We start from the raw sequence: 56,753 nt of genomic DNA, 5'->3' as shown, positions 1-56,753 counted from the left end.
GTTGCTGATCGCCGTGTAGAGAAACCCGAACAACAGGATCACCCAGGTGGTGCTCGCGTAACCGAAGGCCAGCCCGAAAACTGCCATCGCGATCCCGGAACCCATCACCAGGAACTTGCGCTCGATCCGCTCGACGATGGGGATCGACAACGCTGACCCCACCGGGTAGCCGATAAAGGTCACGGCGCTGAACAACAGTGACTGCACGACCGGAAAACCTTTCGCCACCAACACAAGAGGCACCAGGGTTCCGAACCCATAGTAGCCCCAGGCCTGCAGCACATGGAACACCGACATCATCAGTGTTCGCCGGAAGTAGGGTCGCACGAACAGGTTCCGCAGCGCCGCGGTCTCCGATGCAGCGACAACCGGCCTGGCGTCGGGTCGCGGTAGAACATTGCCCTCCGCGAGGGCCTGTACCTCGAAGCGGCGCACCACCGCATCGGCCTCGTCGGTGCGCCCAACCGCTTCCAGCCAGCGCGGTGACTCCGGAAGCGCCGTGCGCAGCCCGAACACGATCACCGCGCCCAGTGCTCCGACGAGAAACATCCACCGCCACCCCGAGAAGCCGAAGGGTGCAATGGGTACCAGCCAGTGGGCGAGGAATCCCGCTGCCGGCACACCGCAGAACGACAGCGTGTAGGCCCACGCGGTATAACGCCCTCGGTTTTCGGGCGGCAACAGATCACCGAGATACGTGTCCGATACCGGGGGCTCTGCGCCGATCCCGATGCCGGCCAAGAACCGGGTGACCAACAGCATTACGGGACCGGCACTGAACGCGGCCAGCAAGGAAAACACCGAGTAGATACCGAGGCTCAACAGGAACGCGCGGCGGCGTCCGAGCAGGTCCGCGAGGCGCCCAAGGGTCAACGCACCGATAAACATGCCCAGAAATGCTGACGACAGCAGTAGCGGCAGGAGCGAGGCACTCAGATGGAATTCCTCGCTCAACACGCTACCGAGCACCCCGGCCAAGAAGATTTCGTAGATGTCGAAGAACAGTCCGAGCCCGATCACTACCGTCAGCCACCGATGGTGCCGCGTGATTGGCAGACGGTCCATCCGAGCTGCGATCGTCGGGATTCCCCGAGCGGGACTCTGGAGGTCAGTCATCAGTAACCGCTCTTCTGCCGTTCCCCCGAGGATATGTCCCACATTAGTGAAAACGTCATGCGCAAGATCCAGTTGGGCATCCCATTGCGGGCGGCAGTCGCTGAGACCGGGACCTCGCAAGAGTTACTCGGAGCATGCATGCACCGATCCGCGGCGCCCGCTGGACCGTCGTTGGCCCGACCCGTGCCGGTGAAAACTGAAACGCAAGGACAGATCAACATTCACGTGACCATTCACACCCACCCTATGTATACCCCATAGGGTATTGTCGTCGCTGTATCCCACCTACAGGAGGACCCTATGTGTTATCCCGTTACCTGCTCGAGCTGCAAGAAGGCGACCTGGGGAGGCTGCGGAGCGCACGTCGAGAGCGTCATGAAGTCGGTTCCCGCGTCCGGTCGCTGCACCTGCAAGGAAGACCCCGACCCAGCCGGCAAGTCTGGGATCTTCAGCTGGTTTTTCGGCCGCTGATCCCGCCGCCGGCGAGCTGCACGCGACAAGAAAGGGGCGATGGCTCGCCTCTCCTTCATCGCCCGCAGACGGGGTGCACTGGTTCGCCGCGCAGCGCGAAGGATTGACGGCCCCAGTGCCGACCGTACGTGGGTGATCTCTCGCATCTACCGGGCGTATTGCGCCCGCGTATATACCCCTACCCGTATAAGGAGTTTTGCAGATGACCGTAAGGAGAATCGACACCGGCGATCGGCGATCGGCTGTCGACGACAGCGACGAAGCCGGATGGATCCCAGTCTCCGGCGCAGGGTGGCGCGCTGGCGCGCATGGGTGCTGTCATGGCGACGAATTCGAAATGGGTGCTAGGCGTCTGGCTGATCGTGCTGGTTGCCCTCGGTGCGGCTGCTCCAAGCGTCTTCAACTCGCTGGCTGGCGCCGGCTGGCAGGCCAACGGTTCGGAGTCGGTGCGGGTGCGCGAACTCGCCCAGGAGCATTTTGGCGGAAACTCCTCCGCTGCGGTGCAGGTGGTTGTGCACTCGGATACCAAGCCCATCACGGACCCGGCGGTACAGCAGGTACTCACCGAGGCCACCGCCGTCTTCCAAGGGGACGACCGGTTCGGTGAGGTGATTGCACCGCAGCCCGGGATGTCGATCAGCCCGGACGGGCACACCGGCATCCTGATTGCAGGCGCGAACGCAAGCACGGACGAGATGGTCAAGGCGGTCGACGACCTCAAGGGTGAGCTGTCCGCGCTGTCGGGGGACGTGGTCGAGGTCTACCCGACCGGCGCCTCCGCGCTGTGGAGCGACTTCAACAAGGCCAATCACGACGCGATGATCAAGGCGGAGATGTTCTCCTGGCCGCTGACCATGGCGATCATGGTGCTGGCCTTCGGTTCTCTCGTGGCCGCGGGCCTGCCGCTGCTGCTCACCCTCGCGGGGCTGGTCGCGTCGGCCGGCGGACTGGTGCTGCTCAACACCGTCACGCCGATCTCGGTGTGGGCAATGAACTTCGCGATGATGTTCGCCCTGGCACTGGGCATCGACTACGCCCTGTTCATCGTCGCGCGGTTCCGGGATTCACTGTCCAAGAGCGGCGACCCCCGCTCCGCGGTCGCCGAGACCATGGACACCGCGGGCAAGGCCGTCGCACTCTCGGGCCTGACCGTGCTGGTGAGCCTTTCCGCGGTACTGCTGGTCCCCGCCCCCGCGGTGCGGACCATGGCCGTCGGAATCATGCTCGCGGTGACGTTCGTCCTCGCCGCCACGCTGACGCTGCTCCCGGCCGTGCTGGGCAAGCTCGGACGGAAGGTCAACGCCGGCTCGCTCCCGTATGCGAAGCGACAGCAACACCGGTCCCCCGGATTCCATGCCTGGGGCAACCTGCTGCACAAGCACCCATGGCCGTTCGCAATAGGTTCGCTCCTGGTACTGGTCGCGCTGTCGATCCCGGTGCTCGGGCTCAAGGTCGCGATGCCCTCCATCGAGGTCGTGCCGACGGACGCCCCGGTCCGCCAGGGCTACGAACTGGTCCAGGCCCAGATGGGCGAGGGCGCACCCGGCATGCTCCAGATCGTTGCCCCCACATCCGAAGCCGAGGCGACTGCCGCCGCGGCGAAGTCGACCGAGGGCATCGCGATGGTCACCCCGCCGACGCCTGCCTTGGACGGCTCCGACTACGTCATGCTTCAGGCCGTCCCGAACGTCGACCCCTCCGACAGTGCGATGGGCTCGATTCTCGACCGACTGCGTGCCGACCTGCCCTCGCAGGCACTGGTCGGAGGCGCACCCGCGGAGAACCTCGACCTGCAGCAGGCGCTCAACGACTACCTGCCCGTGATCATCGGCATCATCCTGACGCTCGGGTTCATCCTGTTACTGGTGGCCCTGCAGGCGCCGTTGATCGCGATCCTGGGCACCGTGGTCAGCCTGCTCTCGACCGCCGCTGCGTTCGGGGTGGCGAAGCTGATCTTCCAGGACGGGCACGGGGCAGGCCTGCTCGGCTTCACCCCGCAGGGATTCCTCGACGGCTGGGGGCCGGTGTTCTTCTTCGCGATGATCTTCGCCATTGCGATGGACTACACCGTATTCCTGCTCGCCACCGCGAAGGAGCACTACGAGGAGTCAGGCGACCCGAAGGTCGCGCATGTCATGGGGCTCGCGCACTCGGGTCGGGTGATCGCCGCCGCCGCCGCGGTGATGGTGGCGGTGTTCTTCACCTTCGCCCTTGCTGACCCGCTCCCGCCGAAGGAGATGGGCATCATCCTCGGTGTCGCGGTCTTGCTCGACGCGGTGCTCATCCGGCTCGTGCTGCTGCCGGTGCTGCTGCGACTGACCGGTCACGCCGCCTGGTGGTCCCCGGCCTGGTTGCGGCGTGTGCTGCCGAACATCAGCTTCTCTCACGGATGACCCAATACGTATGTGCGGTAGGCAAACACACACCCACCGCACATACCCCATAGGGTATTATAGAGCAGGTCAGATTCACTGAAGGGAACGACCATGGTCGGAAACGAAGAGAGCGTCGCACTTGTCCTCAACAGGTTGCGCCGCGCGCCGGCCTGCAGCGGGTGAGCTATCGCACCTCACTGACCACCTCGAAATCACCCTGACATTTCCATCCCATTCGACCGAAATGGAGACCCACCCAATGAAACTGGCACTGTCGACGACACTGGAAACCTCGTTCACCGACGCAGTCGAACGAACCCGAACCGCATTGAAAGAACAAGGATTCGGGGTGCTCACCGAAATCGATATGCAGGCAACCCTGAAGGCCAAGCTCGGAGAGGACATGGAACGCTACCTGATTCTCGGCGCCTGCAATCCGCCGCTCGCGCATCGAGCCGTGGAAGTGAACCGTCAGATCGGGCTACTCCTGCCCTGTAACGTCATCGTGCGCGAGGACTCGAACGCTGAAGGCGCCGTCCTGGTCGAAGCGATGAATCCGCAGTTGATGGTGAACTTCACCGGCGAACCAGAACTCGAAGCAGTCGCCAAGGACGCCGGGACACGCCTGCAGGCCGCCATCGACACCCTTGCCTCTCAGCCCTGAGAACTCCGCAACCGGGCAGGGAAGCCGGTAACTCCACACGACTCGAGACCGATAGGAGATATTCATGACGATTCTCGCCTCCGTGGTGCTGGGTGCCGTCATCGGAATTCTGCTCGGCCTCCTCGGCGGCGGCGGGTCGATCCTCGCCGTTCCCGGTCTCGTCTACGGGCTCGGAATCCCACTCGCGCAAGCAGTGCCGATGTCCCTTCTGGTGGTCGGTATCGCATCCCTGTTCGGTAGCATCCCCAAGATCCGGGCCCACCGAGTCCAGTGGCAAATCGCAGGCGTGTTTGCCGTCACCGGATTCCTGGCCGCATTCGCCGGGAGTGCATTGAACCGACTTCTCCCCCCCTCGGTGACCCTCGCCGGATTCGCGATAGTGATGATCGCATCGGGAGTCCGAATGCTCTCGAGCACGGAGAAAACCGGAACTGCCTGCCGAGCAGAGGGATACACGGTTAACTGGCGTCGGTGCACCTCCCGAGCCATCCCGGCTGGTCTCGGCGTCGGATTCTTGACCGGACTCTTCGGCGTGGGCGGCGGGTTTCTCATCATCCCGGCCCTCGTTATGCTGCTCGGCATCGAGATGTCCGTGGCGGTAGGCACCTCACTGGTGATCGTCACCGCCAACTCCGGATCCGGACTCCTCGCCTACCTCGGCAATCTCAGCCTCGACTGGGGTGTCGTCGCCGTGTTCACGGCGACCGCCATCGGTGGATCGCTCGTGGCAGCCCGCTACGGGAAGAACGTCGACGCCGCCCGACTGCAGAAGTGGTTCGCCTACCTAATCTTCACCGTGGCGGCCTATGTCCTCGTCGAAGTGATCTTCATTCGATAGCACTCCCCCGCTATACGGGCGCCGAACCGCACACCCAGGTCTACCAGCGTCAGCACACCGAAGTCGGCCGCGTCGACGCAGAGCGAGTCAGGCCCGACACGGACAGCGGCACAAGCGCAAACGGTGGTCACGGCGGTATCGGCAGAGGACCTGGTGCAGGCGCGGGCGGCGCGGGCGGCGCGGGGTCGAGCGCACGCCGGAAGTACAAAACGCACTTGAGCGTTACCCTTGTCGTATGGCCGATCGGGACAGGAACGGGACGGGTAAACCCCTCAACGCACGTCCCCGCGACGTACTCGGCCGTCCCCTGCCTCACGACGCCGAGGGAGTTGCGCGGATCCCGGACGACCTGCGCCTGCAACCCGACGAGGCGATCACCGAGGCCCAGCGGCTTCTCGACCACGGAATGCCCTTCCATGCGCACGAAATCCTCGAAGGTACGTGGAAGAGCGCCCCGGAGGACGAACGGGAACTGTGGCAGGGACTCGCCCAACTCGCCGTAGGTCTCACCCATCTGATGCGCGGCAACAAGACCGGCGCGCGCTCGCTTTTGCGCCAGGGCCACGACCGGATCCGGCACTACGAAATGGCGGCGCCACACGGCCTGGACATCTCCGGCCTACTGACATGGTCCGAACACCTCACGGACGAGATCGACCGCATCGACCCGCTGCCCGCGACGCCGGTACCCCGATTGAGAATCCCCTGATGCCCCTGCTGCCCATGTTCCCTCTGGGCTCAGCAATGCTCCCCGGTCAGCAACTTCCGCTCCACGTCTTCGAGCCCCGCTACCGAGAACTTGTCCGCGACTGCCTCGATGCTCCCGGCGGCCCTCTATTCGGGGTCGTTCTCATCTCGCGCGGCACAGAAGTCGGCGGCGGCGACGCCCGCCATGACATCGGCACCATGGCCCGAATCGAATCCCACGTCGCGATCGGTGACGGTCGGTACGAACTGTTCTGCCGCACCCAGGAACGCATCAAGGTGTCGAGGTGGTTACCTGACAACCCTTATCCGATCGCCGAGGTCGTCCCGTGGCCGGACGAGAACACCGGAACCCAGACTGCGGACTACGAATTCTCTTCTCTCATAGAGAGACTCGAATTCTTGTACGGGCTGCTCCGTCGATTCGCAGCCGAAACCGGCAACGTTTCACCCGACGTCCCCGCCATAAGAGGCTTCCGGGGTTCTCTCGGCACGAGGCTGTACGAGATTGCCACCTACATTCCGATGGGCGACGCCGACCGCCTCCGGGTCCTCGCCGCCGCAGGTGCCGACGAACGACTGCCGGAGGTCTCCGAGGCAATCGAGAACGCCATCGAGATGGTCCAGTTCCGGCTGATGTGAGCTATCCCTCTCGCCGGGTGGTCAAGGGCGACCGGGGAAGGGTGTACTGTTGTGAACGCAACGCGGGGTGGAGCAGCTCGGTAGCTCGCTGGGCTCATAACCCAGAGGTCGCAGGTTCAAATCCTGTCCCCGCTACCATAGCGACAGCGACTCCGGAGAGTTCGATTCTCCGGAGTCGCTTTTGCGTTGTTCCAGCAACACTGTTCCAGCAACACTGTTCCAGCAACACTGTTCCAGCAACACTGTTCCAGCAACACTGTTGCACCAACATCCCCGAAGACCTGGCGGGCCGGTAGTTGATTCTGCCAGCCTGGACGAGTGAACAACGTCGACGCCGTAGTCATCGGGTCCGGCCCCAATGGCCTCGTCGCAGCGGCGACCCTGGCCGATGCGGGGTGGGATGTCGCGGTGGTCGAGGCGCAACCGACACCCGGCGGCGCGGTGAGGTCTGCAGAACTTGTCCCCGGCTACACCTCGGACCTGTTCAGTGCCTTCTACCCTCTGTCTGTAGTGTCGCCCGCCCTCCGCGGTCTCGAACTCGAGTCACACGGCCTTCGGTGGACTCGCGCGCCCAGCGCACTCGGACACGCCCGTTCTGCCACCGACGAGGACGCGCCGGTGATCCACCCAGAACCCGCGGACACGGCCGCGGACCTCGAACGACGCCAGCCGGGCGACGGTGATGCGTGGTCGGCGCTCGTCGAGCGGTGGTACGACATCAAGGAACCTCTGCTGAATACGCTCTTCAGCCCCTTCCCTCCCGTCCGCGGTCCGAGTCGTCTTTTGCGGCAACTCGGCACGGGCGACGCACTGCGTCTGGCGAGGTTCCTACTCCTCCCCGCGCGGCGGATGGGCCACGAGTTGTTCCGCGGCGAGGACGCCCGACTCTTATTGCTGGGCAACGCGATGCATGCCGATATCCCGCCGGATGCGCCGGGCAGCGGCGTCATGGGCTACCTCCTCACGATGCTCGCCCAGGACGGCGGGTATCCGGTGCCGGTGGGAGGAGCGGGGGAGTTGTCTGCCGCGATGGTACGTAGGGCCGAATATTCGGGTGCTCAGTTCCACTACGGCGACGCCGTCACCGGGATCGAGGTTCGGTCGGGTCGCGCGGTGGGTGTCAGGACTGCGTCGGGCATCCGCTACGCCGCTGGTCGCGCCGTGATCGCCGACGTCTCGGCGCCCGCGCTGTACGGGTCGCTGCTCCCGAGCGACGCCGTTCCTGCCCGCGTGCGAGCCGACCTCGAGCACTTCGAGTGGGATACCCCCGTCCTGAAGGTCAATTACGCTTTGTCGCAGACGATCCCGTGGCGTTCGCCCAGCCTGAGCGGCGCCGGCACTGTCCACCTGGGCGCCGACAGCAACGGACTCGTGCGCTGGATGGCCGACCTCACCACCGGCACCATCCCGACTTCACCGTTCCTACTCTTCGGCCAGATGACCACGTCGGACCCCTCGCGCTCACCGAGGGGTACCGAAAGCGCCTGGGCATACACGCACCTACCACGCGGCATCACCGACGACTCGTCCGCCGACCTGCTGGCGAGCCGCGTGGACGACGTCCTCGAGGCGCACGCGCCGGGTTTCATGGATCGGATGGTCGGGCGAGTCGTCCAGCGCCCCTCCGACCTCGAGGCGGCCGATGCGAATCTAGTGGGAGGCGCGGTCAACGGTGGCACGGCGCAACTTCATCAGCAACTGATCTTCCGGCCCGGACCCGGCATGTCGCGGTCAGAAACTCCGATCCGCGGCCTGTACCTGGGGAGTGCGTCGGCGCATCCGGGTGGAGGAGTCCACGGGGCATCGGGACTCAACGCCGCCCGTGCCGCGCTCGGCGAGCACGGACCGCGCGGATGGCTGCGGCGGCGCGCATCGAGTGCCGTCATGGATCTGCTGTCGAAAGGGCCAATCCCCTAATTCCTCCTCTGCCAGGACTCCTCGTCGTGCAATGATCTGATTCGTCGAAGTCGGACCACGAAAGGGCGTCATGCAACATCGAGAATCATCCTTCACCGGTGTCGGGGGAGTTCCCATCGTCTACGACGTGTGGCTCCCGGTGCGGCGTCCGCGTGGCGTGCTGGTTCTTTGCCACGGCCTGGGTGAACATGCCCGCCGCTACGACCATGTGGTCGAGCGACTCGGAGAACTCGACCTTGCGATCTATGCACCTGACCACCGTGGTCACGGACGGTCGGGCGGCAAGCGGGTACACCTGAAGAATTGGTCCGATTTCACCGACGATCTGCACCAGTTGTTCGGCATCGCGTCGACGGACTGGCCAAACGTCGACCGATTCCTGCTCGGGCACAGTATGGGCGGCGCAATCGCGCTGACCTACGCGCTGGACCATCAGCAAGACCTGAAGGCCCTCATGCTGTCCGGCCCAACGGTAGACGTGACGAACGAAACCTCGCGCATCGTGATCGAGATCGGCAAACTTGTGGGCCGCTTCTTGCCCGGAGTGCCCGTAAAATCACTCGACGCGAAGCTGGTTTCCCGCGATCCCGCCGTCGTGAAGGCTTACGAAGAGGATCCTCTCGTCCACCACGGGAAGGTCCCCGCGGGTATCGCACGGGGAATGATCCTCGCCGCCGAGCGGTTACCCGAGCGACTGCCATCGTTGACCCTGCCCCTGCTAGTCCAGCACGGTCGGGAGGACGGGCTCGTGAGCGTCCACGGCACCGAAATGATCGCCGAGTATGCCGGTTCGGAGGACCTCACCGTCGAGATCTACGACAACCTTTACCACGAGGTGTTCAACGAGCCCGAGAATGAGCAGGTTCTCGACGATCTGGTCAAGTGGCTACGCCCCCGCGTGCCGGGCTGACTCGGTGCGATGTTCCCAAGACTCTGGGGATGGAACGCAGGAACGCTCCGGCATCACGACGCGACAGCGTCCCCGGCATCACGGCGACAGGGTCTCCTATATCACGGATGTGACTGATCAGGTTGCGCTCGAGAGCCGTTCGGCAAGTATGCCGGTCTGAACCTTCCTGGCGTCGGCGTGCACTACACGTCCGGCGTCGGTGACTTCCACGTACACACCCCGCCTGTCGGCCTCACAGAGTGAGCGAGCAACCAGTCCGGCTTTGTCGAGTCGAGCCACGCTTCGGGACAATGCACTGGCGCTGAGATACATCTCGGCCGCCAGATCCTGCATGCGAGGCCGCGCGCCGGTGGCATCCATCAGGCGGTCGGGCGTCTCGAAGTCGCTCATGCTCAGTCCGTGAGCGTGTTGCATCTCACGGTCCAACTCGCACGCGATCTCGTTGTATCTGCTCGCCAGCCGTCGCCACATGGCACGCAGGTCTGCGTCTGAGCTCATGCTCCGCAGGGTAGCTCGCGTTCGAAAATGATGCAAAGTGCAATAATTGCATCCGGGATTGATGCTTGCGTACTGGTTGAACGCGCACTTATGTTGGCTTTTGTGATTATCGCTGACACCGCGCCGTCGACCGGCCATACCTGGACTCCCCGCCTCTGGGGCGTTCTGGCCGTGCTGTGCGTGGTGCTGTTCCTCGACGGTCTCGACGTATCGATGGTCGGCGTCGCTCTGCCCTCCATTGGGTCCGAACTAGGGCTGTCGACCACCTCGTTGCAATGGATCGTCAACGGATACGTTCTCGGATACGGTGGCCTGTTGCTGTTGGGTGGGCGCACCGCCGACCTCCTTGGCCGGCGTCGGGTCTTCCTCATCGCCCTGGCCGTGTTCGCAATCGCCTCACTCGTCGGCGGCTTTGTCGACAACGGAACGTTGCTCATCGCAAGCCGATTCGTGAAAGGACTCGCCGCGGCATTCACCGCGCCGACTGCGATGTCGATCCTCACCACCACCTTCAGGGAGGGGCCCGCGCGCAACCGGGCCCTGTCGATCTTCTCGGTCTTCGGAGCCAGCGGTTACTCGTCCGGGCTGATCCTGGGCGGACTGCTGACCAGCGCCGGGTGGCGTTGGACATTCCTGATGCCGGTGCCATTCGCGGTTCTGACCCTGGTGGCGGGCATAATCCTGATCCCTCGCGACCGCCCAGCCGACAACGGCGGGCACGACATCCTGGGAGCCGCCACGCTCGTGTCAGGAATGCTACTCACCGTATACACAGTGGTGTCGGCCCCGGATCGGGGTTGGACGGATCCACTGACTCTCGGTTCCTTCGCGCTGGCTGCGGCCCTCCTGGCGTCCTTCTTCTTCGCCGAGAAGCGCGCGGCTCACCCGTTGGTGCGTCTGAGCATCCTCCGGGTCGGATCGATCATGCGGGCGAACCTCGCCATCATGGCACTGTTCGGTTCCTACTTGAGCTTCCAGTTCATGATGACCATCTTCCTGCAGTCGGTGCTCGGGTGGTCGCCGCTGAAGATGGCGCTGGGACTCCTCCCGACCGGCGTCATCGTGGCCTTCGGATCGCCGTTCGCCGGACGCCTGATCGACGCCTTCGGCACCACACGCATGATCATCGCGTCCCTGACCTCATTCAGCATCGGCTATCTGTGGTTCCTCTTCTCCGGCAGCGACCATCCCGTCTATGCGGTCACCATCCTGCCGAGCGTGATCCTCCTGGGCGTCGGTTTCGCGCTCGGATTCACCTCGATCATGGTGCAAGCAACCGCGGGGGTCGACGACTCCGAGCAAGGGTTGGCGTCAGGACTAGTGCAGACCTCCGGACAAGTCGGTGCGGCGCTCGTGCTGGCCCTGACCACCGCGCTGGTCGCTGTTGGTTCCGACGGTGCAGACGGAGCCGGATTCCACCAATTCCACTCCGCCCTCATACTCGTGACCGGAGTCGCATTGCTGGGACTGATGATCACGGTCGCACCGATGCTGCGCAAGGCGATCAGCCCCTCGTAGTTTCTGTAACCTTCGCGGTTCAAAAACTCAGTGCTCCGACCGCCGGGAGTTGCGTGTCCAGTAGGGAGCGTCCACAGCGGTTCGAGCAACTGTCGGAGCTCAGCGAACTCCGTTCCGGCGTCGAACCACTCGCCGCCCGACTCGCAGCCGAACGCGCCACACCCGAGCAGTGTGGAGCGCTCACGGCGGCCGTCATCGGCATGGCCTCCACCTCCCGTGCTGCAGACACACGGACGTACCTCGCCCACGATTCCGATTTTCACCGCACCCTGCTGACCGCCTCAGGCAATCCTCTGTTGCGCGCGATGTCGCAGATCGTGGCGGAAGTACTTGAAGGCAGAACTCGCCACTCACTCATGCCCCACGTAGCCGAGGGTGAGGCCGTCCACCTGCATGGGGTGGTGGCCTCGTCCATCCGGGCGGGAGACGCCGAAGCCGCCGAGACTGCAATGCGCACGATCGTGACCGAATCGGCCATGGCAGTGAAGCAGATGCAGGACGAGAGCTAGCTAGCGCACAAAGTGGTGGTGCGGCAGGGTGATTGGCAATGACCGACCACTCTGCCGCTCGTTTAGCCGGCGGTGAATATTGGATTTGTATCCGCGCCGTCGAGGCCGTCTTCCGGTGCTGTGCCGACTTCGGCGGTCACGGGCTTCGGAATGAGGAAGGACACCGCCAGGGCGGCGGCCGTGATGCCTGCGCCGATCAGCAGGCCGATCGCGTAGCCGGAGGTCGACGAGCTGCCTGCAGGGGATCCGATCACCTGAAACGCGGGCAGAATTACGAAGCTCAGGCCGGCGCCGAGGTTGAATGAAGCGGCGTTGAGTCCGGGTAGGAAGCCCGGGTTCTCTTTCGGGGACAGCACTATCCCAAGCCCGTTGAGCATGATGTTGCCGATGCCTGCGTACGTGATGCCGATCAGCACCGTCGCAGCGATGAGAACCGGCATCGAGTGGACACCAACGAGAGCCATGATGACTGTTGCCGCGACACTGCCGACGAGCCCTGTCCTCAGCACCTTGAGGTAACCCAGTGTTGGAGCCAATCGGCCCGCGAACGGTCCTACGATCCATCCGACGATCGCATACGGGGTGAGGAACGCAAGCGATGCGACGTCGGCCTCCATGTCGAACCCGGCATCAGCGTTCTGCGCGAGTGACACCACAAGACCGTTCACGACCGCGAAGACACCGGTCAAGGTGAGCAACGTCGTAATCGACAGCGCCCATGTACTACGCCGACGCAGGACGGCGGTGGTGACGAGGGGCTCGGCAACGCGGTTCTCTACTGCCCAGAAGATCCTGAACGCGACGAGTGAGATGATCACGCAACCCGCGACGACGAGACCGTTCGCGGCCGAGAGATTCCCGGCCTCGTTGAAGGCAGTGAGCAGCGCTGCGATCGAGACGACCAACGGGAGAACACCCCACCAGTCCATGCGGGTGCCCTTCGACGGACGGGAGTCCGGCGCCCACCAGAGAACGAAGAGCGCGGCGACCGCGGTCACGGCGGCCATCATCCAGAACACAGACCGGAATCCGTGGTTCGTGACGAGCCAGCCGCCGACGAACGCATCGACGCCGGCGATGCCACCGTTGACGGCGGTAACGAGGCCCATCATGGCGCCATACCGTTTCGGGTCGGCAATCTCCGAACGCAGCATCAGCAGGGTGATGGGGACGACAGGTCCGGAGACGCCCTGGATGATGCGGCCGACGAACAGCATTTCGATGTTCGTTGCAAGTGCGGCGACGACGGTGCCGACGAGCATGACGGCAAGCATCGCGGTGAGTACGCGCTTGCGACCAACGATGTCACTCAATCGTGGGAGGAAGACTGAGAAGAGCGCAGCGGTGGTGAAGAACATCGTCTGTGACAAGTCGACGGTGGCGTCATCGGTGTCCAGTTCACGGGCGATGCCGACGAGAGCCGGGCTGAGCATGCTGGCGTTCAGCTGGAATGCCACGCACGCCGCGAGTAGCGCAGTCATGAGTGCGCCGATGCGCACGCCCGAATTCACTTCGGTGCGGTTCACAGCGTAACTTTCCCGATGTTCTCGAGCGCGTCGACGACGAGGTCCCCGAATTGTTCACGGTCGAGGGTCGTGGAGGCGAACGTGGTGCAGTCAGCGGGGGCAGGCGGCCGGAAATCGGCGACGGTCATGCCGAGTGTGAGCGCGCCGGCGAGTTCGATATCGATCGGGACACGAACGGTCAGCACGATCGACGGATCGATCACGTACGCCACCGCGCACGAATCGTGTACCGGTGGGGATTCGAAACCCTGGGCCTCCTGGTAGGTCTCTCCGAAGAACTCGAGGAGCTCGACCTCGAAGAGTGCAGGCCCTGTGCCGAGCGCCGCGATCCGCTCGACGATCCGCGGTTCTTTGCGGGCGGCGAGTGCAATGTTCGTGAGGCCGGCCGTGGGCACGAGAGGAATCTCGCCGGGTTCGTGCGACATGACCAGATCGATGATGAGGTCGACGGCATGGCGGGAGTCCAAGTCCAGAGTCGGCTCTGGAAGAACGGGGCCTCCAGGCCCGACTCGCCGTGAATCTCGGGCGCGTTCTCGAGTGCCCGCGCGAGCGGGCGGGGCGAGCCGGCGGCTATCGGCACCCCGGCGACACGGGCGACGGCGAGAGCATTTCGAGTCACCTTCGGAAGTGCCTGATTGCCGACAACGTTAGTCACTGCCAGCAATTCGATATCGGGATTGCCGTGGGCAAGAAGCATTGCGATGGCATTGTCATGCCCCGGGTCGCAGTCATGGATGACCTTTCGGGGCATGCTGTCTCCGCATCGTTGAACTGATTCGTCCGCTGCCGCAGGGCTCGCGCGATCATGGCCACGTTGAGCGCTTGACGAGCGTTCCGGAGGAGTTGCGTTAAGCGTCTAACTCTCGCAACCTGTAATTGCACCCCGTAATTCCGACTCGCCTACGATCAAGGCATTCCGGACAGAAGGTCAGCTACAGCTCGGCCGCTCGCGGGTACCACTGCGGCGGTGGTTGCCGAACGAGCCGACACGTCGGCCGCAACGGTGTCGCTGGTGACCAACGGGAAGGACGCAGATCGGGTCTCGGCTGCTATAGCGGCGTGCGATCGAGGGGGTAGAAACCCGGACTACGGCATTGTGATGGACAGATGCGTGCCGTCATCTACACCAGGATGTCCCGCGATCGAACCGGCGCCGGTCTCGGCATAGGCCGCCAGCGCGAGGATTGCGAGACGCTAGCTGCTCAGCTGAGCTGGGAGGTCGTCGAGGCCTTCGAGGCCTTCGAGGCCTTCGACATCAGCGCGTATTCGGGCAGGGTCCGGCCCGGCTACCGAGCGATGCTCAAGCTGCTCGACAGCGGCCAGGCCGAGGCCGTGCTCGCCTGGCACACCGATCGGCTGCACCGCTCCCCTGCCGAGCTCGAGGAGTTCATCACCCTCTGCGAGCGGCGCTCGGTGACGGTCCGCACCGTTCAGGCCGGAGAGCTCGACCTCTCCGGTGCGAAGAGTTTTCCCGGGCCGACTCTCAGATGGCCGGAGGTATTGGGTGACGGCACCGAATTGGTTCCGGCGGCGGAGGGGCTTTTTGCGTTGAGGCACAAGAACTAGTCGTCGACGTCCAGGAGTTCTTCGATGACGTCGTCCAGTCGGTGCCTGGCGCCTACGCCGGTGGCTGTCCGGAACCGGATCAGGCTCTCGTCGTGTTCGTGTTCGTGTTCGTGTTCGTGTTCGGTCATCGGTCATCGGTCATCGGTCATCGGTCATCGGTCCTCCCAGGCTGTGTCGGAGAGTCCAGACTACGGCGACGTGAGGTTCGGGGCGACCGAAACCGGCTCTTGGAGGGTGCAATTCAGCTCCAACGGCGGAGTATAAGTCATGAAGAATATGGTTTCCGGATGTGTCGATTTCTATTTGCATCAAGGGTTGTGGTACTCGACACTTGATGGTATGCGGTGGAATTCACCGCAGCGGGTCACGCCAATGGGGGCCCGACGATCAGTAGTAGTGAAGGAACTCTCGTGACCACTCTCGAAATCCTGGGGGCCGACGAATGCGTCCACCCTGAGCATTTTTGCCCCCCGCGGCTCCAGTGCGTGGGCTGCCGTCTGATCGACTTCGACGACCCCGAACTCACTTTCGATTTCGAGATCGAGCTGTGTGATTATGCCGTGATCTGGTGCGGCGGAGACTCGTTCACGCCGTTTTTCACCGAGCCTCGTGTGCGTCAGGGCCTCCGGCGAGCGAGGTTCCTCTGAGACGAAAAAGGAAGAGTGATCCAGGTCTCGCGGAGACCCGGAAGGCGCTCGATCACGCCCGTGGTCGGGACGAGGAGATCGCCGAGTTGAGTCGGCGTCACGGGAAGCTGGTCGAGCGAAACGGATTCGGCGAGGCCGCCGAGACAGCACTCCGCCGCAGGAGAAAGGGGAACACACGGTGAGAGCATCCGTAGCATTGGCCGCCCTGCTGGGCATCGTGGCGATCGTAGTGCTGGGACCGGCGCATCAGGCGTACGTCCTGGCCGCGGCGCTGACCGTACTGTCGTGGACGTTCGTCGTCTTGTACGCCGGGCGCTCCAGGTGGCGCTCCACCCTGGCGGGCAAGGCGATGATGTCCACCTCCGCGGCGCTGGCGCTGCTGGGCGCGCAGATCCTGTCCGAGCATCATCTGGGTGAGTACTCGATCCGAGGTGACCTCCAGGACACCGCTATCCTGCTGTTGGGGCTGACGATCCTGTACCGAATCCTAGTGCTGCGCCAGATCCAGGGCTGCGAACGCATGGATGGGGAGACGCGATGAGCCTGGGATAGCTGGTACTACCGAGATCGCTGCACGAAGTCGACAACGCGCGTACTGCGACACACCAGCCGAATCAACGCCGAATAGGTGGTTTTGTCTCATGACTCAGGCACAATCACCGGGGTTTGAAGAGGCGGCGGCCCCAGTTCCACCCTGCCGTCTCACGAATGACGACGCGACAGTCGCGTCTCCATAGGAGGGGATTGAACCGAATGATACGGCCGTTACGAACTTTTCTCAGGACCAAGACCGGGGTGCCCTGTCGTCCACAGGGTACAACGGCGCGCAGGGGTGGAGTGGCGGTACTTGGCGCAGGGTTGGCAGCAGTCTCCCTGGTGGCGGTGACTCCGGTCGCCAGCGCGGACATCGTCATCGGTGGTTGCACCGTCGTCGACAACCCCACTCCCGAAAACCACGCCGTCTGCCCCGGGTTGGACCTCCCTGGCTCGGACCTGACCGGCCTGGACCTTTCCTACGCAGACCTGACCGGCGCGAACCTGAATCATGCGGACCTCACTGGTACGAAGCTCACCGGCGCGAACCTAGCCGAGGCGGACATGCTCTATGCGCTCCTAACCGACTCAGATCTGGCTGGCGCCAACCTGACCGGCGCCTACCTGTACGCTGCGAGAGTAGTCAATGCGAACTTCACCGACGCCAACCTGACCGGCGCGAACCTGACTGCCCTAGAACTCTATTGGCCACCTAGCGGACTCGGGGCGAACTTCACCGACGCCAACCTGACCGGCGCGAACCTGGATTACGTTAAACTGGCCGGTGCCGTGCTCACCGGGGCGAACCTGACCGGGGCTCGGCTGACCGATGGCACGGACCTGACTGACACGATGCTGATTCCTACCGACACGACTGCGACGGCGGATGAGTCCGGCAACGCGACGGTCACCTGGCCCACACCGCCGAACCTGACCGGAACCACCTTCGGAAGCTGCGATCGAGCTTCGGACAGCAGCTTCCCGGTGGGGACGAATACGGTGCGATGCAGCGTCAACACCAGCGCGGGTCAGGCAAGGGGCAATTTCACCGTGACCGTGCGCCCCCAACTTTCCCCCTCGATCTGGGGTGACCCTTCAGAAGGGAAGGTCGGGTTCGATTACTACTTCGAGTTCGGGATCGAGGGATCCCCGACTCCGACCGTCACGACCACAAGCGAGCTACCGGCGGGGCTGACCCTGTCTGAAGAGGGCGTCCTGTCCGGGACACCGACCGAGGCAGGATCATTCCCCATCACCATTACCGCCAGCAATAGTGCCGGTGACGTGGATGAGCGCGTAACCGTCCGCATCAAATCCGAGACCGGATCGCTGGGGTCCGGGTCGCTGAGGTCCGGGTCGCTGGGGTCCGGGTCGGTGGAGGGCGTGTCCGGTAGCTGACTCGAAACCAGACGGCCCGCCACCTCGGATGAGGTGGCGGGCCGTTTCGGCGTTCTCGGTGTCAGTTCCTCGTGTGCCTGTGCATCCGCTTGCGGGAGAACGGCCGCCACGATGAGCGACCGCTCCGGCACCATCTCGGTCAAGACCACAGAGCACGGCCTTCCGCTCCGCATCGAGCCGCGCGAACTCGGCTACGGCGACCGGCGACTCGTCGAAACCGACGGACTCCCACAGAATGCTGGAGTAATAGAAGCAGCGCGCCCACCGCTGCGCCGAGCAGCGCCGATGCCATCACGAATCCGAGCACACCGGCATCGACCTGGAACCTGTCCTCGAGCGCCGACAACGCGCCGTTGATCACCGCGGTGCCGTACCCGAACAGCAACCCGCCGAGCGCGGCGATCGCTGCAATACGAACCGGAACAGACGTCCCCTCTCCGATGTCGCCGGGCGGCTCCGCACTCGACGACGGGACGTCTTCAGTCATGTGACTTCTCGTCCGATCCGCACCAGGGAGCCCGGAACGAATCGGTGCGCGTCATGAGGGCCTCTCCTTCAACCACGGCAGCACGAACACCAACACCGCGCGCAAGTCGGGCTACCGAGCGAGCCCCGCTGCCTCCCTCGTCAACCCGGCGATCCGGTCCCAGTCCTTCGCCTTCACCGCCTCTGTCGGCGTGAGCCATGATCCGCCCACACACCCGACATTGGGGAGCGCCAAATAGTCTCCGACGTTGGACTTCGATATACCACCAGTGGGACAGAACCGTGCTGCCGGTACCGGCGAGTGAATTGCTCCGAGGAACTTCGCACCGCCGGATGCCTCCGCCGGGAAGAACTTCAGTTCCCGATAGCCGCGTTCGAGGAGGAACAGGACCTCGGAGACCGTCGCCGCCCCGGGAAGGTGCGGAAGGCCCGTATCGGTCATTGCCTTCAGCAGCGATTCGGTGCTGCCCGGCGACACCAGGAACTGCGCCCCGGCCCGGGCCGCGAGCGCAGCCTGCCCTGGTTCCACGACCGTGCCCGCGCCGACGCAGATCTCGGGCACGTCGCTTGCGATCGCCTCGATGGCGCCGAGCGCGCAGGATGTGCGCAGGGTCAGTTCGATCATCGGGACGCCACCGGCCACCAGTGCGCGGGCAATCGGCACTGCATCGCCGAGGTCGTCCACGACGACGACGGGGATGACCGGAACACGGTCGAGGAGGGAGGGGCTGTTCGTCACTGGATACTCCTTCAGGCGGGTTGCGGATGGAAGACGCTGGCACCCTGTGTCGCCGGGCCGACCGCGGCACGCAGGCCCGCGAACAACTCACGTCCGGTACCGACCCATTCGTCGGCGCCCAGCGTACGCCCGGTGATGGCACGAGCAGCTAACTCTCTGCCGTCGACCTGCACATTCACAGAACCGGACACCGCATCGACGGTGATGATGTCGCCGTCCCGGACCCGAGTGAGCGGTCCGTCCACGGCCGCTTCCGGGGTGAGATGGATGGCTGCGGGAACCTTGCCGGAGGCACCGGACATCCGACCGTCGGTGACCAGCGCGACTTGACGGCCCTGATCTTGCAGAACACCGAGCGCCGGTGTGAGTTTGTGCAATTCGGGCATTCCGTTGGCGCGCGGCCCCTGGTAGCGGAGCACGGCGACGAAGTCACAGTTCAGCGTGCCCGACTCGAATGCCGCGAGGAAGTCGAGTTGGTCGTCGAAAACCTTGGCGGGAGCGCTCACTACGAGGTGATCCTGGTGGACTGCCGATGTCTTCATCACGCACGTGCCCAGGTTCCCGGTGAGCATCTTGAGCCCACCGTTGATATCGAACGGATCTTCCGGACCCCGTAACACACTGGTGTCGAGGCTGATTCGCGTCCCCGGCTGCCATTCGACGCCGTCGTCGGACAGCTTCGGCTCCTCGGTGTAGCGATGGAGTCCCGGTCCGACGACCGTCTTGACGTCGTCGTGGAGCAGTCCCGCGTCGAGCATCGACGACACCACGTAGCCGAGGCCGCCAGCCGCGTGGAAGTGATTCACGTCGGCCGATCCATTCGGGTAGATCCGGGCGAGAAGTGGGACTACCGCCGACAGTTCATCCAGGTCATCCCAGGTGAGGGTAATTCCGGCGGCCCGGGCGATCGCCACGAGGTGCATGGTGTGGTTGGTCGAACCGCCCGTGGCGAGCAGAGCGACGCAACCGTTGACCACGGCGCGCTCGTCCACGACCTCGCCGACCGGGGTGTAGTCGTCACCGAGCGCGGTGAGTCCGGTGACCACCCTTCCCGCCTCCGAAGTGAGGGCGTCGCGCAACGGCGTATCGGGGTTCACGAAACTCGAACCGGGCAAGTGCAGGCCCATGACCTCCATGAGGAGTTGGTTGGAGTTGGCGGTGCCGAAGAATGTGCAGGTCCCGACGCCGTGATACGACGACGCCTCGGCGTCGAGCAACTCGGCGCGGTCGGCCTTGCCCTCCGCGTACAGCTGGCGCACGCGGGACTTCTCGTTGTTGGGCAAACCGGACGTCATCGGTCCCGCCGGGACGAAGAGCGTCGGCAGGTGTCCAAAACTCAGTGCGCCGATGAGCATTCCCGGGACGATCTTGTCGCAGACACCGAGCATCAGTGCGCCGTCGAACATGTCGTGAGACAGTCCGATCGCCGTCGCCATCGCGATGACGTCGCGGCTGAACAGCGACAGTTGCATTCCGTCACGACCCTGAGTGATGCCGTCGCACATGGCTGGAACACCACCGGCGAACTGGGCGATGCCACCCGCCTCCATGACAGCGGCCTTCAGTCGCTTCGGGAAGTCCTCGAACGGCCGGTGCGCCGACAGCATGTCGTTGTAGGACGAGACGATGGCAATGTTGGGCTTCACCATCCCGCGCAGTGCAGCCTTGTCCACCTTGCCCGAGGCAGCAAATCCGTGTGCGAGGTTGGCGCAGGCCAGGCGTCCGCGGGCGGGACCTCGGTTTCCTGCTTCCCGGATACGGTCCAGGTAGATCGTGCGCTCGGTCCTGCTGCGCTCGATGATGCGTTCGGTGACGGCGGCGAGTACGGGGTGAATGTCGTCGGTGCGACTACCTAGGTCGGTCATGCGGTGACTCCTTCGTGCCAGGCGCGTCCGTCGCGCTCGATCAGGGTGGTCGCGTCGGTCGGTCCGTTGGTACCCGCGGGGTAGCAGCGCGGGCCGCGCTCGGACACGTCCCAGCCGACGAGGATCTGCTCGACCCACTCCCAGGCGGCCTCCACCTCGTCTCGGCGCATGAACAGGGTCGGGTTACCCCGGACCACATCCATCAACAAGCGCTCGTAGGCGTCGGGCGAGGGACGCTTGAATGTCTCGATGTAGTTGAGGTCCAGCGACACCGGCTTGAACCGGATACCGCCGGGGCCCGGCTCCTTCGCCGTCATGTGCAGGCGCATGCCCTCGTGGGGCTGTAGTTGGATGACCAGGCGGTTGGGCTCACTGTGCCCCTCGCTTCCCGGGAACATGGAGTGCGGGACGGACTTGAACTGCACCACGATCTCCGAGCACCGACGGTCCATGCGCTTGCCGGTACGCAGGTAGAACGGCACGCCGGCCCAGCGCCAGTTCTGGATCTCGGCCTTGACGGCGATGAACGTCTCTGTCTGGCTTTCCGGGTTCTCGACCTCCTGTTGGTACCCGGGCACGGCCACGCCGTCGGCAAGTCCTGGGCCGTACTGGCCTGATACGACGCATTTTTCGAGGTCATCGTAGGTAATCTGCTTGAGCGCCTGCAGCACCTTGAGCTTCTCGTCTCGCACGGTCTCGCGATCGACGTAGGTGGGAGGCTCCATCGCGACGAGGCACAGCAGCTGCAACAGGTGGTTCTGCAACATGTCGCGGAGCGCACCCGCCGACTCGTAGTAACCGCCGCGGCTTCCGACTCCGAGCGATTCGACGACGTTGATCTGCACATGGTCGATGGACGTGTAATTCCACAGGGGTTCGAGGAACGTATTGGCGAAGCGAGTGACCAGTAGGTTCTGGACGCTCTCCTTGCCGAGGTAGTGGTCGATGCGGAAGATCTGCGACTCCTCGAAAACGGCGCCGACCGCCTCGTTGACGGCACGCGCCGAGTCGAGGTCGTGTCCGATCGGCTTCTCCAGCACGACGCGGGACTTCGCGTCGACGAGGTCCTCGAGCGCAAGGTTCTCGCAGATCGGCCCGAACAGGGCCGGAGCGCACGCGAGGTAGAACACCCGGATCGCGCCTTCCCGGAGCGCCAGACAGTCGTTCAGGCCGCCCCAGTTTGCCGGATCCGCGACATCGACACTGACGTATTCGAGCCGATTGACAAATCGCACGAGAGTCTCCGAATCCAGCTGATCGTCGGATACGAACCGCTCGAGCTCTCCCCGCATCTTGTCGCGGTAACCAGCTGTGTCGAGGCCTGCCCTCGAGGCACCGACCACACGGGTTTCAGCGGGCAGTTGGCCGTCCCGATCCCGCAGGTAGAGCGCGGGAAGGAGCTTGCGAACCGCAAGGTCGCCGGTTCCTCCGAACACGACGAAATCGCAGGGTTCCACGGTGGTCGCTGGTGGCATGTCATCCCTTTCCGAAAGCTGGCTTTGTGGGCCATCGCCGACGACAGTAGGCCACCTTTCGCTTTCGATCAACACATACTTAAGGCTTTTCCTGAACAAAGATCGGGGGATAGCGTTGTCAGGCACGCGTCCTGTTGGTTGAATGACCAACATGCGGACGCTTCGCTCGACGACCACCCCGGCGACGGGTGGCGACGTCTTCGCCCTCATTCGCGCCGGTCAAGCCACGACGCGCACCGAGATCGGGAACCTCACCGGCCTCTCCCGCACGGCTGTCGCGGCACGGGTGGCGACGCTGCAGGCGTCGGGACTCGTCGCCGAACGCGAGGAGGGCATTTCGACCGGCGGCCGGCCGCCGGCGAAGTTGTCGTTTCATGTACGTGCGGGTGTGGTGCTGTCGGCGGCCATCGGCCGGAGTCGCACCCAACTGGCAGTCTGCGACCTCGCCGGCGACGTCATCGTCGCCGAGGATGTGGAACAAGAGATCGGTGCCAGTCCGGCCGAGTTGATGCCCGTCATCGCCCAGCGTCTCGTCGCGCTGCGCAAGAGTCTGGGCGAGAACGCGAGACGGACGGTCGGGATCGGGATCAGTCTCCCTGGAACCGTCGACACCCAGCGCGGGTGCAGCCTCAACTCCCCCATGATGTCGGGCTGGGACGGCGTCCCTCTTCAACCGTTCCTCGCCGAGGTAACCGACGCACCGATATTCGTCGACAACGACGCCAACGTAATGGTTCTCGCGGAGCGGCGAGGAGACCGCCGCGACTTCGCCGACATGCTGCTGATCAAAGCATCCACCGGACTCGGGGCGGGCGTCGTATCCGGTGGCGCACTCCAGCGCGGCGCCCTCGGCGCGGCCGGCGAGATCGGGCACACGAAAACCGCAGCGGCACACGGCATGATATGCCGCTGCGGCGACGTGGGATGCATCGAAGCAGTGGCCGGCGGGTGGGCGCTGGTACGCAACCTGCAGGAGCAGGGACGCGAGATCACTCACATCCGTGACGTGATCGCACTTGCCCTGGCGGGCGATGCCGACGCTCGGCGAATGATCCGCGAGAGCGGGCGCCGGATCGGCGAGGTTTTGTCCGGGGCGGTCAATCTGCTCAACCCGGAGGTTCTGATCGTGGGCGGCGACATGGCACAGGCGTATGACACCTTCGTCGCCGGGCTACGCGAAACTCTCTACGGCAACGCAATATCCGTTGCAACCCAACAGCTTCAAATCCTACCCTGGACGCACGGGGAACTATCGGGAGTGGTCGGCAGTGCCACGATGGCACTCGACCACGTCCTCAGCGTGCGTGCTGTCGACCAACTACTCGCGCAACAGAAGTAGGCGGCTCCGCCGACTGCGCGGATGCTCACGAGCACACCGCGTTGACGTTTTCGGGTTCACGTTTCGTGCGATTGGCAGGGTGCCGATGGCCCCGAGCGGCGTCGGTGTGCCTCAACGAGATCGTCTTTCAGCTGCCCTGATCAATGGTTGCCGTGATGCCCCAGCAGCCCCAAGTTCAAGGAATCGTTTACTCCGGAGTTGTACCAGGGATCACCATATCCTAAGCCGAACTTCGCCCATGGGCTCGTACTCTGCTGTGATGGGCTCGGGGGAGGTCCCTGTGGCGGCGCCGGGTCCGCATTCGCCAGACCTGCACCGACTCCTAGGGAGCCCAGGCCAAGCCCTCCGCCCAACGCAACTGTCGCGACGATCTTTTTCAAGCTCATCGCAACAGCATGCCATCAAGTCCTGAAAAAATACTGAGAGAAGCTAAGTAATTCGGCGCGGTGGAGGCATTTGACGGTCTCTCCAATGTCGGGCATATCCGGAGAGTTCATCGATCACAGTGTCGTCCTCATGAGGCCAGATCCCTAGGCGGGGTGGATGCCTGGGCGTTACGCCACGCCCAGGAGTCGCCCGGTGTGGTCGAGGTTGCGGTCCACGGTGTGCTCGTCGGCGTCCACCGGCGCGGCCAAGCCTGGCATGAGTTCGTACAACGTCGGCTCCCACTGTTGGCACTGGTCGGGGAAGCAGGTGGCGAGGAGGTCGACCATGACGGACGGGGCGATCGACGCACCGGGTGAGGCGCCTAGGAGTCCGGCGATGGTGCCGTCCGCGGCGGTGACCAACTCGGTCCCGAAGGTCAGCACACCGATCCGTCGACGGTCGGGCTTGATCAGCTGAGCTCGCTGTCCTGCCTCCACGAGTACCCAGTCGGAGGGGTCGGCCGCGGGGTAGAAGCGTTGCAGTTGCGCGAACTTTCGCTTCCGCGACGCGAGCAGCTCAGCAAGCAGGTAGCGCACGAGCGACAGGTTCTGGATGCCGACCGCGAGCAGTACTGCGATATTGCGGAACCGGATGGTGGTGAAGAAGTCGATGAGTTTGCCATGCCTGAGAAGGTTGGTGCTGAACGTGGCGTAGGGGCCGAACATCACCGACGAGCGGCCGTCGACGACGCGCTTGTCGAGGTGAGGGACAGACATGGGAGGCGCACCGACGGAGGCCTGGCTGTAGACCTTCGCTTCGTGCTGCGCGACGACTGCGGGGTTGTCGGTGCGCAGGAACTGAGCGCCGATAGGGAACACGGTGTAGCCGCATATTTCCGGAATCTTGGCCTTCTGAAAGAGTTTGAGGGCGTACCCACCGGCTCCGACAAAGACGAACCGGGACTGGATCCGGAAGCGACGTCCCGAGTTCAGGTCGCGGCCGGTCACGGTCCACAGGCCGTCGGGACCCCGCGAGAGACCCATGACCTCGTGCCGCAGGTGGACGCCTGCGCCGCGGTCAGTCATGCTGCGCGCCAGGGCCCGGGTCAGTGCGCCGAAGTCGATGTCGGTGCCGGCCTCGTAGCGCGTTGCAGCCATCGATGAGGTATCGGTGCGGCCGTCCATCATCAGCGGTGCCCACTGGCGGATCATTTCGGGGTCTTCGGTGTACTGCATCGCCGAGAACAGCGGCGATCTTTGCAGTGTCGCGAATCGTTCACGCAGGTAGGCAACATCGCGTTCCCCGAATACGACGTCCATGTGCGGCGTCGGGTTGATGAACGACGCGGGGGCTGGCAGGTCGCCGTCCGCAACGAGGGAGGCCCAGAACTGTCGTGACAGGTGGAACTGGCGACCGATGGACTCGGCCTTCGTCGAATCACTCGCATCGGGCATGTAGTTGAGCTCGCACAGCCCGGAATGGCCTGTGCCGGCGTTGCTCCACGGGCCGGAGCTTTCGCCCGCGAGTTCGCCGAGCCGTTCGAGCATCACCACCGACCACTCGGGCTGCAGCTTGGTCAGCAGCGCGCCAAGCGTCGCGGACATGATGCCCCCGCCGACCAGGACGACATCGCGCACCTGCCTGTCGCTACCGAGTTCTGTTGGGGCGGGTCCGATTGTGCTCATGGGGCCTCCTGCTCACTGGTCGTTGCCCCTAGAGTGCTCCCCCACAATCCATCCGTCCAATGAAGTTTTCACGGGTTTACGATCCGATAATGGATGAATACTCGTTGGAGGAGGTGGCACGCATCGTGCCGTTACTCGCCGCCTTCGATGCCGCCGCCCAAGAAAGTCACATCACACGCGCGGCCGCGCTACTCGGCGTACCGCAATCGTCACTGAGCCGGCGCCTGAAGACCTTGGAACAGACACTGGGAGTGCCACTGTTCCAACAGGTCGGCCGCGGAGTGTCTCTTACCGTCGCGGGCCGCGAGCTCCACGAACGGACCCACCACCTGGTGCAGGCACTCGGCGACGCAGTGAGCGTGGTGCGCAGCAATGCCGACCCCGACAGCGGCCTCGTGCGCTTCGGCTTTCCGCTCACCCTCGGACCGGTGAGCATCCCCTCGATGCTCGCAGAGTTCCATGCAACCGCACCACGGATCCGGCTACACCTCGTCCAGGCCCACGGCGAGGCACTCGCCGAGATGGTGCGTGACGGCCGCCTGGACCTGGCTGTGATGATCCCACCTCCCGACGACCTCCCCGCGAAAGTCCTGGGACGTCAGCGAATCCTCCTGCACGTCGGACGCACACATCCGCTCGCCGCCCGGGCACAAGTCGATCTGGCCGATCTCGCACAGGAGTCCTTCATCGCCAGCCCGCCGTCCTATCACCTGCGCCGACTCCTCGACTTGTGGTGCTCCGACACCGGATTCGTCCCACGTGTGGCGTTCGAGATCAGCGAGTTCGAGACAATCCGAGTTCTCGTCGCTCACGGCCTCGGCGTCGCCCTGCTGCCAGCAGCCGAATCTCCTCAACCCGACCTCGTGAGCATTCCACTGTCCGGCGTGCGCGACCGTGCCATCGGGCTCGCTACAGGACATCACCGGCCAACCGCAGCCGTGGCCCGACTGCACGACCACATTGCCGCACATGCGAACGCATTCATCATGGACTTACACCCGTAACAGCTGGCCTGGATCTTTGCGATTCTCTACCTTCGCCGGGTTGAGTGACGAGCATCACGATAACTATAATCATCATATTGCGCGATATGGTTGCGCCATTCGAACGCGAAGGAATACTCATGACCGCTTCCCAGACGTCCGGCTCCTCCGTCACCATCGATACCGTCGTCGCCGACCGCGCCTTTCTCGAGTGCCCACGGTGGCGCGACGGGCGTGTGTGGGTGTCGGATCTGTATCGCCACGAGGTGATCTCGATCGGAACGACCGGCGACGTGCGGGTCGAGGCCACGCTCGACGGAGACGAGCCGTCCGGTCTGGGCTGGCTTCCCGACGGCCGGCTGCTGATCGTGTCGATGGAGCGGGGACTGCTGCTCCGCCGCGAGGACGACGGCACGCTCGTCACCCACGCCGACCTGTCGTCCACGGCAACGGGGAAGCTCAACGACATGGTGGTCGCCGAGGACGGCACTGCCTACATCGGCAGTTTCGGATTCGACTTCCGTGGAAGCTCGAGCATCGAACCTGCCAACCTCCTGTGTGTCGCGGCCGACGGCACATTCGGCATCGCTACAGGCGGCCTGCGGTTCCCCAACGGCATGGTGATCACCCCGGGCGGCGTCCTCGTCGTCGCAGAGAGCATGGGGAACAAGCTCACGGGGTTCGACATCGAACCGTCGGGCGAGCTGACGAATCGCCGCACCTGGGCGGCGTTCGGCCCCGAACTCCCGACGGACTCGGTGAAGGCGGCGATGAGTGCCGCCGCGGTCGCGCCGGACGGCATCTGCCTCGACACCGACGGCGCCGTGTGGGTCGCGGACGCACTGCACCGGAGCGTCATCCGGGTAGAGGAAGGTGGTGCGATCACCGACACCGTCGAGTTCCCCACCGCAGTGTTCGCGTGCATGCTCGGCGGCGAGGACGGACACACTCTCTACGCCTGCGCGGCACCGTCCTCGTCCGAGAAAGCGCGCCGGAACACCCGCGACGCGAGCCTGCTGGCCACCCAGGTAACACGCGCGCACGGCGGACGCCCCTGATGCACGAAAGGCGGGCGGCGACCGGCGTTGTCACCGCCCACCTTTGTGTACCACTCAGTACGGAACGAATTCCTTCGACGTCACCGGGAGATCCATTACCCGGTCGACCATGATGCGCTTGTGCGCAATCCTGAGGTCACCGTCCGATTCCACCAGTGAATCGGAATAGCGGCGGAAGAGGCGCTGCGAGGTCTCCGACATGAACATCGTCGCCTCGAAGTACGCGTCGACCACCCACGCATACCGCACAAGGACGTCCGCCGCCCTGTGCGCCTGACCTGCACTCACGTGCCCCATCAGAAATCCTCGCCGGTTCCCCGTGTTCGGTCAGTACAACTCGTAGTCGGTCAGGACCTTCTTGCCTGGCGTGTACTTCGCGGGAATCCGCTGCCATCCCATGTTGGTGCCCTGGTGCGGGTACGCCTGCAGCGAGTCGAATTCGACGGTGTAGTCGGGCATCCGCTCGAGTACCTGGGTGATGAGCGCCTTCGACATGTAGCGGCCCAGATGGGAACCGGCGCAGCGGTGCACACCGATGCCGAACGCGGTGTGCCGGTTGGGCCACCGCTCGATGTCGATGTCGTCGGGGTTCTCGAACAGTTTCGCGTCCCGGTTCGCGGAGGACCACGCGAGGAGGGCCCGATCGCCCTTCTTCATGGGACAGCCCCGGAACTCGGTGTCCTCGACCACGGTGCGGGCCAGCGCCTGCGTCGGCGAGAAGTATCGGAGGAACTCCTCGACGGCGTGATCCATGAGGCTCGGATCGTCGATCAACCGATTCCGCACGTCGGTGTGCCGCGCCAACCACACGAGCGACTGGCTGACCAGTGACGCCGTGGTGCCGACGCCGCCGGCGAGTAGCAGTTCCAGCATGGCGAATGCTTCGAAGTCGTCGATCGTGCGGTCGTCGAGTTCCTGCTGGACCAGGTAGCTGATGATGTCGTCGGTGGGGTTCTCCCGGCGGGCGGTGATCGTCTCGCGCATCCGCTCGGAGAGGTATGGGAACTCGACTTCCATCGCATGCTTGTAGTCGTCACTGCTCGGGATTCCGGCCAGGGCCTGATGATGAGCGTGCGAATAGCGCTTCCAGTCGGCGAGATCGAGCCCTAGCCAGTCGACGGTGACGATGGACGGCACTGCGATCACGGACGTGAGGTCGCATTCGCCGTCCTCGATCACGCTGTCGATGAAACCGTCTGTGTGCCGGTCCACGAGCTTCTTCATCCGCTCCACGGCGGCGGGCGCCGTGATCGGATTGACGATCTTGCGGTACTTGCGGAACTCCGGTGGATCGAGCTCGATCGGTATGTGGAAGTGCATGGGCGTCTTGGGAATCACCACCGAGAGCCCTTCTCCGCCGTCATCGGTGCGCGCTGAGGAGAACACCTCGTCGTCGCGTGCGGCTTCGAACACCGACTCGTAATCACTGAGCACCCAATAGCCGCCGTGGGCCTCGCTCCAGCCGATTCCGCCGTTCTCGCGAATCTTCCGGTACGAGCCGATCGGATCGGCCGAATGCTCCTGGGAGTTGTGATCGAAATGAATGACCGGGCATCGATTCGCCGTGTCCATCGCCGCGGAAACCTCCTGTCTCATGGCCGCTGCCATCTCCTGCTAATGGTTATAACAGATGCTATAGTAAGCCAGATCACATCGCCAGCGTCGAAGCAATCGAGGTTTCAACCAGCTGCCGGGGATTCAGGACAGCTGGCTCACTGAAAGGAGACGACCATGAAGGTCGAAGTCGACGAGATTCATTGCCAAGGTCACGGCCTGTGCCAGATGACCTCACCGGATGTGTTCGGCCTCCGCGACGAGGACGGCCACTCGTACGTCTTGCCCGACGGGGCGAACCCGACGCACGAGAAGTCGGCACGTCAGGCGGCGGCGGCCTGCCCAGAACGCGCCATCACCGTCACATCGGATTGACGACGAGAAAGGCCCCGGACTTTGCGCCCGGGGCCCTTGTCAGCACGGTGTCAGCCGAGCGCCCTGTCCCACTGGATGACCTGACCGAGAAGCTCTGGATACTTGCGTTGGGCGTAACGGGTGTACGCGTTGATGTGCTCACGCATCCGCTCCTCGGACTCCGCGGGATCACGACGCGCGAGGGCCTCGTAGATGTCGGCGTGCGCCACGATGATCGCCTCCCGGCGGTGCGGTGGATAGTCGATCCCGATGACGGTGCCGTCCATGATGCCCAGCAACGAATCGACGATGTACCCGAACAGAGGATTCCCGGAGGACCACGCGATCAGATCATGGAAGCTCTTGTTGGCCTCGAGGAAGACGTGCTGGTCGGACAGCGAATCCCGCATCTGCACGATGGTGGCGTCGAGAGACTTCAGCGTTTCGTCGTCCATTCGTTCCGCGGCGAGACGACTGATCATCGGCTCGAGGGCGGTCCGCGCTTCAGCGATGACGCTGAACGGCGCCTGCTTGAGCTGCATCAGCAGAATGATCGTGCCAGCCAGGTGCGATCCGTCAGGGTCGAGCAGGATCGGCCCACCTTTCGGGCCAGGCTTCAGCGCAATGACGCCCTGAAATTCGAGCAGCCGCAGCGCCTCACGAAGGGTTCCACGGCCGATCTGGTACTTCTCGAGCATCACCCGCTCGGAGGGGAGCAGGTCGCCGGCTTTCAACCCTCCGCGCGTCGTGTCTCGAATGATATGCTGCGCCACCACCATTGCTGCCTTCGGTGCTCTGCCCGCAATCATCTGACTCTCCTTCGTCCGCGAGCGGTCGCCGCTCGCGCGATCGCCCCGGCATCTGCCCCCGGAAACGCTCGCCGCCGTCACTACTCAAATACTCGAGATTGTAACGGATCAATATCTACGATTATAACGGATTACGACGGCGCCTTGCCGAGTATTCCGCGACACCCGACTTCACCCCCGACGAGATGCAGGAGGCCGCGATGACCGATGTCGCTTTCGAGGACGTCGACTCGACACTGTGGATCCGCTTGAACCGGCCCGAACGCATGAATGCCTTCGATGCGGACATGTGCGCAGAGATAGTCGACGCACTGCACGACGCGGCCGGATACCGCTCCGTCGTGATCACCGGGACCGGCCGGAGCTTCTGCGCCGGCGGTTCCCTCGGACAGCTCAGCGAGCCGACGGTCAAGGAGATGCGCGGCCTGTACCGCGCGTCGCTCCAGCTGTTCGACGCGATCCGCATGTGCCCTCGGCCCGTCGTCGCCGCGGTCAACGGCGCCGCCGCCGGCGGAGGCAACGAACTCGTCGTCGCGTGTGACCTCGCGGTCGCCGCACGGTCTGCGACGTTCGGGCAGACCGGACCGCGCGTGGGAAGTTCGCCCGTCAGTGGCGCCACGAACGTCATGGGCGTGCAGATCGGCGAGAAGCGGGCGAAGGAACTCGCCCTACTCTGCCGCAGGTATTCCGCAGACCGCGCGTACGAGATGGGACTGGTGAACGAGGTCGTCGACGACGATGCTCTCACGGAATCCGTTCGGGCACTGTGCAAGGAATTCGAACTGCTCAGCCCCCGCTATCTCGAGATCACGAAGACGAGCTCCAACATCTGGTGGAACTCGGCGCGCGATTCCTTCACCAACGGGCTCGGAATGCTCATCCAGGCGATCGGCAGCGAAGACATGCTCGAGGGCGCCCAGGCATTCCTCGAGAAGCGCCCGCCCCAGTTCCCGCCCGCAGAGTAACCATGAACCGAGCGCTTCAACGCCTGGCAGCCAGGACGCGATCCGCGGCCTGGCTGCCAGGTACGCCCTCGCCGGTTCCATGTCATGAGGAGGAAAGTCATGCCAGAGATCCATGCCGGACTCGAACGGCGTATCACGCGACTCGAGGATCGGGCCCGCATTCAGGACCTCGCGGCCGCTTACGCCATCGCGGTCGACGATCACGACATCGACACCCTGGTGGGTCTGTTCAGCGAGGACGGCACGTTCGAACGCGCCGGCGTCGTCTCCCGGGGACACGAGGAAATCCGTGCGTTCTACGTACAGGCGATGGATCGCTACTCCCTGACCTTGCACACCCCCCAGAGCAATCAAATCGCGGTGGACGGCGACCACGCCAAGGGATTGCTGACCGGTCAGGCCGAGCTCGCCCTCGACGGAACGCTGGTGATGGCGGCGTACCGGTACTCGGACGCCTATGTCCGGTGCGGTGGTCGCTGGCTGTTCACGAGCCGACGCCTCCGTTTCCTCTACGCCGTGCCGTTCCGCGACCTGGAGACCGCGGTCACCACGACGGACCGCATCTGCTGGCCAGGGACGGATCCCCGGCCGGCGGAATACCCGGAAACGCACGCGACCTGGGCTACCTATCGCTGATCGCTGATCGCCGACCTCATACCTGCCGGGCAAGCGCTTATGCCTGCCGCGGCGCGAAAACCAGGCGGCGCGGCGCATAGGCGGCGCCGAGGGTCTGCACCTCGCGGCCGTCGCGGCCGGCGGGTCCGTGCTTCAGGTCGTCGTAGAGCGAGAATGTCCGACAGTTCCGCGCACTGCTCCTGCATGTCGGGCGGTACGTAGCTTCCACCCTCTGCGGTCCGCGGTGACGTTCACTTTCGGTCAGGGCCGTCTTGGCTCCGAGTTTGTGGGCTATAACCCAGGATTCGAGTTCTTTGCAGTAACGGACTGACTGTCGCTCGTTTTCGTGCACACGATCGCCTCTTCTGGGTCAATTTGACGGGCTATCGGTAGCTGACGCCCAGAGCGGCTCCGCACACGAATCGACAGGGAGGTCGCGCTCCTTTCGCATGGGACTCAACAGGAGGACCAGCCCGCACGGAGCGATCAGGAGTGCCATGATCCACATGGTTGCGCCGAGGCCAACGACGTCGCCGAGGAAGCCTGCCAGGAGCGCACCGAACGGGATGGTGCTGTGCAGTACGAACATGCTGCTGGCCACTACCCTGCCGAGAAGCTTAGGTGGACAGTAGTTCTGGCGGAAGCTGCCGAGCACGACATTGCAAGAGACGACTCCGGCGATCACCACCATGCCGCCGACACAGAACAAGAGTAGACCGACTCCCGGTGTGGTGAGTGGTGTCAGCAGGATGAAAGGCCCAGTCACCAACTGGAGTACGACGACGCTTCGTGCAGTTCCAAACCGTCGGCCGAGCGGGCGGGCAATTATCGATCCGAGAATGCCGCCCAGTCCGGCGACAGCTACGAGGCCGCCGACGACGGAGGTGCTCACACCGACGGCCTGTACGAGAAATATGATCTGGATGGTTGTGTACCCGCTCAAGCCGAGGTTCAGCAGGGTGCCGTAGATGATGATCGGCCGCAGGTACGGGTCCCGGGCGACGAATCGTAGACCGATGGCGATCTGCCGCCGAAGTGATTCCTCATACTCCGACTGGGGCTTGGCCTGTTCCCGGGTGCGAATCAACAACATGCACACGAGGCAGAAGACGAAGGTCAACGCGTCGGCGAACAGCCCGACGGCTGCACCGAATACTGCGATCACCAGGCCGCCCAGAGCCGGGCCGACCACCCGAGTGGCTGCCTCCGCGCCTTGGAGCTTGGCGTTCCCTTCGACTAGATCCCCCTTGGAAAGGATTGTGGGCAAGTACGAGTGATAAGCGGTTTGGAAGAACACCGTGGCGGTGCCGGTGAGCAGCGCGACTACCAGGAGGTGTCCGTATGTCGTGACATCCAGCCACCAGGCGATGGAGACGCTCGTGAAGAGACTCGCGGACGCGGCATGGCAAACGATCATGATCGGTCTGCGAGGCAGACGGTCGATCCATGCACCCGCAGGCAGGCCGACGATCAGCCAGGGCAACCACACAGCCGATGCCAAAAGCCCGATCTGGAAAGGGCTTGCAGACAGGGTTAGGAGCGCGATCAGCGGCAGCACCACGGTCGTGATGCCGTTGCCAAGTCCGCTTACCGCGTCTCCCATCCACAGCAGCCGGAAATCTCGCTGAGCGAGGACTCCCCAGAACCCCGCACGCTTTGTGGGCAGCGCTACCTCGGTCACGTGTCCACCCATCTCTTGGCGGCCGCTCGAGCACTGGAACCGTTCCGCGACGTGGCGGTATGTCCATCCGTCGTCGACGACGAGGGTGGCCACGGCCAGCCGAGAGATGGCGTTGGCATGCATCATGATGCGTGAGACATGATAGGGCAGGTGACATATGGGCGCGCATCGCCTATTCACACCGGTGTTCGGCACCAAGGCACTGAGACTGTCGAACCAGGCGGCACCGCCACAGGCCCGTTCGACGCAATAGGCGAGGTTGCGCTCTGCCTCCTCGTCGGTGCCGAAGAAGTTTCCGATCGCCGACGTGTACGGCGGCGGCGTCACCCGGTTTCGGAACTACATCGGACCGATCTCGGACGACTGCAGCAGATGTGGATACGCCGACCGCGTATCGGAATCGTCGTGCGACTGGGCACGCCTCAGAGTCGTCCGCCTCGGCCGTCGCCTGCCATTTTGGTGGAGTCGTGGCTGACGGCGACCCGAACGGGGTCGACTTCGATGACCACGCGGTTCTCGCTGTCGAGCAGTCGCGCGAACGACGCGGGGTCACCGGGGGCGAGCCGTGCGGAGAAGGCCGGGTAGAACCAGTCCTTCGTCGCGCGGTCGGTGTGGACGGTCGCCCGCCCGCGGACAGCGAGCATGCGACGCCCGGGCAGCGCTGTTCCCGCATTCGAGATCACGAGCGTGACCCTCGGATCACAGGCTGCGGCCCTCGCGTGCGACCGATCGGCGGCCGCGGTGAGCCAGAAAGTGCCATCGTGATGGAGAAAGCTCATCACGACACCGGCAGGCCAGCCTTTCTCGGTGGTGAACGAGAACGTGCACTCGGTCTGCGCGCCCAGTAGCTCGCGCATACCGCGGGGATCGACGCGCGCCGAGCGGAGGTCCTCGTTGTCATCCACTCCCAGAACGGGTTTGCCGGTCATTTCACGCACAGCCCGGCATCGACGGTGAAGGTGACCCCGGTGACGTACCGCGCCTCGTCACTGCCGAGGAACAGCACGGCATTGCTGATGTCGGTCGGGTCGACCCACGGCACGGGCAGCATGTTGAGCGACATGAATCCCGGTATCGCCTTGTCCTGGGACGGTTCGGGTTCGCCGGGCGACATTATCGCGTACATGCCCGGATTCTGGATCATGAGGGTGTCGACACTGCCGGGATGGATGGTGTTCACCCGAATGCTGTACGTCCCAAGCTCCTTGGCCATGGTCCGCATCAGGCCGACTATTGCGTGTTTGGCGGCCACGTAGTGCCCGGCCCCTGGCAACCCCTTGAGCCCGGCGGTCGAACTGGTGAACAGGATGGACCCACCGCGGCCGGCGTCGATCATGCTCGGGATCGCGACCTTGGCCGTGTTGTACACGCCGGTCAGATTGACGTCGATCATGTCCTGCCACTGCTGCGCGGTGAGCTCCCACGACTGTCCGAAGGTGATGATGCCGGCGTTGGCGACGACGATGTCGACGTGGCCGAACTCCTCGATACCCGTGTCGAAGGCCTTCTGGAGACCGGCGACGTCGCGCACGTCGACCTTGACGGCCACGATTCGCCTGCCGAGCGCCTCCACCTGTGCGACGGTCTCCTGGAACTCCTGATCGGTGGCAAGAGGATAGAACGGCGTAACCGTGTCGATGTTCTCGCAGATATCGACCGCGATGATGTCTGCGCCCTCCCCGGCCAGCCGTAATGCGTGACTGCGCCCCTGCCCCCGCGCGGCACCCGTGATGAATGCGACCTTGCCCTCTACACGACCTGACATGTTGGGAAACCTCCTGAAGGTGTTGTGTGGATCAGAGCCGGAAGCACGGACGCGCCGACGCCCTCGAGTACGCGCGCACCATCGACAACGTTTAAGGCCACGCCGCGGGGATCGACGCGCGCCGAGCGGAGATCCTCGTTGTCATCTACTCCCAGAACGGGTTTGCCGGTCATTTCACGTACGCTCCCGCATCGACAGGGAAGGTGACCCCGGTGACGTACCGCGCCTCGTCACTGCCGAGGAACAGCACGGCATTGCTGATGTCGGTCGGGTCGACCCACGGTACGGGCAATGTGTTGAGCGACATGAATCCCGGCATCGCCACGTCCAGGGAGGGCTCGGGTTCGTCGGGTGAGAACACCGAGTACACACCCGGATTCTGGAGCATCGGGGTGTCGACGTTGGTGGGATGGATGGTGTTCACCCGAATGCTGTACTGCCCGAGCTCCTTGGCCATGGTCCGCATCAAACCGACCATTCCGTGCTTGGCGGCCACGTAGTTCCCGGCCCCTGGCATCCCTTTGAGCCCGCAGATCGAACTGGTGAACAGGATGGACCCACCACGGCCGGCGTCGATCATGCTCGGGATCGCGACCTTGGCCGTGTTGTAGACACCGGTCAGATTGACGTCGATCATGTCCTGCCACTGCTGCGCCGTGAGCTCCCACGACTGCCCGAAGGTGATGATGCCGGCGTTGGCGACGACGATGTCGACGTGGCCGAACTCCTCGATACCCGTGTCGAAGGCCTTCTGGAGACCGGCGACGTCGCGCACGTCGACCTTGACGGCCACGATTCGCCTGCCGAGCGCCTCCACATGCGCGACGGTCTCCTGAAACTCCTGATCGGTGGCAAGAGGATAGAACGGCGTAACCGTGTCGATGTTCTCGCAGATATCGACCGCGATGATGTCTGCTCCCTCCCCGGCCAGCCGTAATGCGTGACTGCGCCCCTGCCCCCGCGCGGCACCCGTGATGAATGCGACCTTGCCCTCTACACGACCTGACATGTTCGGAAAACCTCCTGAAGGTGTTGTGTGGGTCAGACGATCGCAAGTTCGGCGAGTTCTCTCTCAGTCGGCGCCACGAGATCGGCCACAGTCGTCACGCCTCGACCGCCAGATATGGCGCCCGAAGATCCCGCTTCATGATCTTGCCGGTCGGCACCTTCGGCAGTGCGTCCACGAAGTCGACCGACCGCGGCTTCTGATACGACGCAAGATTCTTCTTCGCCGTCTCGATGATCTCGGCCGACGTGATCAGCAGGTAGGAGACGGTCTTCACTGTTGCCTCGTCGATCCTCGACGAGGCGGTTGGTGGTGATGTGGCGGCGCTGGTCTGTCTGCGTCTCATACGCCAACCCGCAACGCGCAAGTGCATTTTCGATGTCATCTCTGATCGACATTCCGGTTCCTCCGAACCGAGTACTGTTGTGATGACGTCACTTTATACGAATGATGCGCATGGAACTAGTGGGTAGCACAATTATCTCGGAGCAGCGGATACTTCAGAGCGCCGGGCGGCGAAGCCGACTACTCCACCGTCCACGTGTCGTGACCGGCCAGTAGTCGCTGCAGCGAGCCGTCGTCGACGGGGTCCTTCTCCCTCGCAAGCTCGTTCTGCAGGCGCACCATGTCGTCGTACGTGTCCCGCGCGACGCTGCGGAACACGCCGGTCACGCTGTGGGTGAGGTCCTGGTCGGAGAGTCTCGACAATGCGTACGCGTAGTCGGGGTTGTCGGTGTGGGCGTCGTGCACGACGATCTCGTCCCGGTCGACGTCGGCGGTCGCGACCACCTTCAGCCCGAAACCCGATCGGACGACGCAGTATTCACCGGCACCTCCGAACACGATCGGCTCGCCGTGGGTCAGCGGGATCAGTCGCTGCTCCGAACCGTCCTTGCGCAATACATCGAATGATCCGTCGTTGAAGATCGGGCAGTCCTGGTAGATCTCCACGAACGAAGTGCCTCGGTGCGCCGCCGCCTGCCGCAGCACCTCCGTCAGCCCCTTGCGGTCCGAGTCCATCGCACGGGCCGCGAACGTCGCCTCAGCTCCCAGTGCGAGAGACAGTGTGTTGAACGGGTGATCCACCGACCCCAGCGGTGTCGACTTGGTGACCTTGCCGACCTCCGAGGTCGGTGAGTACTGCCCCTTGGTCAGCCCGTAGATCCTGTTGTTGAACAGCAGGATCGTCATGTTGACGTTTCTCCGCAGGGCGTGGATGAGATGGTTGCCCCCGATCGAAAGTGCGTCACCGTCGCCGGTGACCACCCACACCGACAGGTCGGGGCGTGTCACGGCGAGACCCGTCGCGATGGCTGGCGCGCGACCGTGGATCGAGTGCAGGCCGTAGGTGTCGAGGTAGTACGGGAACCGGCTCGAGCATCCGATTCCGGAAACGAACATCATGTTCTCGCGTCGGAGTCCCAACTCCGGCAGGAAGCTTCGGATCGTGGCGAGGATGACGTAGTCGCCGCACCCTGGACACCAGCGGACCTCCTGCCCCGTGGCGAAATCCTTGGCTTTCTGCGGTTCGTCGGTCTTGGGGACATGCGCGGTGGCGCTCAGCCCCAGATCTGCACCTACCCGGTCGATCATCCGTGTCACGCCGATTCCTCCTGCACTGTTGCGGTCGTTCGGTAGGTTGCCGACGCGAGCGCGTCGGAGGTCTTCGCGAGCTCGTGCTCACGCAGCGTTCCTGCCAGCGCGGAGTCGATCACCTTGTGCAATTCGTCGCTGAGGAAGGCGAGTCCCTGCACCTTCGTCACCGACTGGACGTCGACGAGGAACCTCGAACGGAGGATCATCGCGAACTGACCCAGATTCATCTCCGGTGCTACGACGGTCCTGTAGCTGCGAAGCACCGCACCGAGGTTCGCGGGCAGCGGATTGAGGTTGCGCACGTGCACGTGGGCCACCTTCTTGCCCTCACGACGAGCACGCCTGCATGCCTCGCCGATGGGCCCGTACGAACTTCCCCATCCGACGAGCAACAGGTCAGCCTTCCCCGAGGGGTCGTCAACGACCACCTCGGGAACCGCGATTCCGTCGATCTTCGCCTGACGCAACCGCACCATGAGGTCGTGATTGGCAGGATCGTAGGAGATGTCGCCGCTGCCGTCTGACTTCTCGAGTCCGCCGATCCGATGCTCGAGTCCGGGTGTTCCCGGTATCGCCATCGAACGCGCGAGCGTCTCCCGGTCGCGGGCGTACGGTGCGAACTCGCCGTCCACAGGTGGTGCCGTCTCGCAGCCTGGATCGATCCGGGCCAGTTCGGACACGTCCGGGATGGCCCACGGCTCGCTGCCGTTCGCGATGGCACCGTCCGACAGCAACAGCACCGGTGTGCGGTACGTGAAAGCGATCCGGGCGGCCTCGACCGCGGCATCGAAACAGTCCGCGGGTGAGCGCGGTGCGACCACCGCGACGGGCGATTCGCCGTTGCGCCCGTACATCGCCTGCAGCAGGTCGGACTGCTCGGTCTTCGTCGGGAGCCCGGTGGACGGGCCGCCGCGCTGGACGTCGATCACCAGCAGTGGAACCTCCGTCATCACCGCCAACCCGATCGCTTCGCTCTTCAGCGCCAGCCCTGGCCCGGAGGTGCTCGTCACCCCGAGCGCACCCCCGATCGACGCACCCAGCGCCGCACCGATGCCGGCGATCTCGTCCTCGGCCTGGAAGGTGGTGACACCGAGGTTCCGGTGTTTGCTCAGCTCGTGCAGGATGTCCGACGCCGGGGTGATCGGATAGGTGCCGAGAAAGACGTCCCGCGAAGCCAACTGCCCCGCAGTCACCACCCCGTAGGCAAGGGCCGTGTTCCCGGTGACCTGACGGTAGGTGGCGGGCGGCAATGCCGCAGCCGACACCTCGTATGTGGTCGCGAAACTCTCCGTCGTCTCCCCGTAGTTCCACCCAGCCTTGAACGCGAGGAAATTGCCCTCCGCGATCTGCGGCTTCGCTGCGAACTTGGTCCGCAGGAACCGCTCGATGCTGTGGGTGGGACGGTTGTACATCCACGACAGCAGCCCGAGAGCGAACATGTTCTTCGCCCGCTCGCCGTCCTTCCGGCTCAGGCCGGCCGGTTCCACCGCGCCGACCGTCAACGTCGACATCGCCACCGGATGCACCACGTAGTCGTCGAGGGAGTCGTCGTCGAGGGGACTCGCGGCGTAGTCGACCTTCGAGAGATTCCGCTTGGTGAACTCGTCCGTGTTCACGATGATCATGCCTCCGCGCGGCAGATCGGCCAGGTTCGCCTTCAGTGCCGCCGGGTTCATTGCGACCAGGACGTCCGGGCGGTCGCCGGCCGTGAGAATGTCGTAGTCCGCGATCTGGATCTGGAACGACGACACACCGGGCAGCGTGCCCTGAGGCGCCCGGATCTCGGCGGGAAAGTTGGGCTGAGTGGCGAGGTCGTTGCCGAACGCCGCAGCCTCCGAGGTGAACCGGTCGCCGGTCAACTGCATGCCGTCACCCGAGTCGCCGGCAAAGCGGATGGCCACCCGCTCCAGTTTCGTGGAGTTTGCCTCCGTCGTCATCGATGCACCAAGATCTCTCTACCTAGTGGCGGTCCTTGATCAGCTGTTTCGCGAGGGAATCGAGGATGACCTCGGTGGATCCCTCGTAGATCCTCATCGGCCGTGCTTCGCGGTACAAGCGTTCCAGCTTTCCGCCGCGCACGAGTCCGAATCGGCCCATAATCTGCACCGACCGGTCGATCACCCGGGCGGCCATTTCGGTCGCTCCGACCTTGGCCATCGACGACAGGTGGAGGTTGCCGCGGGCGTCGCGGGCGGCCGCCGCGGCCGCGCGGTAGGTGAGCGAACGGGCCATCTCGATGTCGGTCCAGCTTGAGGCGAGGTGCTCGGGCACCGAACCCAGCCGGGACAGATTCACTCCGAATTGCTCGCGACCATTGGCGTGGCGCACCGCTTCGCGCAACGCTGCCTCGGCCATCCCCACCGCGGCGCCCGCGACGGAGACGCGGAATGTGGCGAGTGTCGCGAGCACGAGACCGAAGCCCTTGCCCTGTTCGCCGATACGGTTGCCGATCGGCACTTCGGCGTTCTCGAGGATCACGTCGCCGAGGACGTGCGGGGCGATGATCTGGTGCGGCCGCTGCGTCGACAGACCGGGAGCGTCCGTTGGCACCAGGACCAGTGAGTATCCGTCGCCCTCGCGCGCCAGAATGCTATAGAAGTCGGCGTCGCCCCCGTTGGTGATGAACGACTTGTGTCCGTTGACCACCAGCTTTCCGTCGCGCTCGACGACTGTGGTGGTCAGCGCTTTCAAATCGGATCCGACGTGGGGTTCGGTGAGCCCGAGAGCAGCGATGGCGTCGAGGTTCGCAACCTTCGGCAGCCATTCGCGCTGCAGTTCCTCGGATCCGCCGACGGCGATGCCGTAGCTGCCGATGCCCTGCATCGCGAACAGGGAATCGAGATGCGCCGACTCCGCGGCCAGTTGCTCGCGGACGAGGGTGACGGCCAGGGAATCGACCCGTTCGTAGCGTCCGCCGAATCGAGCGGGAACGACGACGCGGGCCAGACCGGATGCCCGCAACCGCTTCCGGGTGTCAGTGTCGAGGCTATCGGCTTCGTCGGCGCGCGCCGCGATATCGGCACACGACGCAGCGAGATCCCGCGCTTCCGCCTGCAAGTCTCGGTACTCGGCCGGTAGCGCGAAGAGTTCCTGCTGATCGATACTCACGTCGTACTCCATTCTTCATGATTCTCGAAAGACGCGTCGGCCGCCGGGCACGTGTTGAGGCATTCGGGACGTGAACTGCATCACCACCGGTAATCTATGATCACAATAGCAAGGGATACCCAGTCGTCGACGACTATGCGCGGAGGACCATCAGATGACAGGATCGACCGACCGGAGGGATCACGGCCCCTTCGATCCCAGCCAGGCGTTCGACCTGACGGGGCGCACCGCCATCGTCACCGGCGGCAGCCGCGGACTGGGCCGTGCCATGGCTTTCGGGCTCGCCGCCGCCGGATGCGACGTGGTCGTCGCCAGTCGTGACCTCGAGTCCTGCAAGACCACTGCCGACGAGATCACTGCCCTGACCGGCCGCATGGCCCTCCCCTACAGCGTTCACGTGGGGAAATGGGACTCGATCGACGGGCTCGTTGACGCCGCCTACGGCCACTTCGGCAAGGTTGACGTCCTCGTCAACAACGCGGGAATGTCGCCGCTCTACGAGAGCCTCGACACGGTCAGCGAGACCCTGTTCGACAAGGTTCTCGGCGTCAACCTCAAGGGCCCGTTCCGGCTCACTTCGCTCGTCGGAACGCGCATGGCCGAGGGCGACGGTGGATCCATCATCAACATTTCGAGCGTCGGCGCGGTCCACCCGCGGCCCGAGATCCTCCCCTACGCGGCCGCCAAGGCCGGCCTCAACGCACTGACCGCAGGATTCGCGCGCGCATTCGGCCCCACGGTCCGCACCAACGCCATCATGGCGGGCACGTTCCTCACCGACGTGAGCAACGCGTGGGACAAGGATGCGTTCGCGGCCCGCGCCGAGACATTCGCCGCGAAGCGCGGTGGGCAGCCCGAAGAAATCGTCGGCGCCGCGCTCTACCTCGCCAGCGACGCGTCCAGCTACACCACCGGTTCCGTCATCACCGTCGACGGCGGTCAGCCATGACCACAGCCTTCGCAGAATGCTAACCCCGCCCCGCCCCGCCACCTGCCCCGGCTCCCGATGCAGATCCCCTGGCCGCCATCGGTATCGACCTCCGAACACCTCTGGAATCGTCCGGGTCGGCTCTTGGTGCGAGTGTCCTCCGCGTGTGCGGGGCGCAGCCAGAGCAAGTGGAGGCCGCCTGATTGATCGCAAGCAAAGATGTCCGGCGGCGGGCCGTAGCTCAGATGTTGTCCTGCCCCGAGCGGACTTGCGCCACACGGTCAGCGGCCTCCCGATAGGAGGTGTGCCCGTTGGACCGATCGAGGAGGCGGAGAGTCATTTCGCCTCGTGTGTAGCGATCGGTGAAGTACGTGCCCCGAATCCATTCCGGGCAAGATCAGAGCGCGGTGGCGAGGTTGTCGAGAGCCATCGAGAGTCCTTCGCGAGTGCCGGCGATCATGTCGTCACCCACAAACGAGCAGATCTGCGAGACCACGGTGACCTCGGTCCCGATGTCATTCGGATCGAGGCTCCAGGTCACCAACGAGATAGCCAGTGGTTCCGAGTCCAGCGATATCGTCTCGCTATAAACCACACGAACACCCTCTTTGATATCGAGGTAGCGGACTCGGCCAGTGAGTTCTGCCTGACCGACAGGCCCGCACCGGAAGTCATCCACCCCGTCCAGGTCGAACGAGGTGCTTACGTACACCACCTCGTGCCCCTCGGGTGCCGTCCAGGAAGCACGCCGCTCAACGTCTGCATAGGCCGCGAAGATCTTGTCCGGCGACACCGGATAACTGCGGGCCACCTCCACTGTGCTGTGACTCAGGGTGGGAGTGCTCATCAGGGTCCTTTCTGGTTGGTCTGATCTGTCGAGTCGGCGGCCGTCAGGGCAGCGACCACCTCGTCGAGCCGGTCCAAACGTGCCTCGTAGCGATTTCGCCTGCTTGCCGACCACCGCTCCAGGCGCGAAAGTCCGTCTTGGCGTAGTTCATACACCCTGGTCCGTCCGACCTTGCGTGATACGACCAAATCGGCCGATTCGAGGTGCTGCAAGTGTTGGACCACTGCGGCCAAGGACATATCAAGCGGTCCCGCGAGCGCCGATGTGGTCGCGGGCCCGTAGGCCAGACGCGTGATGACGTCGCGCCGGGCGGGATTCGCCAGCGCTTTGAAGACTGCATCGATGTCATCGGGCACGCCACAACCGTAGGCATAGGCACTGATGACAGTCAAGTAATCACTTAAGTATTAATGCACCGCACGTAGGAGAAGTCGCGATTTAACTACTCGGACATGCCGACAACTCACAATGAGCGGACCGACCGGCGCCCGCACTGTGGTCGGCGATCTCTTCGCCTTGATCGGCGACCTGCTCGAGTGTCAAGTGAGCACGAACCCATGTGCCGTGGACGACGCGGACGAGCTGACGTGCACGGTGGGCCTCGACTGGCTCGCTACCGCGTCCTACACGCTCGGCTTCGACTTCGTCCGCGGCGACGAACTCGTCGCCCACGGCAAGATCACCTACGCCGTGCGAAGCGCCGAGGGAACCAAAGCTCCCATCCCCGACCGGCTGCTCACCGCGTTGAATACCCTCGAATCCTCCAGCTACACCACCGCCTAGTACTGCAACGGCACTTATGGCGAGCGGTCGCGCATGCCCTGTTCGGTGACGCCGATTCCCCTTTTATCGCTTCGGTTTTCGTTCCGGCGAGCCAAGGCGATGCGAGAATCGGCAACGTGATGTGGGCGTACCTGGATCGATAGGTACGCACCTGGTACTAGCCGGGTGAGCGACTGACGACGCCCGCCTCAGCGAGGGTCAACAACTCCTCGGCACTCAGACCGAGCCCCGACGACAGCACTTCCGCCGTGTGCTCGCCGATGGCAGGAACGCCGTCGTAGGACGGACCTTCGTACCCGTTTATGTGCAGCACCGGACCGGGCATGAGGACGCCCTTCATCACGTCGTTGCCGGTGATCTCGACGAGGGTGCGTTCCTGGAAGTGCGGATCGGCCACGACGTCCGAGGCATCGTTGACCGGTGCGGCCACCACTTCGAACTTCTCCAGGATGGCGAGGACCTCAGCGCGCGGCATCGACCGCACCCAGTCCTTCACCATCGCCTGGACCTCGTCGTTGTTCTGCAACCGGGCGGCGTTGGTGGCGTACCGGGGATCCTCGATCACCTCGGGCCGGCCCATCGCCGCGAACAGCCTCTTCGCGATGCCCTGGTTGGACGCCGCGATGGACAGGAAGCTGCCGTCGCCGGCCTCGTAGATGCCGCGCGGGGACGCGGCACCGGTGCTGTTGCCGATTCGCTGCTGGATCTCGCCGAGCGAGGTGTACTTGAGGAACATGTCGCCGATGATGAACATCAGCGGCTCGTACAGGGCGACGTCGACGCATTCACCTTGTCCGGTGCGCTCGCGTTTATACAGCGACATCGCGACGCCCATCGCGGCCGACAGCCCGGCGATGGAATCGGCGAACCCGAACGGTGGGGACGTGGGCGGCGAGTCGGGCCAGCCGTTGACGTGCGCGAAGCCGCTGACCGTTTCGGCGACCGTCCCGAACCCGGGCAGCAGGCGTTTGGGGCCGGTTTGCCCGAACCCCGACACCCGGGCCATGACGAGTCCCGGGTGATCCTTGCTCAATTCCTCGTAGCCGAGTCCCCATTCCTCGAGCCGGCCGGGCCGGAAGGACTCGACCACGACGTCGACCCCCGCGGCGAGCCGGAGGACGAGGTCGCGGCCCTCGGCGGAGCGAAGATCGATTCCCACCGAACGCTTTCCAGTATTGAGACGGCAGAAGCCGAGCGACAGCCCCTCCTTCTGCGGGACCCACTGGCGGGCATAGTCACCCGTCGTGGGGTCCTCGACCTTCACGACGTCGGCGCCGAAGTCGCGGAGCATTCTTCCGGCGGTGGGCGCGGCGTACATGGTCCCCAGCTCGAGAACCTTAATCCCGGCCAACGGTCCCGCAGACGAAGCAGTCATCATGATCTCCCTAGATACGCCACTGAATGTGCTTGACCTCGAGGTATTCCCGCATACCCCACTCGCCGAGCTCACGACCGACACCGGACTTGCCGTACCCGCCGAACGGTGCGTCGGGGCGCATGGCGCCGCCGCCGTTGATCCACACGGTGCCGGCGCGCACCTGCTCCGCGACGCGGCGACCCTCGACCAGGTCGTCGCACCACACGTTGGCGGCGAGGCCGTAGGGGGTGTCATTGGCGAGGCGGATTGCCTCCTCGGTGTCCTTGAATGGGACGATCACCGCGACGGGCCCGAAGATCTCCTGCTGCACAGCTCGCGCGCTGTGCGGAAGGCCGCCGAGCAGAACGGGATTGACGAACCAACCCTTCTCCGGCAGCGACTTGGTGACCTCGAGCAGCTTCGTGCCACCCTCGGCGACCGAGCCGTCGATGAAGCCCCGGACCCGCACCTGGTGATCGGGGCGGATCATGGGGCCGATGTTGGTGGCGCGGTCCCAGGGATCGCCCACTACCATCTGGTCGAACGCCGACGCGCCGGCGTCGAGGAATTCGTCGTAGACGGCCTCGTGCACGAGCAGTCGGGCGAGTGCGGCGCAGCCCTGACCACCGTTGCGGGACCACCGCAGATGCATCTCCACGGCGATCTTCTGCACGTTCACCCCGGGCAGCACGATGCTGGGTGACTTGCCACCCAGCTCGAGGGTCACGCCGGCAATATTCGCGGCGGCCTGCTCCATGATCTTGGCGCCGACGCCGTCCGAACCGGTGAACGACACCCGGTCGACCCCGGGATGCGAAGACAGCTGCTGTCCCACGTCGGCGCCGCCGATGACGACGTTCATGACGCCCTGCGGCAGTCCAGCCTCCTTGATGAGATCGCCGAGGAACAGCGTGGTGAGCGGGGTCCGCGGCGAGGGCAGCAACACCACGGTGCATCCGGCGGCCAGGGCTGCGCCGAACTTGAAGATCGCCAGGTTGAGGGGGTAGTTGTAGCCGGTAATGGCTGCGACCACACCGACTGGCTGGTGTACGACGTCGCTCATCGTCGGGACAGGCTTGTCGAATTCGCCCAAGTGGATGGTGCGGTCTGTCTTCGCTGCCTCCGCCGCCCAGCGCAGGTGCTCGTCCACGGCCATCTTCACCTGGAGGTATTCGGCCAGAGAGACGGGGGTGCCGACCTCGTTGACGATCGACGGCAGCAGCCTGTCCGCGGCCTTCTCGAGAACGTCCGCGAAGCGGTGGATGTGCCGCGACCGCTCCTCCCCACTCAACGCAGCCCAGGCCGGAAATGCCTGCCTCGCCGCGGCGACGGCCTCGTCGACCTGCCCGGACGACGCACCGGTGACCGTCGCGATGACGGCCTCGGTGGCGGGGTTGTACACATCCCACGTCTCACCCGCGGCCTCGGCGCTCCTGTCACCGAGAAGTAGGGTCCGAGTCTCGGGGACCCAATCCTTCAGGGGATTCTTGGCTTCGGTCGCAGTAGTCATCAGGCACCTTCTTCGTCGGTGGGGCGTTTGGCCATCAGGCCGACACGCTCAAGCAGGCAGACCATTTCGTCACGCTGGTTGAATCCCCGGTGTTCGAACCACACGATTCCGCTGTCGGTCCGGCTCTCGGATTCGCGCTTCTTCAGGATGGTCGTCTCCCCGCGGAGCGTGTCTCCGTGGAAGACCGGGTGGGGGAATTTGATCTTGTCGTAGCCGAGGTTGCCGAGGGTGGTTCCCATGGTCAGTTCCGGAACGTGGAACGCACCGATCAGGGCCACGGTGAACAGGCTGTTGACGACGCGCTGTCCGTGGATCGACTTCTTCGCGAACTCCTCGTCGAGATGCAGTGGCTGCAGGTTCATCGTGAGTGACGTGAAGAGGACATTGTCCATCTCGGTGACGGTGCGCGTGAGGGAGTGCTTGTAGTGCTTCCCCTCCTCGAACTCCTCGAAATACAAACCGCGCATCACTGTTCGCCTCTCTCGGCACCGGCCCTCAGCCGGACCGACTCGGCTCGTTCGAGCCACTGAATTGCCTTGTCGTAATGGGCCCTGTCGATGTGCAGTCCCCGATATCTCAGGGCGCCGGTGCCCTGTGCCTCGGCTTTCTCATAGGACTCGACGAGCCCGCGGTAGAACTCGATGTCGGCGTCGGACGGGCAGAACACGTCGTTGACGGTCTCCACGTGGGTGGGGTGGATCACGATCATGCCGCGGAATCCCAGTTGGCGTCCCCGGACCGCGAACTGGCGCAGACCATCGAGGTTGTCAAGATCCTCCCAGAGCCCGGTCAGCGCATGGATCTTCGCTTCCCGGCACGCGAGAAGGACACGGCTGCGCAGGTACAGCGTCTCGAGCCCCTCGGGCGTCCACTCGTAACCGACCTCCCGGGCGATGTCGGCGTGTTCGGCCGAGGGTCCGATCATCGCGCCCACCCGCAGGGACGCCGTCGCCACCTCGAGGCAGTTGTGGATAGCCTTCACCGTCTCGATGGGGACGATGTACTCGAGTCCCGGCACCCCGTTGCGATGCTCGAAATGGTCGAGGAGGGCGTCGTACTGCAAGACGTCCGCAGCCTGCTCGATCTTCGGGGCGAAGACGCCGGTAAGTCCCGGCACCACGACGGCCTCGAGGTCGGCGCCGGTCATCTTGGTGGCCAAGGGATTCACCCGGACGAACAGGCCGACGTCGGTGCTCGTCTCCCTGACCCGGGCGATCGACTCCGCCACGGTGGCGCGGGCTGACTCCTTCTCCAGCGCCGGCACGGAGTCCTCGAGGTCGAGTACGAGGCAGTCCGCGCCGGCGGCGATCGCCTTGTCCACCCAGCGGGGACGATGGCCGGGTACGAACAGGATCGAACGATACGGTTGCACCGGTTCCCTCCCTAGTAGCTTCGCGGCAGGCCGAGCACGTGCTCGGCCGTGTAGTTGAGGACCATCTCCTGGCTGATCGGTGCGATCCGCATCAAGCGCGACTCACGGAAGTACCGCTCCACGTGGAACTCCTTGCCGAATCCGAAACCGCCATGGGTCTGCAGCGCGACATCCGCGGCATAGAAACCGGCTTCGGCACATAGGAACTTCGCGGCGTTGGCCTCACGACCGCACGGCAGTCCCTGGTCGACCATCCAGGTGGCCTTGTCGAGCATGGCTTCCGCAGCGTCCAGCCGGATGCGGGCCTCGGCCAACGGGAATGCGATGCCCTGGTTCCGGCCGATGGGACGTCCGAAGACCTCGCGCTGTTTCGCGTACTCGACGCCGCGCCGAAGCGCCGCCTCACCGATACCGAGCGCGGCGTTGGCAGAGATCACCCGCTCGGCGTTGAGTCCGCCGAGGATGGTGCGAAACCCTTGTCCGACTTCGCCGACCACGTCCTCGTCAGCGACGAACAGTTCGTCGATGAACAGTTCGTTGGTGTCGACGGCATTGCGGCCCATCTTGGGGATGGGGTGGATCTGCACCGTACTGCGGTCCATTTCCGCAAACAGCAGAGTCATTCCCGCCGTGCGCTTTCCGTTCGGGTCGCGCGGGCTGGTGCGGCACAGCAGGAGCATCCGCTCCGCCTCCTGTGCCTTGGTGATCCACACCTTCTTGCCCGACACCAGGAATCCACCGTCCACCTTCTTGGCGAACGTCTTGATGTTGGTGGTGTCGGTGCCGGCGTCGGGTTCGGTGACGGCGAACGACGTGTGCAGTTCACCGGTGACGACACGAGGGAGGTAATTCTTCCTCATCTCCTCCGAGCCGTGATGGATGATCGGTTCGAAGCCGAAAATGCCGATGTGCACGGCGCTACAGCCGCCCATACCGGCGCCCGAAGCGGCGATCTCCCGCTCCACGATCGCGGCCTCGGTGACGCCCAGCCCGCCGCCGCCGTACTCCACGGGAATGGTCAGCCCCATCCAGCCGCCGTCGGCCATGGCGTTGTAGAACTCCCACGGGAACTCGTGTGAGTCGTCGTGCTTCGACCAGTACTCATCGGGGAATCGCTTGCAGAGATTTCCGATTCCCTGCCGGATCTCTTCGTGCGTCTCGTTCTTGCTGAAGTCCATCGCTGCGTTCCCCTCGCCGTCAGACCGCGGAGACGGCTGTGCGGTCGAATGTGTCAGGGGTGATGCCGTCTTCACGCAGCACGGCCTTGCGGACCTTCTCGGACGGTGTCTTCGGCAACGAAGTCACGAAGCGGAGGTAACGCGGGATCGCGAAGGCCGGGATCTTGCCGTCACACCACGAGAGGATCTCCTCGGCCTCCACCTCGGTGCTGGTGACGACGGTCGCGAGCACCTCGTCCTCGCCCGCGTCCTGGTCGGCCGGCACCCCGATGACGGCACACTCGACCACGGCGGGGTGCCCGAGTACCGCCTGCTCGACTTCATAGGAACTGATGTTTTCACCTCGACGCCGGAGTGCGTCCTTGTAGCGATCGACGAAGTAATACCAGCCGTTTTCGTCCTTCTTCAGGGCGTCGCCGGTGTGGAACCAGAGGTTCCGCCACGCCTCGAGCGTCTTCTCGGGCATGTTGTAGTAGCCCATGCTGCACGTCCACGGCTGCACCGAACGGACCACCAGTTCGCCGACCTCCCCGACCGGAACCTCACGGTCGGTCTCAGGGTCGACGAGACGGATGTCGAACCACTCGTCGGCCGCGAGTCCGGCAGCGCCGGCAGGACGCTCGACACCGTACGGCGCGAGGATTGGCGCACAGGTCTCGGTAAGGCCGAACGCGTCGAGGAACGCCTCGATGCCGTACCGCTCCTTGAACCCGTCCACTATCGTGCTCGCCGTCGGCGCCGCATACACGGCGCGTAACCTGTTGTCGCGGTCGTCCTCCCGGGGCGGCTGCTTCCAGGCGAAGTCCATCATGACGCCGACGAAGTTGGTGACGGTGACCCCCGAATCGCGGACGTGATCGATCCACCGGCTCGCACTGAACTTCGACCGGACCACAGCGCTCGCACCGGCGACGAGCGCCGGGTACACAGCCATGAACTGGGCGTTGCCGTGGAACAGCGGGGTCGTGGCGAGGTAGCGATCGTCCGGGGTGAGCCGCATGAGGCTCACGACTTCCTGCGCGAAAAAGTACAGCTGCGAGTGCGGCATCGCGACTCCCTTCGACGGCCCGGTCGTGCCGGACGTGAAGAAGATGGCGCCGAGATCCTGCGGTTTCGGCGCAGGCACCGATACCGGACTTCCGCTCTCGAGGATGTCCCACGCGTCCGCCGCCCAGCCGTTGTCGCGAAGCAGTTGAACAGCTTTGTCGATGATCCCGGCTCCGGTGTCGATCACCCAGAACTTCTCGATGCGGCGGCAGTGCTCGGCGATCGCGACATAGCGCTCGGCGAACGTGTCGTCCACGACGGCCCAGCGCGGGTCTACGGTGACGATCTGGTGGCGGAGGAACTCGCCCTCGTTGTTCGCGTTGATCGGCACCTCGACCGTGCCGCCGACCGCAGTCGCGAACCAACTCCGCAGCAACCGTGACGAGTTCATCGCCATGATCACCATGCGGTCACCCTGCCGGGCACCTGCGCTGTGCCACGTTCCCGCGATCCGCTCGGCAGAGGCGAGAGCCTCCGCGTAGGTCCACTCGAGGCCCTCCTCGGGTGTGAGTAGGCACGGTGCATCCGGTTGCTCCGCGGCGTGCGCGCGCAGGACCGTATTCAGCGTCCAGTCCTCGGGATTCGAGAAGTTCGGTCGCAGATCCGTGTACACCTGGTTCATGTTCGCTGTGTCCTCTAGAAGTCTGTGCGGGGTTCGATGGCCAGCATCGAGGGGACGACGTCCTGGCCCAGTCGGTTGATGGCGACGATCGTCTCGTCGGCGTCCATCGTCGGCCACTGCGGCCGCAGAAGAAGGGGATCGACGGGAAGGCTGGTCACGAAGTCGGTCAAGTCGGCCACCACCTCGTCGGGGGTGCCGACCACGACGTGCCCGGATACGGCCTCGGCGAACTGATTCTCCAGGTCCTTGCCGGCCATCACGTCGAGGCCCTTGTTCGCGTACGTGATGTAGCGGCCTTTCGCCACGCGGGCGTACTCGACCATCGCCTCTTCCTTGGTGTCGGCCACGAGCACGTTGCGCCGCAGCGGCTGGGAGCCGAACGGCTTGCCCCGCTCCGCGAACAGCTTCTGCACGACGCGGTAACGCTCTTCCACTTCGTGTTTCGGAGTCTCGGGCGGGACGACGTACCCGTCGCCGTACTTCCCCGCGCGTCGAACACCGCCCATCGCGTGGGCACCGATCCAGATCGGGACGTGCGGTTGCTGCACCGGGAACAGATGCGGCTTGACGCCGTCGAGCTGGAAGTACTTGCCCTCGAACGTCACCTCGTCCTGGGTCCACAGCTGCTTCATGATCTGCAACGACTCGTCGAACCGCCCGGCGCGTTCCTTGAAGGACACCTGCAGATAGTCGAACTCCTCGGGCCGGTATCCCAGGCCTGCGCCGAAGATCAACCGGCCCTCGGTGACGACGTCGAGGGTCGCGATCTCCTCCGCGAGCATCACCGGGTGATACAGCGGGGCGATCATGATCTGGGTGACCAGCTTGGTGGTCGGTGCCACGTGCGCCGCCAGTCGCGCGAGCAGCGGCACCGGTTGCAGCCAGCGCAGTTCGCCGTACAGGAAGTGCTGACCGATGCAGATGTAGTTGAAGCCGTTGTCCTCAGCGGCCTCGACGATGCGGAGGATGTCCTTGAACTGCTGCGCCGGGGTCACCGACTTCGGCACGTCACTGAGCAGCAAGCCGACCTGAACCATGTGGAAGATCCCTTCGAAAGAGTCTGTGGCCTACTGGGCGGTGAGACCGCCGTCGACCGGAATGGTGACGCCGGTGATGTAGCTGGCGTCGTCGCTGTTCAGGAACGCGATGACGGACGCGATCTCCTCGGGTTGCGCCCCGCGGCCCAGTGGGATGGTGGCCACGAAGTCCTTGGTGAGCGCGGAGACGTCCGCGCCCGGCTCGCGACCGAAGAATTGCGCCAGCATCGGGGTGATGACCTGCCCCGGGCAAATGACGTTGACGCGGATGCCGTCCTTGGCGCCGACGAGGGCCAGTGACCGCGCGAACGGGACGAGCGAACCCTTCGTCATCGAATAGATGGGGCTGAACGGCGACCCGATGAGCGCCGATGTGGACGACGTGAGCGTCACCGAACCCTTGCCCTCGGCCTTCCTCAGCAGGTCGAACCCGAGAGTGGTCGAGTAGTAGGCACTCTTGACGTTGACCGCGATGTTCTTCTCCCAGTCGGCGTCGTCGACTTCGAGCCCGCCGGGGCCGGGCATACCGACCTGCGCGTGCAAGGCGTGGAGCACGCCGTGGTCTGCGTCGATCTTGCCGAACAGGCTCTTCAGATCGTCGGTGTTCGTCGCGTCGACCTTGATGGGTGTCGCTTCGCCGCCCGCGGAACGGATCTCCTCGACCACTTGGGCGGCGCCGTCCTCGGAGAGGTCCGCGACGTAGACGTGGCCGCCCTCGGCCGCGATGCGCTGACTGATGGAGCGACCCATTCCGGATCCGCCTCCGATGATTGCGGCGATACGACCTTCGTAGCGACCGAGCATTCCATTCACCTCGTGGGAGTAGTCGATGTGCGTGTGGGAGTGAGTGCGTCAGGCGCGCTGGTTGAACGAGCGGCCCAGCAACTCCGAAACGATCCGGGTGCGCTGCATGGTGGGGGTTCCGCCGGCGAGCGCCCAGCCGTGCGAATCGCGGTGCAGGCGTTCGATGCCGAACTCCTCGGTGTAGCCGTTGCCTCCGTGGAGCTGAATCGCCATGTCGGTGACCTTCTTGGCCATCTCGTTGGCGGTACATTTGGCCAGTGACACCTCGAGTGGGTTCGGCAGCCCGTCGGTGATGTTTGCGACCGCCCGGTCGCGGAGCAGACGCGCGGCGTCGACCTGCAGGATCATGTCGGCAAGCATCATCTGCACCGACTGGAACTCGACGAGCGGCTTGCCGAACTGCATGCGTTTCTGCACGTAGTCGGTCGTGCGGTCGAGTGCTTCCTGTCCGATGGCGAGGCTCATGGTGGTGTTCCCGAGCCGCTCGATCGAGAATGCGCCGAACAGGGACTTGAACCCGCCCGCCTCGACCACGATGTTCTCTACCGGAACCACCACATCGTCGAAATAGACGTCGGCGGAGGGAATCCCGCGGAAACCCATCAACTTCTCGCACGCGCCGAAGCTGACACCCTCACGGTCAGCTTCGACGAGTACCGCTCCGATCCCTTTCGAGCCGGGCGCGTCACTGAGCCGGCAGTACACGAGGTACACGTCGGCTTCACTGCCGTTGGAGATCCACCGCTTGTTCCCCGATACGGTGACGTTGCCGTCCGACCGGGTGGCCTTGGTGGTCATGTCTGTGGCCGCGGATCCGGCATCCGGCTCCGAAATGGCTACGGCCATGGTCTTTTCACCGGACACGATGTCCGGGAGGAAATTCTTCTTCTGATGGTCCGAGCCCATCAGCGCAACGGCCTGCGCGGGGCCGGTGTTGGCCTCGAACACCTGGAATGCGGCTGGCCGGCACACCCGCGCGAGTTCCTCGATGACGACCAGGGCTTGCGACAGCGGAGCACCTGCGCCGCTGAACTCCTCGGGCAGTGAAATTCCGAGGTACCCGAGCTCGCCGAGGAATCGGCGCTCCTCGTGCGGGAACGCGGTGCGTTCGAGATCCCATTGAGCCGCCTTAGGCGCGTAGCGCTCACGAGCCACACGTGCCGCAGAGGCGCGGATCTCACGCAGATCGTCGTCCGCGTCGAGTCGCAACTTGGCCATATCCCAACCTTTCATGGTCATGATTACCCTAGAACTGATCCGCGCCTGTGGTCAAGGTCACGTATTATGCAGTGATTGGATGTTAAACATAATCATGGATTACCACAATCGGGTCGAACAGTTCCCGTCAGCCACCTCATGTCTATAGTAACCATAATCATGAATGATTCGGCTCGCAGTAAGGAGTGGCCATGAACCGCGCTGTCGTCGTCGACGCGGTCCGATCCCCCGTCGGCAAGGGAAAATCGTCGGGAGCACTGGCGGGCCTGCACCCAGCCGACCTGCTGGGCCAGGTACTGCAGGGCCTCGTCGCCCGCTCCGATCTCGACCGCGGCCTGATCGACGACGTCATCATCGGCTGCGTCAACCAGTCCGGCGAGCAGTCCGCGACCCCCGGACGGCAGGCGTTGCTGTCTGCCGGATTCCCCACCCATGTCCCTGCCGTCACCATCGAGCGCAAATGCGGGTCGGGCCAGCAGGCCGTCGACTTCGCGGTGCAGGGAGTCCAGGCCGGTGCCTACGACATCGTGATCGCCGGCGGCGTCGAATCGATGAGCCGGGTTCCCATGGGATCCGCCGCGGCAGGTGCCGACCCCCACGGGCCCGGTGCCCGGGAACGCTTCCCCGACCTGGTACCCCAGGGGATTGCGGCCGAACTGGTCGCGCAGAAGTGGGCGCTCACACGCGCCGAGCTCGACGAGTACTCCGCCCGCTCGCACGAACGCGCCGCTGCAGCGCGCGCCGCAGGATGGTTCGACAACGAGACAATCCCCGTCACCACGCCCGACGGCGTCGTCTCCGCGGACGAAACCATCCGCGAGGGCACGACCGCCGAGAAGCTGTCGGGCCTGAAACCTGCCTTCGACAGCGACCAGTGGCGACACCGGTTCCCTGACATCGAGTGGAAGGTGACCGCCGGGAACTCGTCCCAGATCTCGGACGGCGCCGCCGCGCTTCTCATTATGTCGGAGGAGAAGGCCCGCGCACTCGGCCTCCGCCCCCGTGCCTCGATCCGCGCCTCCGCCGTCGTCGGTGACGATCCCACGCTGATGCTCACCGGTCCGATCCCCGCGACCGGAAAAGTACTCACGAGGGCAGGCCTGTCGGTGTCCGACATCGCGGCTTTCGAGGTGAACGAGGCCTTCGCGCCCGTCCCCCTGGCCTGGCAGCGAGAGATCGGCGCCGCCGATGACGTGCTCAACCCCGTCGGCGGGGCCATCGCGCTCGGACACCCACTCGGATCCTCCGGTGCCCGGCTGATGACGTCGCTGATCAATCACCTCGAACGCACCGGTGGACGGTTCGGCCTGCAGACGATGTGCGAGGCGGGCGGCATGGCCAACGCGACCGTCGTCGAACGACTCGGCAGCAACTGACAGCAGAAGCAGGAGGAATGACCATGGACATCACGCAGGGATCCGCCGTCGTCACTGGCGGCGCATCCGGGCTCGGTCTCGCGACCGTGCGGCGATTCGTCGGTCTCGACGTCCCCACCGTGATTCTCGACCTTCCATCGTCGGACGGCGAAACGGTCGCGAAGGAACTCGGCGAGCTTGCCGTGTTCGCCGCGGCCGACGTTACTGATCCGGACGCCGTCGAGGCAGCACTGAACGCCGCCGAGGAACGAGCGCCGATCCGCGCCGTCGTCCACTGCGCCGGCCGTGGCGGCACCGTGCGAGTGGTCGAGAAGGACGGGACACCCGGCTCGCTCGACCTCTACGAGACCATCGTGCGGGTCAACCTGATCGGCAGTTTCAACGTCCTACGGCTGGCCGCGGCTCGGATGGTCCGCAACGAGCCGATCGACGGCGAACGCGGTGCCATCGTCCTGACAGCCTCCGTAGCCGCCTGGGAAGGGCAGATCGGCCAGATCCCCTACGCTTCAGCGAAATCCGGCGTCGTGGGCATGACATTGGTGGCCGCCCGTGACCTGTCGCGAAAACTGGTGCGCGTCAACAGTATCGCGCCCGGCACGTTCGATACTCCGATCCTGTCCCGGTTCTCCCAGGAGATTCGTGACGGCCTCGCGGCGCAGACACCGCACCCGGCGCGCCTCGGCGAACCCGACGAATATGCCAAGCTCGCCCTCCACATCGTCGACAACGCCATGATCAACGGCGAGACCGTCCGCATCGATGGCGCCATCCGCATGCAACCCCGATAGGGACATGCAGCCCCATAAGGACATCACATGGACACACCAGTACACGTGGAACAGCAGGGCGGGGTGCAAGTCATCACCCTCAATCGCCCCGAGGTAAGGAACGCGATCAACACGGCCACCGCCGTCGCAATCGCCAAGGCCCTCGACCAACTCGACGACCGGAGCGATCTGGTGGCCGGCGTGATCACCGGCGCCGGCGGGACATTCTGCACCGGCATGGATCTGAAAGCCTTCCTCGCGGGCGAGCGACCGTCGGTCGAGGGTCGGGGATTCGCCGGAATCACCGAGAAGTCATCGGAGAAGCCGCTGATCGCGGCCGTCGAAGGATATGCGGTTGCAGGTGGTTTCGAGATCGTGCTGGCCTGCGATCTCATCGTCGCGTCCGAGACGGCGGTGTTCGGGCTCCCCGAGGTGAAGCGTGGACTACTCGCCGGGGGCGGCGGTCTCCTCCGGCTTCCCCGCCGTGTTCCCCACCAACTGGCCGTCGAGTGGTCGCTCACGGGCGACTATTTCTCCGCGGCGGTCGCCCACGACGCGAGGCTCCTTAACCGTCTGGTTCCCGAGGGGCAGGCCCTGGACGAGGCGCTGGCACTCGCGACGTCG

54 protein-coding genes, 1 tRNA gene and 4 pseudogenes (1 of these 59 running past the window's edge) are annotated in these 56,753 nt (G+C 64.5%); 27 read left to right on the top strand and 32 right to left on the bottom strand.

Annotation, left to right across the window (positions count from 1 at the left end):
• Positions 1-1,065, bottom strand: partial view of an MFS transporter gene (locus RM2_RS15960; RefSeq protein WP_245813994.1) — the 5' portion only. The gene continues 285 nt to the left of window position 1, outside the view; 1,065 of the gene's 1,350 nt are visible here — the first part of the coding sequence; it begins with the start codon at positions 1,063-1,065; the stop codon falls past the left edge of the window.
• Positions 1,066-1,416: 351 nt separating this feature from the next.
• Between RM2_RS15960 and RM2_RS26140 the strand changes: the two genes are divergently transcribed.
• From RM2_RS26140 to RM2_RS15920, 9 genes are all read left to right on the top strand, one after another.
• Positions 1,417-1,587, top strand: a complete 171-nt coding sequence (locus tag RM2_RS26140) for a DUF8730 family Cys-rich protein (RefSeq protein ID WP_507762065.1) — start codon at positions 1,417-1,419, stop codon at positions 1,585-1,587.
• Positions 1,588-1,907: 320 nt separating this feature from the next.
• Positions 1,908-3,980 carry an MMPL family transporter gene (locus RM2_RS15955; RefSeq protein WP_245813993.1) on the top strand — a complete coding sequence of 691 codons (2,073 nt, stop codon included), beginning with the start codon at positions 1,908-1,910 and terminating at the stop codon, positions 3,978-3,980.
• 241 nt (positions 3,981-4,221) lie between these two features.
• Complete coding sequence (locus tag RM2_RS15950; RefSeq protein WP_072690573.1) at positions 4,222-4,626, top strand: DUF302 domain-containing protein; 405 nt, start codon at positions 4,222-4,224, stop codon at positions 4,624-4,626.
• 64 nt (positions 4,627-4,690) lie between these two features.
• Positions 4,691-5,464: a sulfite exporter TauE/SafE family protein gene (locus RM2_RS15945; protein ID WP_072690534.1), complete on the top strand. Its 774-nt coding sequence runs from the start codon at positions 4,691-4,693 to the stop codon at positions 5,462-5,464.
• A gap of 235 nt (positions 5,465-5,699) precedes the next feature.
• Positions 5,700-6,173 (top strand): DUF309 domain-containing protein, encoded by a 474-nt coding sequence (locus RM2_RS15940; RefSeq protein ID WP_072690533.1) that lies wholly within the window; start codon positions 5,700-5,702, stop codon positions 6,171-6,173.
• Positions 6,173-6,811: an LON peptidase substrate-binding domain-containing protein gene (locus RM2_RS15935; protein WP_072690532.1), complete on the top strand. Its 639-nt coding sequence runs from the start codon at positions 6,173-6,175 to the stop codon at positions 6,809-6,811. The genes RM2_RS15940 and RM2_RS15935 overlap by 1 nt, the downstream gene beginning before the upstream one ends.
• Positions 6,812-6,872: 61 nt before the next feature.
• A tRNA-Met gene (locus RM2_RS15930) sits at positions 6,873-6,949 on the top strand.
• 180 nt (positions 6,950-7,129) lie between these two features.
• Positions 7,130-8,728: a phytoene desaturase family protein gene (locus RM2_RS15925; RefSeq protein WP_072690531.1), complete on the top strand. Its 1,599-nt coding sequence runs from the start codon at positions 7,130-7,132 to the stop codon at positions 8,726-8,728.
• A 70-nt stretch (positions 8,729-8,798) separates the two neighbouring features.
• The gene (locus RM2_RS15920) at positions 8,799-9,638 is read left to right on the top strand and encodes an alpha/beta hydrolase (protein ID WP_072690530.1); all 840 of its coding nucleotides are present in this window, start codon (positions 8,799-8,801) and stop codon (positions 9,636-9,638) included.
• A 117-nt stretch (positions 9,639-9,755) separates the two neighbouring features.
• Here RM2_RS15920 and RM2_RS15915 read toward each other — a convergent pair whose 3' ends face one another.
• Entirely contained in the window at positions 9,756-10,136 is a 381-nt protein-coding gene (locus RM2_RS15915; RefSeq protein WP_072690529.1) for a MarR family transcriptional regulator, read from the bottom strand.
• Positions 10,137-10,238: 102 nt separating this feature from the next.
• On the opposite strand from RM2_RS15915, the gene RM2_RS15910 reads away from it, so the two are divergent.
• Both RM2_RS15910 and RM2_RS15905 read left to right on the top strand, forming a co-directional pair.
• A complete protein-coding gene (locus tag RM2_RS15910) occupies positions 10,239-11,654 on the top strand; it encodes an MFS transporter (protein ID WP_245813991.1) in 1,416 nt (471 codons plus the stop codon).
• A 71-nt stretch (positions 11,655-11,725) separates the two neighbouring features.
• Positions 11,726-12,163: pseudogene (locus RM2_RS15905) on the top strand (FadR/GntR family transcriptional regulator); the annotation flags it as partial.
• Between the two features lie 62 nt (positions 12,164-12,225).
• On the opposite strand, the gene uriT reads toward RM2_RS15905, so the two are convergent.
• Positions 12,226-13,689 (bottom strand): uridine transporter UriT, encoded by a 1,464-nt coding sequence (gene uriT, locus RM2_RS15900; RefSeq protein WP_245813987.1) that lies wholly within the window; start codon positions 13,687-13,689, stop codon positions 12,226-12,228.
• Positions 13,686-14,440, bottom strand: a pseudogene (locus tag RM2_RS15895) (nucleoside hydrolase). The gene uriT and the pseudogene RM2_RS15895 overlap by 4 nt, the downstream one beginning before the upstream one ends.
• A 356-nt stretch (positions 14,441-14,796) precedes the next feature.
• On the opposite strand from RM2_RS15895, the gene RM2_RS15890 reads away from it, so the two are divergent.
• Entirely contained in the window at positions 14,797-15,255 is a 459-nt protein-coding gene (locus RM2_RS15890; RefSeq protein ID WP_072690527.1) for a recombinase family protein, read from the top strand.
• Here the strand turns inward: RM2_RS15890 and RM2_RS25665 are convergent.
• Positions 15,252-15,383 carry a hypothetical protein gene (locus RM2_RS25665; protein ID WP_281250423.1) on the bottom strand — a complete coding sequence of 44 codons (132 nt, stop codon included), beginning with the start codon at positions 15,381-15,383 and terminating at the stop codon, positions 15,252-15,254. The two genes, RM2_RS15890 and RM2_RS25665, sit on opposite strands and share 4 nt — an antisense overlap.
• A 282-nt stretch (positions 15,384-15,665) precedes the next feature.
• Here RM2_RS25665 and RM2_RS15885 point away from each other — a divergent pair, with 282 nt between their 5' ends.
• The 4 genes from RM2_RS15885 to RM2_RS15875 all read left to right on the top strand — a co-directional run bounded on the left by RM2_RS15885 (position 15,666) and on the right by RM2_RS15875 (position 17,834).
• On the top strand, positions 15,666-15,902 hold the full coding sequence (locus RM2_RS15885) for a hypothetical protein (protein WP_139277800.1): 237 nt from the start codon (positions 15,666-15,668) through the stop codon (positions 15,900-15,902).
• Positions 15,824-16,084, top strand: coding sequence for a DUF7620 family protein (locus RM2_RS26070; RefSeq protein ID WP_445009101.1), 261 nt, complete (start codon positions 15,824-15,826; stop codon positions 16,082-16,084). The genes RM2_RS15885 and RM2_RS26070 overlap by 79 nt, the downstream gene beginning before the upstream one ends.
• The gene (locus tag RM2_RS15880) at positions 16,081-16,443 is read left to right on the top strand and encodes a putative phage holin (RefSeq protein WP_139277799.1); all 363 of its coding nucleotides are present in this window, start codon (positions 16,081-16,083) and stop codon (positions 16,441-16,443) included. The genes RM2_RS26070 and RM2_RS15880 overlap by 4 nt, the downstream gene beginning before the upstream one ends.
• A gap of 317 nt (positions 16,444-16,760) precedes the next feature.
• The gene (locus RM2_RS15875; RefSeq protein WP_072690524.1) at positions 16,761-17,834 is read left to right on the top strand and encodes a pentapeptide repeat-containing protein; all 1,074 of its coding nucleotides are present in this window, start codon (positions 16,761-16,763) and stop codon (positions 17,832-17,834) included.
• Positions 17,835-18,087: 253 nt separating this feature from the next.
• On the opposite strand, the pseudogene RM2_RS25295 reads toward RM2_RS15875, so the two are convergent.
• The 4 genes and pseudogenes from RM2_RS25295 to zwf form a co-directional block, all read right to left on the bottom strand.
• A pseudogene (locus RM2_RS25295) lies at positions 18,088-18,321 on the bottom strand (sugar porter family MFS transporter); the annotation flags it as partial.
• Positions 18,322-18,432: 111 nt separating this feature from the next.
• A complete protein-coding gene (eda, locus tag RM2_RS15865) occupies positions 18,433-19,059 on the bottom strand; it encodes a bifunctional 4-hydroxy-2-oxoglutarate aldolase/2-dehydro-3-deoxy-phosphogluconate aldolase (RefSeq protein ID WP_072690523.1) in 627 nt (208 codons plus the stop codon).
• An 11-nt stretch (positions 19,060-19,070) separates the two neighbouring features.
• Positions 19,071-20,924, bottom strand: a complete 1,854-nt coding sequence (gene edd, locus RM2_RS15860) for a phosphogluconate dehydratase (protein WP_072690522.1) — start codon at positions 20,922-20,924, stop codon at positions 19,071-19,073.
• Positions 20,921-22,399: a glucose-6-phosphate dehydrogenase gene (gene zwf / locus RM2_RS15855; RefSeq protein WP_072690521.1), complete on the bottom strand. Its 1,479-nt coding sequence runs from the start codon at positions 22,397-22,399 to the stop codon at positions 20,921-20,923. Before zwf ends, edd begins: the two co-directional genes overlap by 4 nt.
• A 151-nt stretch (positions 22,400-22,550) precedes the next feature.
• Here zwf and RM2_RS15850 point away from each other — a divergent pair, with 151 nt between their 5' ends.
• Complete coding sequence (locus RM2_RS15850; protein WP_072690520.1) at positions 22,551-23,738, top strand: ROK family transcriptional regulator; 1,188 nt, start codon at positions 22,551-22,553, stop codon at positions 23,736-23,738.
• Between the two features lie 554 nt (positions 23,739-24,292).
• On the opposite strand, the gene mqo is transcribed toward RM2_RS15850, so the two are convergent.
• Positions 24,293-25,789 carry a malate dehydrogenase (quinone) gene (gene mqo / locus RM2_RS15845; protein WP_072690519.1) on the bottom strand — a complete coding sequence of 499 codons (1,497 nt, stop codon included), beginning with the start codon at positions 25,787-25,789 and terminating at the stop codon, positions 24,293-24,295.
• A gap of 89 nt (positions 25,790-25,878) precedes the next feature.
• Here mqo and RM2_RS15840 point away from each other — a divergent pair, with 89 nt between their 5' ends.
• Both RM2_RS15840 and RM2_RS15835 read left to right on the top strand, forming a co-directional pair.
• The gene (locus tag RM2_RS15840) at positions 25,879-26,793 is read left to right on the top strand and encodes a LysR substrate-binding domain-containing protein (protein WP_072690518.1); all 915 of its coding nucleotides are present in this window, start codon (positions 25,879-25,881) and stop codon (positions 26,791-26,793) included.
• A gap of 119 nt (positions 26,794-26,912) precedes the next feature.
• A complete protein-coding gene (locus RM2_RS15835) occupies positions 26,913-27,830 on the top strand; it encodes an SMP-30/gluconolactonase/LRE family protein (protein WP_072690571.1) in 918 nt (305 codons plus the stop codon).
• A gap of 54 nt (positions 27,831-27,884) precedes the next feature.
• Here the strand turns inward: RM2_RS15835 and RM2_RS15830 are convergent, their stop codons facing one another.
• Positions 27,885-28,127 (bottom strand): hypothetical protein, encoded by a 243-nt coding sequence (locus RM2_RS15830; protein WP_072690517.1) that lies wholly within the window; start codon positions 28,125-28,127, stop codon positions 27,885-27,887.
• 30 nt (positions 28,128-28,157) lie between these two features.
• A complete protein-coding gene (locus RM2_RS15825) occupies positions 28,158-29,402 on the bottom strand; it encodes a cytochrome P450 (RefSeq protein WP_072690570.1) in 1,245 nt (414 codons plus the stop codon).
• A 159-nt stretch (positions 29,403-29,561) separates the two neighbouring features.
• On the opposite strand from RM2_RS15825, the gene RM2_RS15820 reads away from it, so the two are divergent.
• Entirely contained in the window at positions 29,562-29,759 is a 198-nt protein-coding gene (locus tag RM2_RS15820) for a ferredoxin (protein ID WP_072690516.1), read from the top strand.
• Between the two features lie 50 nt (positions 29,760-29,809).
• On the opposite strand, the gene RM2_RS15815 is transcribed toward RM2_RS15820, so the two are convergent.
• A complete protein-coding gene (locus tag RM2_RS15815; protein WP_245813985.1) occupies positions 29,810-30,547 on the bottom strand; it encodes a FadR/GntR family transcriptional regulator in 738 nt (245 codons plus the stop codon).
• Positions 30,548-30,747: 200 nt separating this feature from the next.
• Between RM2_RS15815 and RM2_RS15810 the strand changes: the two genes are divergently transcribed.
• Together RM2_RS15810 and RM2_RS15805 are read left to right on the top strand one after the other, a co-directional pair.
• Positions 30,748-31,512 (top strand): enoyl-CoA hydratase/isomerase family protein, encoded by a 765-nt coding sequence (locus tag RM2_RS15810; RefSeq protein WP_072690569.1) that lies wholly within the window; start codon positions 30,748-30,750, stop codon positions 31,510-31,512.
• Positions 31,513-31,611: 99 nt separating this feature from the next.
• Positions 31,612-32,148 (top strand): nuclear transport factor 2 family protein, encoded by a 537-nt coding sequence (locus RM2_RS15805; protein WP_245813984.1) that lies wholly within the window; start codon positions 31,612-31,614, stop codon positions 32,146-32,148.
• A 349-nt stretch (positions 32,149-32,497) separates the two neighbouring features.
• Here RM2_RS15805 and RM2_RS15795 read toward each other — a convergent pair whose 3' ends face one another.
• From RM2_RS15795 to RM2_RS15760, 8 genes and pseudogenes are all read right to left on the bottom strand, one after another.
• Positions 32,498-34,135: an MFS transporter gene (locus RM2_RS15795; protein WP_245813982.1), complete on the bottom strand. Its 1,638-nt coding sequence runs from the start codon at positions 34,133-34,135 to the stop codon at positions 32,498-32,500.
• Between the two features lie 95 nt (positions 34,136-34,230).
• Positions 34,231-34,737 (bottom strand): pyridoxamine 5'-phosphate oxidase family protein, encoded by a 507-nt coding sequence (locus tag RM2_RS15790; protein ID WP_072690512.1) that lies wholly within the window; start codon positions 34,735-34,737, stop codon positions 34,231-34,233.
• On the bottom strand, positions 34,734-35,573 hold the full coding sequence (locus RM2_RS15785; protein WP_072690511.1) for a mycofactocin-coupled SDR family oxidoreductase: 840 nt from the start codon (positions 35,571-35,573) through the stop codon (positions 34,734-34,736). Before RM2_RS15785 ends, RM2_RS15790 begins: the two co-directional genes overlap by 4 nt.
• 169 nt (positions 35,574-35,742) lie before the next feature.
• Positions 35,743-36,582 carry a mycofactocin-coupled SDR family oxidoreductase gene (locus RM2_RS15780; RefSeq protein WP_072690510.1) on the bottom strand — a complete coding sequence of 280 codons (840 nt, stop codon included), beginning with the start codon at positions 36,580-36,582 and terminating at the stop codon, positions 35,743-35,745.
• Between the two features lie 94 nt (positions 36,583-36,676).
• Positions 36,677-36,829: pseudogene (locus tag RM2_RS15775) on the bottom strand (AMP-binding enzyme); the annotation flags it as partial.
• A gap of 275 nt (positions 36,830-37,104) precedes the next feature.
• Positions 37,105-38,172: a 2-oxoacid:ferredoxin oxidoreductase subunit beta gene (locus RM2_RS15770; RefSeq protein ID WP_072690567.1), complete on the bottom strand. Its 1,068-nt coding sequence runs from the start codon at positions 38,170-38,172 to the stop codon at positions 37,105-37,107.
• 5 nt (positions 38,173-38,177) lie between these two features.
• Entirely contained in the window at positions 38,178-40,112 is a 1,935-nt protein-coding gene (locus tag RM2_RS15765) for a 2-oxoacid:acceptor oxidoreductase subunit alpha (RefSeq protein WP_072690508.1), read from the bottom strand.
• Between the two features lie 22 nt (positions 40,113-40,134).
• Positions 40,135-41,283 (bottom strand): acyl-CoA dehydrogenase family protein, encoded by a 1,149-nt coding sequence (locus tag RM2_RS15760; RefSeq protein WP_245813980.1) that lies wholly within the window; start codon positions 41,281-41,283, stop codon positions 40,135-40,137.
• 154 nt (positions 41,284-41,437) lie between these two features.
• Between RM2_RS15760 and RM2_RS15755 the strand changes: the two genes are divergently transcribed.
• A complete protein-coding gene (locus RM2_RS15755; protein ID WP_072690506.1) occupies positions 41,438-42,232 on the top strand; it encodes an SDR family NAD(P)-dependent oxidoreductase in 795 nt (264 codons plus the stop codon).
• A 376-nt stretch (positions 42,233-42,608) separates the two neighbouring features.
• On the opposite strand, the gene RM2_RS15750 is transcribed toward RM2_RS15755, so the two are convergent.
• Both RM2_RS15750 and RM2_RS15745 read right to left on the bottom strand, forming a co-directional pair.
• The gene (locus tag RM2_RS15750; protein WP_072690505.1) at positions 42,609-43,058 is read right to left on the bottom strand and encodes an SRPBCC domain-containing protein; all 450 of its coding nucleotides are present in this window, start codon (positions 43,056-43,058) and stop codon (positions 42,609-42,611) included.
• Positions 43,058-43,414: an ArsR/SmtB family transcription factor gene (locus RM2_RS15745; protein WP_072690504.1), complete on the bottom strand. Its 357-nt coding sequence runs from the start codon at positions 43,412-43,414 to the stop codon at positions 43,058-43,060. The genes RM2_RS15750 and RM2_RS15745 overlap by 1 nt, the downstream gene beginning before the upstream one ends.
• A gap of 112 nt (positions 43,415-43,526) precedes the next feature.
• Between RM2_RS15745 and RM2_RS15740 the strand changes: the two genes are divergently transcribed.
• A complete protein-coding gene (locus tag RM2_RS15740; RefSeq protein WP_245813979.1) occupies positions 43,527-43,841 on the top strand; it encodes a hypothetical protein in 315 nt (104 codons plus the stop codon).
• 157 nt (positions 43,842-43,998) lie between these two features.
• Here the strand turns inward: RM2_RS15740 and RM2_RS15730 are convergent, their stop codons facing one another.
• The 9 genes from RM2_RS15730 to RM2_RS15690 are packed head-to-tail and all read right to left on the bottom strand — an operon-like array spanning position 43,999 to position 54,007.
• The gene (locus RM2_RS15730; RefSeq protein ID WP_072690566.1) at positions 43,999-45,216 is read right to left on the bottom strand and encodes a CaiB/BaiF CoA transferase family protein; all 1,218 of its coding nucleotides are present in this window, start codon (positions 45,214-45,216) and stop codon (positions 43,999-44,001) included.
• Between the two features lie 10 nt (positions 45,217-45,226).
• A complete protein-coding gene (locus tag RM2_RS15725) occupies positions 45,227-46,708 on the bottom strand; it encodes an aldehyde dehydrogenase family protein (protein WP_072690503.1) in 1,482 nt (493 codons plus the stop codon).
• A complete protein-coding gene (locus RM2_RS15720) occupies positions 46,708-47,175 on the bottom strand; it encodes a MaoC family dehydratase (RefSeq protein ID WP_072690502.1) in 468 nt (155 codons plus the stop codon). Before RM2_RS15720 ends, RM2_RS15725 begins: the two co-directional genes overlap by 1 nt.
• A complete protein-coding gene (locus RM2_RS15715) occupies positions 47,175-48,080 on the bottom strand; it encodes an HpcH/HpaI aldolase/citrate lyase family protein (protein ID WP_072690501.1) in 906 nt (301 codons plus the stop codon). Before RM2_RS15715 ends, RM2_RS15720 begins: the two co-directional genes overlap by 1 nt.
• A gap of 11 nt (positions 48,081-48,091) precedes the next feature.
• Positions 48,092-49,258 carry an acyl-CoA dehydrogenase family protein gene (locus tag RM2_RS15710; protein ID WP_072690500.1) on the bottom strand — a complete coding sequence of 389 codons (1,167 nt, stop codon included), beginning with the start codon at positions 49,256-49,258 and terminating at the stop codon, positions 48,092-48,094.
• 19 nt (positions 49,259-49,277) lie between these two features.
• Positions 49,278-50,927 (bottom strand): AMP-binding protein, encoded by a 1,650-nt coding sequence (locus RM2_RS15705; RefSeq protein ID WP_072690499.1) that lies wholly within the window; start codon positions 50,925-50,927, stop codon positions 49,278-49,280.
• Between the two features lie 14 nt (positions 50,928-50,941).
• Entirely contained in the window at positions 50,942-51,964 is a 1,023-nt protein-coding gene (locus RM2_RS15700; protein WP_072690498.1) for an LLM class flavin-dependent oxidoreductase, read from the bottom strand.
• A 30-nt stretch (positions 51,965-51,994) separates the two neighbouring features.
• Positions 51,995-52,768 carry an SDR family NAD(P)-dependent oxidoreductase gene (locus RM2_RS15695; RefSeq protein WP_072690497.1) on the bottom strand — a complete coding sequence of 258 codons (774 nt, stop codon included), beginning with the start codon at positions 52,766-52,768 and terminating at the stop codon, positions 51,995-51,997.
• Positions 52,769-52,816: 48 nt separating this feature from the next.
• Entirely contained in the window at positions 52,817-54,007 is a 1,191-nt protein-coding gene (locus tag RM2_RS15690) for an acyl-CoA dehydrogenase family protein (RefSeq protein ID WP_072690496.1), read from the bottom strand.
• Positions 54,008-54,177: 170 nt separating this feature from the next.
• On the opposite strand from RM2_RS15690, the gene RM2_RS15685 reads away from it, so the two are divergent.
• The 3 genes from RM2_RS15685 to RM2_RS15675 all read left to right on the top strand — a co-directional run.
• Positions 54,178-55,362, top strand: a complete 1,185-nt coding sequence (locus tag RM2_RS15685; RefSeq protein WP_072690495.1) for a thiolase family protein — start codon at positions 54,178-54,180, stop codon at positions 55,360-55,362.
• A gap of 23 nt (positions 55,363-55,385) precedes the next feature.
• Positions 55,386-56,150 carry an SDR family NAD(P)-dependent oxidoreductase gene (locus RM2_RS15680; RefSeq protein WP_072690565.1) on the top strand — a complete coding sequence of 255 codons (765 nt, stop codon included), beginning with the start codon at positions 55,386-55,388 and terminating at the stop codon, positions 56,148-56,150.
• Positions 56,151-56,177: 27 nt separating this feature from the next.
• Positions 56,178-56,753 (top strand): crotonase/enoyl-CoA hydratase family protein (locus RM2_RS15675; protein ID WP_072690494.1); only part of this gene is annotated, 576 nt, incomplete at its 3' end.

The organism is Rhodococcus marinonascens NBRC 14363 (assembly GCF_001894885.1).
Lineage (GTDB): Bacteria > Actinomycetota > Actinomycetes > Mycobacteriales > Mycobacteriaceae > Rhodococcus_F > Rhodococcus_F marinonascens.
The sequence above is the reverse complement of the archived record's forward strand: the minus strand, read 5'-3'. Positions and strand labels throughout refer to the sequence as shown.

Excerpts from the sequence above, each read along its gene's own strand:
- mqo (WP_072690519.1), bottom strand. The coding sequence starts at position 25,789 with ATGAGCACAATCGGACCCGCCCCAACAGAACTCGGTAGCGACAGGCAG.
- RM2_RS15950 (WP_072690573.1), top strand. The coding sequence starts at position 4,222 with ATGAAACTGGCACTGTCGACGACACTGGAAACCTCGTTCACCGACGCA.
- RM2_RS26140 (WP_507762065.1), top strand. The coding sequence starts at position 1,417 with ATGTGTTATCCCGTTACCTGCTCGAGCTGCAAGAAGGCGACCTGGGGA.
- RM2_RS15890 (WP_072690527.1), top strand. The coding sequence starts at position 14,797 with ATGCGTGCCGTCATCTACACCAGGATGTCCCGCGATCGAACCGGCGCC.
- RM2_RS15765 (WP_072690508.1), bottom strand. The coding sequence starts at position 40,112 with ATGACGACGGAGGCAAACTCCACGAAACTGGAGCGGGTGGCCATCCGC.
- RM2_RS25665 (WP_281250423.1), bottom strand. The coding sequence starts at position 15,383 with ATGACCGAACACGAACACGAACACGAACACGAACACGACGAGAGCCTG.
- RM2_RS15920 (WP_072690530.1), top strand. The coding sequence starts at position 8,799 with ATGCAACATCGAGAATCATCCTTCACCGGTGTCGGGGGAGTTCCCATC.
- RM2_RS15755 (WP_072690506.1), top strand. The coding sequence starts at position 41,438 with ATGACAGGATCGACCGACCGGAGGGATCACGGCCCCTTCGATCCCAGC.
- RM2_RS15955 (WP_245813993.1), top strand. The coding sequence starts at position 1,908 with ATGGCGACGAATTCGAAATGGGTGCTAGGCGTCTGGCTGATCGTGCTG.
- RM2_RS15700 (WP_072690498.1), bottom strand. The coding sequence starts at position 51,964 with ATGGTTCAGGTCGGCTTGCTGCTCAGTGACGTGCCGAAGTCGGTGACC.
- RM2_RS15725 (WP_072690503.1), bottom strand. The coding sequence starts at position 46,708 with ATGACTACTGCGACCGAAGCCAAGAATCCCCTGAAGGATTGGGTCCCC.
- RM2_RS15770 (WP_072690567.1), bottom strand. The coding sequence starts at position 38,172 with ATGATCGACCGGGTAGGTGCAGATCTGGGGCTGAGCGCCACCGCGCAT.
- RM2_RS15835 (WP_072690571.1), top strand. The coding sequence starts at position 26,913 with ATGACCGCTTCCCAGACGTCCGGCTCCTCCGTCACCATCGATACCGTC.
- RM2_RS15720 (WP_072690502.1), bottom strand. The coding sequence starts at position 47,175 with ATGCGCGGTTTGTATTTCGAGGAGTTCGAGGAGGGGAAGCACTACAAG.
- RM2_RS15830 (WP_072690517.1), bottom strand. The coding sequence starts at position 28,127 with ATGGGGCACGTGAGTGCAGGTCAGGCGCACAGGGCGGCGGACGTCCTT.
- RM2_RS15685 (WP_072690495.1), top strand. The coding sequence starts at position 54,178 with ATGAACCGCGCTGTCGTCGTCGACGCGGTCCGATCCCCCGTCGGCAAG.
- RM2_RS15935 (WP_072690532.1), top strand. The coding sequence starts at position 6,173 with ATGCCCCTGCTGCCCATGTTCCCTCTGGGCTCAGCAATGCTCCCCGGT.
- RM2_RS15740 (WP_245813979.1), top strand. The coding sequence starts at position 43,527 with ATGAGCGGACCGACCGGCGCCCGCACTGTGGTCGGCGATCTCTTCGCC.
- zwf (WP_072690521.1), bottom strand. The coding sequence starts at position 22,399 with ATGCCACCAGCGACCACCGTGGAACCCTGCGATTTCGTCGTGTTCGGA.
- RM2_RS15705 (WP_072690499.1), bottom strand. The coding sequence starts at position 50,927 with ATGAACCAGGTGTACACGGATCTGCGACCGAACTTCTCGAATCCCGAG.
- RM2_RS15810 (WP_072690569.1), top strand. The coding sequence starts at position 30,748 with ATGACCGATGTCGCTTTCGAGGACGTCGACTCGACACTGTGGATCCGC.
- RM2_RS15690 (WP_072690496.1), bottom strand. The coding sequence starts at position 54,007 with ATGACCATGAAAGGTTGGGATATGGCCAAGTTGCGACTCGACGCGGAC.
- RM2_RS15710 (WP_072690500.1), bottom strand. The coding sequence starts at position 49,258 with ATGGACTTCAGCAAGAACGAGACGCACGAAGAGATCCGGCAGGGAATC.
- RM2_RS15840 (WP_072690518.1), top strand. The coding sequence starts at position 25,879 with ATGGATGAATACTCGTTGGAGGAGGTGGCACGCATCGTGCCGTTACTC.
- RM2_RS15825 (WP_072690570.1), bottom strand. The coding sequence starts at position 29,402 with ATGGACACGGCGAATCGATGCCCGGTCATTCATTTCGATCACAACTCC.
- RM2_RS15780 (WP_072690510.1), bottom strand. The coding sequence starts at position 36,582 with ATGTCAGGTCGTGTAGAGGGCAAGGTCGCATTCATCACGGGTGCCGCG.
- edd (WP_072690522.1), bottom strand. The coding sequence starts at position 20,924 with ATGACCGACCTAGGTAGTCGCACCGACGACATTCACCCCGTACTCGCC.
- RM2_RS15805 (WP_245813984.1), top strand. The coding sequence starts at position 31,612 with ATGCCAGAGATCCATGCCGGACTCGAACGGCGTATCACGCGACTCGAG.
- RM2_RS15750 (WP_072690505.1), bottom strand. The coding sequence starts at position 43,058 with ATGAGCACTCCCACCCTGAGTCACAGCACAGTGGAGGTGGCCCGCAGT.
- RM2_RS15820 (WP_072690516.1), top strand. The coding sequence starts at position 29,562 with ATGAAGGTCGAAGTCGACGAGATTCATTGCCAAGGTCACGGCCTGTGC.
- RM2_RS15730 (WP_072690566.1), bottom strand. The coding sequence starts at position 45,216 with ATGACTGCTTCGTCTGCGGGACCGTTGGCCGGGATTAAGGTTCTCGAG.
- RM2_RS15695 (WP_072690497.1), bottom strand. The coding sequence starts at position 52,768 with ATGCTCGGTCGCTACGAAGGTCGTATCGCCGCAATCATCGGAGGCGGA.
- RM2_RS15945 (WP_072690534.1), top strand. The coding sequence starts at position 4,691 with ATGACGATTCTCGCCTCCGTGGTGCTGGGTGCCGTCATCGGAATTCTG.
- RM2_RS15940 (WP_072690533.1), top strand. The coding sequence starts at position 5,700 with ATGGCCGATCGGGACAGGAACGGGACGGGTAAACCCCTCAACGCACGT.
- RM2_RS15815 (WP_245813985.1), bottom strand. The coding sequence starts at position 30,547 with ATGATTGCGGGCAGAGCACCGAAGGCAGCAATGGTGGTGGCGCAGCAT.
- RM2_RS15915 (WP_072690529.1), bottom strand. The coding sequence starts at position 10,136 with ATGAGCTCAGACGCAGACCTGCGTGCCATGTGGCGACGGCTGGCGAGC.
- RM2_RS15680 (WP_072690565.1), top strand. The coding sequence starts at position 55,386 with ATGGACATCACGCAGGGATCCGCCGTCGTCACTGGCGGCGCATCCGGG.
- RM2_RS15850 (WP_072690520.1), top strand. The coding sequence starts at position 22,551 with ATGCGGACGCTTCGCTCGACGACCACCCCGGCGACGGGTGGCGACGTC.
- RM2_RS15790 (WP_072690512.1), bottom strand. The coding sequence starts at position 34,737 with ATGACCGGCAAACCCGTTCTGGGAGTGGATGACAACGAGGACCTCCGC.
- RM2_RS15785 (WP_072690511.1), bottom strand. The coding sequence starts at position 35,573 with ATGTCAGGTCGTGTAGAGGGCAAGGTCGCATTCATCACGGGTGCCGCG.